This is a genomic window from Variovorax sp. SPNA7, assembly GCF_033807855.1.
In the GTDB taxonomy this organism is placed as follows: domain Bacteria; phylum Pseudomonadota; class Gammaproteobacteria; order Burkholderiales; family Burkholderiaceae_C; genus Variovorax; species Variovorax beijingensis.
This window is the reverse complement of sequence record NZ_CP138513.1, coordinates 221,495-279,165: the sequence shown is the minus strand read 5'-3', so window position 1 is coordinate 279,165 and position 57,671 is coordinate 221,495. Positions and strand designations below refer to the sequence as shown.

41 protein-coding genes (2 of these 41 running past the window's edge) are annotated in these 57,671 nt (G+C 68.2%); 11 read left to right on the top strand and 30 right to left on the bottom strand.

Annotation, left to right across the window (positions count from 1 at the left end; translation table 11 throughout):
• A protein-coding gene (locus RZE77_RS01255) for a 2-dehydropantoate 2-reductase (RefSeq protein WP_319440342.1) crosses the window boundary here: on the top strand, positions 1-562 show its 3' portion. It extends 416 nt beyond the left edge of the window; the window shows 562 of its 978 coding nt (coding positions 417-978); its start codon lies beyond the left edge, outside the window; it ends in the stop codon at positions 560-562.
• Between the two features lie 26 nt (positions 563-588).
• Here RZE77_RS01255 and RZE77_RS01250 read toward each other — a convergent pair whose 3' ends face one another.
• Both RZE77_RS01250 and alr read right to left on the bottom strand, forming a co-directional pair.
• Entirely contained in the window at positions 589-1,122 is a 534-nt protein-coding gene (locus RZE77_RS01250; RefSeq protein ID WP_319428646.1) for a DUF4329 domain-containing protein, read from the bottom strand.
• Positions 1,123-1,204: 82 nt separating this feature from the next.
• Positions 1,205-2,305: an alanine racemase gene (alr, locus tag RZE77_RS01245; protein ID WP_319440341.1), complete on the bottom strand. Its 1,101-nt coding sequence runs from the start codon at positions 2,303-2,305 to the stop codon at positions 1,205-1,207.
• Positions 2,306-2,477: 172 nt separating this feature from the next.
• Here alr and lplT point away from each other — a divergent pair, with 172 nt between their 5' ends.
• From lplT to RZE77_RS01230, 3 genes are all read left to right on the top strand, one after another.
• On the top strand, positions 2,478-3,782 hold the full coding sequence (lplT, locus tag RZE77_RS01240) for a lysophospholipid transporter LplT (protein ID WP_319440340.1): 1,305 nt from the start codon (positions 2,478-2,480) through the stop codon (positions 3,780-3,782).
• Positions 3,783-3,894: 112 nt separating this feature from the next.
• Positions 3,895-4,785 (top strand): DMT family transporter, encoded by an 891-nt coding sequence (locus RZE77_RS01235; RefSeq protein ID WP_319440339.1) that lies wholly within the window; start codon positions 3,895-3,897, stop codon positions 4,783-4,785.
• A gap of 13 nt (positions 4,786-4,798) precedes the next feature.
• On the top strand, positions 4,799-5,290 hold the full coding sequence (locus RZE77_RS01230; protein WP_319440338.1) for a glutathione peroxidase: 492 nt from the start codon (positions 4,799-4,801) through the stop codon (positions 5,288-5,290).
• A gap of 1 nt (position 5,291) precedes the next feature.
• On the opposite strand, the gene RZE77_RS01225 is transcribed toward RZE77_RS01230, so the two are convergent.
• Genes RZE77_RS01225 through RZE77_RS01215 form a run of 3 tightly spaced genes read right to left on the bottom strand, consistent with a single transcriptional unit; the run spans position 5,292 to position 12,469 of the window.
• A complete protein-coding gene (locus RZE77_RS01225; protein WP_319440337.1) occupies positions 5,292-5,702 on the bottom strand; it encodes a hypothetical protein in 411 nt (136 codons plus the stop codon).
• A 45-nt stretch (positions 5,703-5,747) separates the two neighbouring features.
• Positions 5,748-6,608, bottom strand: coding sequence for an OmpA family protein (locus RZE77_RS01220; RefSeq protein WP_319440336.1), 861 nt, complete (start codon positions 6,606-6,608; stop codon positions 5,748-5,750).
• A gap of 20 nt (positions 6,609-6,628) precedes the next feature.
• Positions 6,629-12,469: an ESPR-type extended signal peptide-containing protein gene (locus RZE77_RS01215; protein ID WP_319440335.1), complete on the bottom strand. Its 5,841-nt coding sequence runs from the start codon at positions 12,467-12,469 to the stop codon at positions 6,629-6,631.
• Positions 12,470-12,785: 316 nt separating this feature from the next.
• On the opposite strand from RZE77_RS01215, the gene RZE77_RS01210 reads away from it, so the two are divergent.
• Genes RZE77_RS01210 through RZE77_RS01200 form a run of 3 tightly spaced genes read left to right on the top strand, consistent with a single transcriptional unit; the run spans position 12,786 to position 17,334 of the window.
• Positions 12,786-13,523, top strand: a complete 738-nt coding sequence (locus RZE77_RS01210; protein WP_319440334.1) for a response regulator transcription factor — start codon at positions 12,786-12,788, stop codon at positions 13,521-13,523.
• A gap of 50 nt (positions 13,524-13,573) precedes the next feature.
• A complete protein-coding gene (locus RZE77_RS01205; RefSeq protein WP_319440333.1) occupies positions 13,574-14,932 on the top strand; it encodes a FecR family protein in 1,359 nt (452 codons plus the stop codon).
• A gap of 14 nt (positions 14,933-14,946) precedes the next feature.
• The gene (locus RZE77_RS01200; RefSeq protein WP_319440332.1) at positions 14,947-17,334 is read left to right on the top strand and encodes a CHASE2 domain-containing protein; all 2,388 of its coding nucleotides are present in this window, start codon (positions 14,947-14,949) and stop codon (positions 17,332-17,334) included.
• Positions 17,335-17,351: 17 nt separating this feature from the next.
• On the opposite strand, the gene RZE77_RS01195 is transcribed toward RZE77_RS01200, so the two are convergent.
• The 9 genes from RZE77_RS01195 to RZE77_RS01155 form a co-directional block, all read right to left on the bottom strand.
• Positions 17,352-17,786 (bottom strand): carboxypeptidase regulatory-like domain-containing protein, encoded by a 435-nt coding sequence (locus RZE77_RS01195; RefSeq protein WP_319440331.1) that lies wholly within the window; start codon positions 17,784-17,786, stop codon positions 17,352-17,354.
• 91 nt (positions 17,787-17,877) lie between these two features.
• Entirely contained in the window at positions 17,878-19,110 is a 1,233-nt protein-coding gene (glcF, locus tag RZE77_RS01190) for a glycolate oxidase subunit GlcF (protein WP_319440330.1), read from the bottom strand.
• 23 nt (positions 19,111-19,133) lie between these two features.
• Positions 19,134-20,243 carry a glycolate oxidase subunit GlcE gene (gene glcE / locus RZE77_RS01185; RefSeq protein ID WP_319440329.1) on the bottom strand — a complete coding sequence of 370 codons (1,110 nt, stop codon included), beginning with the start codon at positions 20,241-20,243 and terminating at the stop codon, positions 19,134-19,136.
• A gap of 28 nt (positions 20,244-20,271) precedes the next feature.
• Positions 20,272-21,777 carry an FAD-linked oxidase C-terminal domain-containing protein gene (locus RZE77_RS01180; protein ID WP_319440328.1) on the bottom strand — a complete coding sequence of 502 codons (1,506 nt, stop codon included), beginning with the start codon at positions 21,775-21,777 and terminating at the stop codon, positions 20,272-20,274.
• A 128-nt stretch (positions 21,778-21,905) separates the two neighbouring features.
• Positions 21,906-22,787: a LysR substrate-binding domain-containing protein gene (locus RZE77_RS01175; RefSeq protein WP_319440327.1), complete on the bottom strand. Its 882-nt coding sequence runs from the start codon at positions 22,785-22,787 to the stop codon at positions 21,906-21,908.
• Positions 22,788-23,135: 348 nt separating this feature from the next.
• Positions 23,136-24,071 (bottom strand): SMP-30/gluconolactonase/LRE family protein, encoded by a 936-nt coding sequence (locus RZE77_RS01170; protein WP_319440326.1) that lies wholly within the window; start codon positions 24,069-24,071, stop codon positions 23,136-23,138.
• Between the two features lie 262 nt (positions 24,072-24,333).
• Positions 24,334-25,854 (bottom strand): ammonium transporter, encoded by a 1,521-nt coding sequence (gene amt, locus RZE77_RS01165; RefSeq protein ID WP_319440325.1) that lies wholly within the window; start codon positions 25,852-25,854, stop codon positions 24,334-24,336.
• Positions 25,855-25,876: 22 nt separating this feature from the next.
• On the bottom strand, positions 25,877-26,215 hold the full coding sequence (gene glnK, locus RZE77_RS01160) for a P-II family nitrogen regulator (protein WP_007833403.1): 339 nt from the start codon (positions 26,213-26,215) through the stop codon (positions 25,877-25,879).
• A 70-nt stretch (positions 26,216-26,285) separates the two neighbouring features.
• Positions 26,286-27,110: a TorF family putative porin gene (locus RZE77_RS01155; RefSeq protein ID WP_319440324.1), complete on the bottom strand. Its 825-nt coding sequence runs from the start codon at positions 27,108-27,110 to the stop codon at positions 26,286-26,288.
• A 217-nt stretch (positions 27,111-27,327) separates the two neighbouring features.
• Between RZE77_RS01155 and RZE77_RS01150 the strand changes: the two genes are divergently transcribed.
• Positions 27,328-28,878 carry a YifB family Mg chelatase-like AAA ATPase gene (locus tag RZE77_RS01150; protein ID WP_319440323.1) on the top strand — a complete coding sequence of 517 codons (1,551 nt, stop codon included), beginning with the start codon at positions 27,328-27,330 and terminating at the stop codon, positions 28,876-28,878.
• A gap of 30 nt (positions 28,879-28,908) precedes the next feature.
• On the opposite strand, the gene RZE77_RS01145 is transcribed toward RZE77_RS01150, so the two are convergent.
• The 6 genes from RZE77_RS01145 to tssJ form a co-directional block, all read right to left on the bottom strand.
• Complete coding sequence (locus RZE77_RS01145) at positions 28,909-31,074, bottom strand: serine/threonine-protein kinase (protein ID WP_319440322.1); 2,166 nt, start codon at positions 31,072-31,074, stop codon at positions 28,909-28,911.
• 31 nt (positions 31,075-31,105) lie between these two features.
• Positions 31,106-31,831, bottom strand: coding sequence for a type VI secretion system-associated protein TagF (gene tagF, locus RZE77_RS01140; RefSeq protein ID WP_012745379.1), 726 nt, complete (start codon positions 31,829-31,831; stop codon positions 31,106-31,108).
• Position 31,832: 1 nt separating this feature from the next.
• Positions 31,833-35,468: a type VI secretion system membrane subunit TssM gene (gene tssM / locus RZE77_RS01135; protein ID WP_319440321.1), complete on the bottom strand. Its 3,636-nt coding sequence runs from the start codon at positions 35,466-35,468 to the stop codon at positions 31,833-31,835.
• Positions 35,468-36,853, bottom strand: a complete 1,386-nt coding sequence (locus RZE77_RS01130) for a DotU family type VI secretion system protein (protein ID WP_319440320.1) — start codon at positions 36,851-36,853, stop codon at positions 35,468-35,470. Before RZE77_RS01130 ends, tssM begins: the two co-directional genes overlap by 1 nt.
• A gap of 8 nt (positions 36,854-36,861) precedes the next feature.
• Positions 36,862-38,241 carry a type VI secretion system baseplate subunit TssK gene (gene tssK / locus RZE77_RS01125; protein ID WP_319440319.1) on the bottom strand — a complete coding sequence of 460 codons (1,380 nt, stop codon included), beginning with the start codon at positions 38,239-38,241 and terminating at the stop codon, positions 36,862-36,864.
• Positions 38,242-38,400: 159 nt separating this feature from the next.
• On the bottom strand, positions 38,401-38,916 hold the full coding sequence (tssJ, locus tag RZE77_RS01120; protein ID WP_319440318.1) for a type VI secretion system lipoprotein TssJ: 516 nt from the start codon (positions 38,914-38,916) through the stop codon (positions 38,401-38,403).
• Positions 38,917-39,047: 131 nt separating this feature from the next.
• Between tssJ and RZE77_RS01115 the strand changes: the two genes are divergently transcribed.
• From RZE77_RS01115 to RZE77_RS01105, 3 genes are all read left to right on the top strand, one after another.
• Positions 39,048-39,452, top strand: a complete 405-nt coding sequence (locus RZE77_RS01115) for a TssQ family T6SS-associated lipoprotein (protein ID WP_319428516.1) — start codon at positions 39,048-39,050, stop codon at positions 39,450-39,452.
• Positions 39,453-39,584: 132 nt separating this feature from the next.
• A complete protein-coding gene (tagH, locus tag RZE77_RS01110) occupies positions 39,585-41,501 on the top strand; it encodes a type VI secretion system-associated FHA domain protein TagH (protein ID WP_319440317.1) in 1,917 nt (638 codons plus the stop codon).
• Positions 41,494-42,309, top strand: coding sequence for a PP2C family protein-serine/threonine phosphatase (locus RZE77_RS01105; protein WP_319440316.1), 816 nt, complete (start codon positions 41,494-41,496; stop codon positions 42,307-42,309). The genes tagH and RZE77_RS01105 overlap by 8 nt, the downstream gene beginning before the upstream one ends.
• A 52-nt stretch (positions 42,310-42,361) precedes the next feature.
• On the opposite strand, the gene RZE77_RS01100 is transcribed toward RZE77_RS01105, so the two are convergent.
• The 10 genes in view from RZE77_RS01100 to tssG are tightly spaced (at most 55 nt apart) and all read right to left on the bottom strand, a layout consistent with a single transcriptional unit that may run on beyond the window.
• Positions 42,362-42,745 carry a DUF4150 domain-containing protein gene (locus RZE77_RS01100; RefSeq protein WP_319440315.1) on the bottom strand — a complete coding sequence of 128 codons (384 nt, stop codon included), beginning with the start codon at positions 42,743-42,745 and terminating at the stop codon, positions 42,362-42,364.
• Positions 42,746-42,784: 39 nt separating this feature from the next.
• The gene (locus RZE77_RS01095) at positions 42,785-43,495 is read right to left on the bottom strand and encodes a DUF3540 domain-containing protein (RefSeq protein ID WP_319440314.1); all 711 of its coding nucleotides are present in this window, start codon (positions 43,493-43,495) and stop codon (positions 42,785-42,787) included.
• Complete coding sequence (locus RZE77_RS01090) at positions 43,492-44,595, bottom strand: pentapeptide repeat-containing protein (protein WP_319440313.1); 1,104 nt, start codon at positions 44,593-44,595, stop codon at positions 43,492-43,494. Before RZE77_RS01090 ends, RZE77_RS01095 begins: the two co-directional genes overlap by 4 nt.
• Positions 44,596-44,615: 20 nt before the next feature.
• Entirely contained in the window at positions 44,616-47,282 is a 2,667-nt protein-coding gene (locus tag RZE77_RS01085; RefSeq protein ID WP_319440312.1) for a DUF2169 domain-containing protein, read from the bottom strand.
• The gene (locus RZE77_RS01080) at positions 47,279-47,719 is read right to left on the bottom strand and encodes a hypothetical protein (protein ID WP_319440311.1); all 441 of its coding nucleotides are present in this window, start codon (positions 47,717-47,719) and stop codon (positions 47,279-47,281) included. Before RZE77_RS01080 ends, RZE77_RS01085 begins: the two co-directional genes overlap by 4 nt.
• Before the next feature lie 34 nt (positions 47,720-47,753).
• Entirely contained in the window at positions 47,754-50,096 is a 2,343-nt protein-coding gene (locus tag RZE77_RS01075; protein ID WP_319440310.1) for a type VI secretion system Vgr family protein, read from the bottom strand.
• A 55-nt stretch (positions 50,097-50,151) separates the two neighbouring features.
• Positions 50,152-52,485, bottom strand: coding sequence for a type VI secretion system Vgr family protein (locus RZE77_RS01070; RefSeq protein WP_319440309.1), 2,334 nt, complete (start codon positions 52,483-52,485; stop codon positions 50,152-50,154).
• A gap of 14 nt (positions 52,486-52,499) precedes the next feature.
• The gene (locus tag RZE77_RS01065) at positions 52,500-54,836 is read right to left on the bottom strand and encodes a type VI secretion system Vgr family protein (RefSeq protein WP_319440308.1); all 2,337 of its coding nucleotides are present in this window, start codon (positions 54,834-54,836) and stop codon (positions 52,500-52,502) included.
• Positions 54,837-54,865: 29 nt separating this feature from the next.
• Entirely contained in the window at positions 54,866-57,604 is a 2,739-nt protein-coding gene (gene tssH, locus RZE77_RS01060) for a type VI secretion system ATPase TssH (RefSeq protein ID WP_319440307.1), read from the bottom strand.
• Positions 57,601-57,671, bottom strand: the end of a protein-coding gene (gene tssG, locus RZE77_RS01055; RefSeq protein WP_405546789.1) for a type VI secretion system baseplate subunit TssG. 1,096 nt of this gene lie beyond the right edge of the window; the window shows 71 of its 1,167 coding nt (coding positions 1,097-1,167); the start codon falls outside the window, past its right edge; its stop codon occupies positions 57,601-57,603. Before tssG ends, tssH begins: the two co-directional genes overlap by 4 nt.

The following is a 57,671-nucleotide window of genomic DNA, read 5'->3' as shown; positions in this document are numbered from 1 at the left end:
CGTGATCGGCTGCGTGGTGCACGCGAGCTGTTCGCTCGATGCCCCGGGCGTGGTGCGGCATCACTTCGGCAACGGGCTGATCGTGGGCGAGCCTTCGGGCGAAGCCACGCCGCGCGTGCAGAAGCTGGTCGCGCTGCTGCAAAGTGCGGGCCTGGACGCCACGCTGTCGCCGCAGATCCAGAAGGACGTGTGGTTCAAACTCTGGGGCAACATGACGGTGAACCCGATCAGCGCGCTCACGGGCACCACCACCGACCTGATCATGGGCGACGACTACGTGCGCGGCTTCATCTCGGCCGTGATGCTCGAAGCCAAGGAGATCGGACGCCGCATCGGCATCGAGATCACCCAGAGCCCCGAAGACCGCCATGCCGTGACGATGAAGCTTGGCGCGTTCAAGACCTCGATGCTGCAGGACGTGGAAGCCGGGCGATCGGTGGAGCTCGATGCGCTGGTCACCGTGGTGCGGGAGCTGGGCGAACTGACCGCGGTGGCCACGCCGTTCACCGATGCGCTGCTGGGGCTGGCGCGGCTGAAGATGCGCAAGCTCGGGCTGTACTGAGCGCCGCGGGGCGCCGGCGCACGGCTTCAGAGCAGCCGCGGCGCCGGAATGATGTGTCGCCGCGGCGTCTTCGGCGCAGGCTTCTTCACCGGAATCGGCTGCGGCAGGTCGCGGGCGTTGCGCAGCCGCGGTCCGGCCACCATGATCTTGCGCATGCGGTGGTCGTAGCGCAGGAACAGGCCCGAGACGCTGCCCACGTAGGCGTCGATCTTCATGTCGTTCGCGACGCCGCGGTCCTCGGGCGAGAAGCGGTCGGGCTCCATGTTGAAGCCTGCGCCCTTGTAGGCCGGATGCGTGTGGTAGTAAGCCACCGCCGTCGTGCCCTCGGGGCAGCCCCTGTTGCCGAGGCGGTGGCCGACGTCGACCGTGTTGGTGTCGCCCTCGCGCGGCGGCATCGCGAAGAACTGGTTGCCCTGCTGGCAGATCATGGCGCCGAACTCCTTGCGGCGTTCGATCGACTCGATCAGCACGGACTCGAGTGCCGCGCGCGCCGCCTCGGTGACGGTGTCGAAGAGTTCGTACTCGGGAGGGAATCCGGGAGCGGGAAGTGGTTCAGCCATGCCGCGAGTGTCGCGACCGCACGGACGCGCGGCCATTCCACGGACAGCGTATGACGATCGGCAGGCCCCTGCCCCGCCCGCTTCATTCCTCGTCGCCCGGAGCGAAGGGCACGCGCGGCGCCACCGCGCACATGAGCTCGTAGCCGACGGTGCCGGCGGCCTGCGCGACCTCGTCGATGGGGAGCACCGCGCCGGTCCCGGCCGAGCGGCCCCACAGCGTGACCTCGGTGCCGAACTTCGCGTCGGGCACCGGCGTGAGGTCGACCGTGATCATGTCCATGCTCACGCGGCCCACCATGCGGGTGCGAACGCCGTTCACCAGCACCGGCGTGCCGGTGTTGCAGTGGCGCGGATAGCCGTCGGCATAGCCGACCGCGGCCACGCCGATGGTGAGCGGCCCCTCGGCCGTGAAATTGGAGCCGTAGCCGATGGTGTCGCCGGCCTGGAGCGTCTGGATCCCGATCAGTTTGGTCGACAGTGTCATGGTGGGCTGCAGCTGCCAGTGCGCCGCGTCGTGCTCCGGAAAGTCGGGCGCGCTGCCGTACAGCACGATGCCGGGGCGCACCCAGTCGCCGCGGGTCTGGCGGGCATGGCGCAGGGTGGCGGCGCTGTTGGCAATGGAGCGTTCGCCCGGCAGGTCGTGGGTGGCGCGCTCGAACACCTCCAGCTGGTGCGCAATGCCGCGCGCGCCGTCGGCGTCGCTGAAATGCGTCATCAGCGAGATCTCGTCAACCTGCGGCAGCGCGTTCAGGCGCGTCCAGGCCGAGCCGAAGCGCTCGGGCGCGAAGCCCAGGCGGTTCATGCCGGAGTTCATCTTGAGGAACACGCGCTGCGGCTTGAGCGTCTTGTGGGCCGCGAGCATGTCGATCTGCTCGTCGCAGTGCACCGTGTGCCACAGGTCGAGCCGCGAGCACAGCTCCAGGTCGCGCGCGTCGAACACGCCTTCGAGCAGCAGCACCGGGCCGCGCCAGCCGAGGGCGCGCACGCGCTCGGCTTCGGCCAGGTCGAGCAGCGCAAATCCGTCGGCGCCGCGCAGGCCCTCATAGACCCGCTCGATGCCGTGGCCATAGGCATTGGCCTTGACCACGGCCCAGACGCGGGCATCGACCGCGGCGCGCCGTGCCCGGTCGAGGTTGTGGCGAAGCGCGGCGGTATGGACAGTGGCGAGAATGGGGCGCGGCATGGTGGGCGTCGAATGGTGGATGGATGGGGTTTTAGCATCTTCCCGGACCGGACCGTCCAGGGTGGGAACGCTGATTTCGCTGTCGTACCCCCATGCTATAACCGCCCATTCGCCCAAAAGACGCGACACTTTCTCACTACTGCCAGCACCTTCCTGGCCAGCCAGCCCATCGATGAAGCGCGGTTTCTACACGATCATGTCGGCCCAGTTCTTTTCGTCGCTGGCCGACAACGCGATCTTTGTCGTGGCGGTCGAGCTCATGCGAAGCACGGGAGCGGCCGAATGGCAGCGCGCGGCGCTGGTGCCGATCTTTGCCGTCTTCTACGTGGTGCTGGCGCCGCTGGTGGGCGCCTTTGCCGACGCCTTGCCCAAGGGGCGGGTGATGTTCATCAGCAACGCGATCAAGGTGGTCGGCTGCCTGATGATGCTGTTCGGCTCGCATCCGCTGCTGTCGTATTCGATCGTGGGGCTGGGCGCCGCGGCCTATTCGCCGGCCAAGTACGGCATCCTGACCGAGCTGCTGCCGGCTTCGCAGTTGGTAAAAGCCAACGGCTGGATCGAAGGACTCACCATCGCCTCGATCCTGCTGGGCATCGTGCTCGGCGGCTCGCTGGTGGGGCATGCGGTCTCCAGCCAGCTGCTGTCCTTCGACATGCCGCTGATCGACACGGGGGTCGATTCGCCGGCCGAGGCGGCCATCTCGGTGCTGATCTTCGTCTACGCGCTGGCAGCCTGGTTCAACACGCGCATTCCGCACACCGGCGTCGAGATGCGGCCGCTGCGCGCCAATCCGGAGCATGGCCTCGCGCGCAACATGTTCTCGCTGCTGCCCGACTTCTGGCACTGCAACGCACGCCTGTGGCGCGACAAGCTGGGCCAGATCTCGCTGGCCACCACCACGCTGTTCTGGGGCGCGGGCGCCAACCTCAAGTACATCGTGCTGGCCTGGGCCGCGCTCGCGCTCGACTACAACACCACGCAGGCCACGGCGCTCACCGGCGTGGTCACCATCGGCATGGCGGTGGGCGCCATCGTCGCGTCGATGCGCATGCGGCTGGACATGGCCACGCGCGTGATTCCGATGGGCATCGGCATGGGGCTGCTGGTCATCAGCATGAACCTGATCGGCAACGTCTGGATCGCGGTGCCCTTTCTGATCCTGCTGGGCGGGCTGGGCGGCTTCCTGGTGGTGCCGATGAACGCACTGCTGCAGCACCGCGGCCACAACCTCATGGGCGCGGGCCGCTCGATTGCCGTGCAGAACTTCAACGAACAGGCCTGCATCCTGCTGCTCGGCGGCTTCTACAGCGCCTGCACCGGCCTGGGCCTGTCGGCCTTCGCGGCCATCGGCGCCTTCGGCGGCGTGGTGGCGGGCTGCATGTGGCTGATCCAGCGCTGGCATCATCACAACCTGCGCAAGTACCCCGAAGAAGTCGAGCACCTGCTCGCCATCGCCCGCAGCGACAAGCATCATTGACCTCCCCCAGGCTGCGCGCACTTCGTGTCGCTTCGCCCACCCCCTCACCGGGGGCAACACCGGTGGCCCGGCGGAGCCGGTTCCACGGTGTTCCACGAAAAAACTCCGCCACATGCCCGCTCTTGCGCTGATCTTCAATGCCTTTGTATGGGGCGTGTCCTGGTTCCCCTTTCGGCACATCGAAAGCCACGGGCTGCATCCCGTCTGGACCACCTGCATCATCTACGTGGCGATCTCGCTGGCGATGGGCCTCTTTCGCCGGCATGCCTGGCGCGGCTTCGCGGCGTATCCGATGCTGGTGCTGCTGGGCCTGGCGGCGGGCTTCACCAACCTGGGCTTCAACTGGGCGGTGACGCAGGGCGACGTGGTGCGCGTGGTGCTGCTGTTCTACCTGATGCCGCTGTGGAGCGTGCTGCTGGGCTGGGCCGTGCTGGGCGAGCGGCCCACCGGCGGCGCGCTCGCGCGCGTGGCGCTGGCACTGACCGGCGTGGCCGTGGTGCTCAAGACGCCCGGCGTCGAATGGCCCGTGCCTTCGAGCCTGCCCGACTGGCTGGGCCTGGCGGCCGGCTTCAGCTTTGCCGTGACCAACATCGTGCTGCGGCACCTGCGCGACGCGCCCGGCGAATCGCGCGCGCTGGCCATGTTCTGCGGGTGCGCAGCGGTGGCCGGCATCGCCGCGGCGGCCGGCACCCTGTTCGGCGCCTTCGGCTCCCCGCTTGCCGCGGAGCCGGGCTGGATCGGCTGGGCGGCCTTGCTGGGCGTTGGCTTCGTGGTGGCCAACGTCTGCCTGCAGTACGGCGCGGCCCGGCTGGCGGCCAGCGCCACGGCGGTGATCATGCTGTCGGAGGTGCTGTTTGCCAGCGTCTCTTCCGTGGCGCTGGGCGCGGCCCAGATGGATCCGCGCATCCTGGCGGGCGGCGCGCTGATCGTGCTGGCGGCCGTGTGGTCGGCGTTTGCGCGAACGCCGGTGCAGGGCGATGATCGCCTTTCGTCCCCCACCTGACCGAGGCAGCGCCATGACCACCAGCATCTACGACTTCGAAGCCAACCGGATCGACGGCAAGAAGGTGACGCTCTCGGCCTTCCGCGGCAAGGTGCTGCTGATCGTCAACACGGCCAGCCAGTGCGGCTTCACGCCGCAGTTCGCCGGGCTCGAGGAACTGCACGAGAAGTACGCCGCCCAGGGGCTGGTGGTGCTGGGCTTTCCGTCGAACCAGTTCGGCTCGCAGGACCCGGGCACCAACGAGGAAATCGGCGCCTTCTGCACCACCAACTACGGCGTGAGTTTTCCGATGATGGAAAAGATCGACGTCAACGGCAGCAACGCCGCGCCGCTCTACCAGTGGCTCACCAAGGAAAAGCCGGGCCTGCTGGGCAGCACGGCCATCAAGTGGAACTTCACCAAGTTCCTGGTCGGCCGCGACGGGCGGGTCCTCAAGCGCTACGCGCCGCTGGAGACGCCCGCTTCGTTCGCGCGCGACATCGAGGCGGCGCTGGCCGCGGGCTGATTCAAGGCCCGACGCGCAGGAAGCCAGTGCCCGCGCCGCGCGCGTCATTCTCGTCCCGCATGTCCAGCGCATTCAGCCACTCGATCAGCGCGCGCTCGTCCACCGGCGAGGCCAGCAACCGGAACGACTCCTGCGCGAGCACCGATGCAGGCATGCGATGCACGATGTGCAGCTCGGTGTGATGGGCGAGGTACAGCACCGGTAGCGCACGGCCTGCTGCTTCCGCCACGTCGGGCAGTTGCGAGACCGTCTTTGCCGCATCCGCATGGAGCCCGACGATGAGGGCGTCGAACTGGTGCCCTGCGCGGATCGCGTCGACCAGCTCGTGCATCCGGCCGAAGGACGCGCTGTCCGTGCCCAGCACCGCCAGCGAATTGGAGGTGCAGATGCGCTGCAGCCCATCCGAATCCACGAGGGCAATCCGATACTCCCGGTGGATCCACGATGCATTCACCGGCTACTGCTCCCCGGCCACGTCGATCTCGACCCGGCGGTTCGGCTGGAGGCAGCGCAGCAGCGCCGGCGAACTGCGCGTGCCCTCGCAATCGCTGACCACTGGCTGGCGCTTGCCCATGCCCGCAGCGCGGATCAGTTTGCCGTCGATGCCCTGCTTCACCAGCAAATCGCGCACGGTGTTGGCGCGTGCCAGCGACAGCGCCTCGTTGTAGGCATCGCCGCCGAGCCGGTCGGTGTGCCCCGTCACCACGATGTAGTGCAGCGACCTGAAGTTGCCCCGCAGCTCGGCGGCCAGCCGCTCGATGCGCGCCTGTCCATCGGGGAGCAGGTCGGGCAGCGAAGAGCCGTCGAAGCGGAACAGGCCGTCGGCATTCAGCGTGACTTTCTGCGGCGGTGCCAGCTTGGTGCTGACCGGAATCGGCGTGGCGGCCGGCGGCTTCGCAAGCAAGGCACAGTCGGGATTCTTCCACCAGGCGCCGGTCGACACGCCATCGCCGCTGAAGCGCACCATGTACTGGCAGGTCACATAGTCGGCACTCTTGCCCGTGCGGAAGTGGAAGATGTAGTTCCACTCGCGCACGCCCCACAGCCCCTCGCTGAAGTGCGGCCAGCCCAGCAGTTCGCGCACCTGGTCCTTGCCCATGCCGGTGCGGATGGGTGCGAACGCGTCGGTGCCGGGAAAGGCGCCCTGCTTCCACCTCGCGCTGGCAAGGTCCGGAAAGTCCTCCGGCCTGGGCGCCTCCGGCCGTTCCGCTGCGACGCGCGCCTGCGCGTCCTTGTCGATGGCGGCGCCCGGCGACGCACAGCCCTGGAGCACCAGCATTGCCGCAGCCAGTGCAGCCCCACAGATCGTTCGATTCATGATTTCTCTTCTCCCCGCGCTCAATTGAAGACCCACTCGGCGCCGACCGTGGCGGCCGCCCCCGCGCGGCTCATGCCCACGCCGCCCGTCAGGCTCCATGCGTTGTTCTCCGAGGTGCGGCGGAAGCTCACGCCCACCGCGCTCTCGCCCTTGAAGACGCCATAGCCGATGCGCATCACCGTCTTGCCGGGCACGTAGGTGCCGGGCATCTGCACCGCCATGGCGGCGGCCACGCCGGCGTAGGCATTGCGCGCGACGCCCCGGATCTCGCTGCCGAGCGCGTTGGCGCGCGCGTCGGTGTAGGCCGTATTGGCCGCGCCCGCCTGGTTGAGCTGCTGCACGTTCACCGCGTCGGTGGGCGCCACGCCCGGCGCCACGTTGTGCACCGCCACCGGCCCGGCGGCGCTGCCGTTGCCCATCGTCACGCTGTTGTAGTTGACGCTGCCATCCGCGTTCGTGTCGTAGCGCACGCTGCCGGCCTGCACCGCCTGCAGCTGGCGCACGTTCACCGCATCGGTGGCCTGCGTGCCGCCCGCGACGTTGGTGATCTGGCGCTCGTTGCCCGCACTGCCCACCGACACCGCGCCCTGCGCGGACAGCACCGAGACGTTCGAGAACATCTCGCGCTGCCCACTCATGCCGGCGCGGTCGGCCGATGCGCCGCTGCCGAGCGCCACGCCGCTGCTGGTGGTGGCGATGGCATTCGCGCCCAGCGCGATGCTGCTCGCGCCGTTCGCCTGGGCGCCGCTGCCGCCCGCGAAGGCGCTGTTGCCCAGCGCAACGGCCTGCGGCCCGATGGCCACGCTCTCCGCGCCGGCCGCCTGCGAATCGGCGGCCTGCGAGTTGGCGTGGAAGTACTTGATGCCCGCGCCGCCCACCTGGATGTTGTTGATGGCCTGGTTGGTCGCGTAGAGCTGGCTGCCGTTGATCGCGTCGGTGCTGCTGGCGCTGATCTGCCCGGCCGCCACGTTCTGAATCTGGCGCTCGGCCCCCGGCGCGCCCACGCTGACCACACCCACCGGCGCGGCGCCGGCGAAGTCGTAGGTCTGCCCCTGGATGGTGGTGCTGGCCGTGGGTGTGGCCGCGCTGGTGGTCGAGCCGCTGCCCAGCGCCACGCTGTTGTCGGTGGAGGCGGTGGCGTTCGAGCCCACGGCCACGCTGTTGGCGGCGCTCGCGGTGGCCACATTGCCCACCGCGACGGCATTGGTGCCGGAGGCGCTGGCGCCGGTGCCGGCCGCCAGCGCATTGGCGCCCGTCGCGCCATCGTTGGCGTAGTTGCCTTGCGGCGCCGTGCCGCCGTTGACGCTGTAGTAGTGCGTCTGTGCGTTGTTGACGATGGTGGTGATGCTGCCGCCCAGCGCGTTGACGGTGCTGGCCACCTGATACAGCTGGCTGCCGTTGATCGCATCGGTGCTGTCGGCCGTGATCGCGCCGGGCGCCACATTGACGATCTGCCGCTCGGCGCCCGGTGCGCCTACGCTCACCACGCCGGTGGCGGTGCCTGCAAAGTTGCCATAGGTGATGGCCGGGCCGGCGCTGTAGGTGACCGAGCCGTCTGAATTGAGCGTGGCAATCACGCTCGGCACCGTGGCGCTGCTGACCTGCACGGCGGCCTTGTCGGCGCTGCTGTTGCCGAGCACCACGTTGTTGGCGTTGGTCACCGTGACGTTGTTGCCGAGCACGAAGCTTTGGTTGGCGCCGAACGCAATGGTGTTGTTGTTGCCGATGGCGTAGCTGTCGTCGGCGTCGATGTAGCTGGGGTCGCCGATGGCGCCGGAATGCGCGCCGTTGACCTGGTTGCCGGTGCCGATGCTGATCGACTGGAGGCCGTTCGCACGGGCGCCGGTGCCGATGGCGATGGCGCTGTCCTGCGAGGCCCGCGCTTGCGAGCCAATGGCCACGGTGTCATTGGCTGTGACGCCCGTACCGGCCATGAAACCGCTGGCGACGTTGTTGTTGCCTGTCACGCTGATGCCGGCCAGGAAGCCGCTCGCGGCATTGTTGTTGCCGGTCACGTTATTGCCTGCAACGTAGCCGCTCGCGACGTTTCCGCTGCCTTCGACGGAAGCCCCAGCGCTGTTGCCACTGGCCACATTGTTGCTGCCGATCGTGCCCTGCCCCGCCGAAGTGCCCAGGTAGGCGTTTCCACTGCCTTGCAGACTTGCGCCGGCCGAAGCGCCGACGGCCGTATTGCTGGACCCCGACGCCGGGTTGAGACCCGAAGCACTGGCCGATGCCAAGGCATTGCTGCCCAGCGCCGTGTTGGCGCTGCCGTCCATGAAGCGCATCGCGTTCTGGCCGACGGCGGTGTTGTGATAGCCGTTGGTATTGCGCCCAGCCTCCTGGCCGATGAAGGTCGCATACTGGTACTTCGAGTTGGCGCCCGCCTGGGATCCAACCATCACGCTGTCGGACAGGTAGCCCGGCTGCGCCAGCATGGTGGCGTTCCATCCTGCGTTGGTGCCGATGACCACTTCCTGCGCGTCATGCGACTTCGCGTTGTTGCCGATGGCAATCGACGAGTAGAACGTCGAAGGCGTGGTCGCACCCGTGGAAACGGTCCCCGACACCGAAGCGCCCGTGCCGATGGCGATGCCGCCGGTGGCGATCGCTCCCACGCTGGCGCCGTTGCCCATGGAAACCGCGTTGGCGGCCTGCGCCGTCGCATTCACGCCCGCCGCCAGGCTGTTCAGTCCGGTGGCGCCGCCATTGCTGTAGTTGCCCTGCTGCGTGCCCCCGTCGTTCACGCTGTAGTAATGCATCGCGCCCGCCGCCGCAGCGCTTGACACGGCCTTGAGCTGGCTCACGTTGACCGCGTCGCTGTCGGCCGCGCCCGCGGCCACGTTGGTGATCTGGCGGAAATTCCCGTTCCCGCCCACGCTCACCGCACCCAGCGTTCCGGTGGTCGCACCGATGGCTGCGGCCTGCACGGCGCTGGCGCCGGCCGGCACGTAGCCCGCCACGCCCTTGTCCACGCTCGCCACCGAGCCGCTGCCCAGCGCCACGCCATCGGCCACCGTCACGCCCGTGGCATTGCCCAGCGCGGTGGCGTTCGCAACCTGGATGTTGACGCCATTGCCAAGCACGAAGCTGTTGGTGGCCGCCGTACCCAGCGTGTTGTTGTTGCCCACGCTATAGCTGTTGGCCGCGTCGATGATGCTCGGGTCGCCGATCGCGCCGCTGTTGGCGCCGTTGACCACATTGCGCGTGCCGATGGAGATGGACGAGGCACCCACCGCCTGAGCACCCGCGCCGATGGCGATCGCGCGGTCGCCCTTCGCGCTGGTCACGGTGTTGCCCACCTGGTTGTCGACCGCGCCCAGCGCGATCGAATAAAGACCCGAAGCGCGGGCCTGGTTCCCCATCGCAATGGCGCTGCCCCCCGTGGCCGTGGATTGCCTGCCGATGGCAATCGTGTTGTTCACATTGCCGTTGTTCTGGCCTGCAAAGGCACCGAGGGCCACATTGCCGCTTCCACCGGCGCCGAAACCCGCATTGGTACCCAGCGCGGAGTTGTAGCTGCCCGTGCTGTTCTGCAATGCGCCCGAACCTACGGCGGCCATGTAGTCGGCGGTGGAATAGGCGCCGCTGGTCGTGCCCATCGATGCGTTCGAGTAGCCCTTGGTCTGCCAGCCGGCGCCGTTGCCGATGTAGGTGCTGCTGTCGCCGGAAGACTCCCGCCCGGCGTTGAGGCCCAGGAACGAGTTGCCATTGCCGGTGTTGCCGAGCCCCGCGAAATTGCCGACGCTGGTGGTTCCCACGCCCAGCGCCGCGGCGTTGGGCCCGATCGCTGTCGCGCGCTCTGCGCTTGCGGTCGATGCGACGCCCACAGCCGTTGCATTGGCTGCGCTCGCGGTGGCGTTCTGGCCGACAGCCGTGGTGCTCGCGCCCTGCGCCAGCGAATCGGCACCCATGGCCGTCGCCCGGTCGCCATCCGCCACGGCGTTGTTGCCGACGGCCATGCCCCAGGTCGTCGCGGCCGTGGTTCTGGCCCTGACGCCCGCAGCCATCGAGCCGCTTCCCACCGCGCCATCGTTGTTGTAGTTGCTCTGGACGATGCCCTGGTCGTTGGTGCTGTAGTAATGCGTGGTGGCGGCGGCCTGCGCGGATTTCAGCTGCGCCACGTTCACGGCATCGGTATCTGCGGCGCCAGCCGCCACGCTCGTGATCTGCCGGGTCGCGGTACCACCGTTGCCCACGCTCACGGAACCCAGCGTGCTCTTCCAGGTGCCGCTGGCGGCCGTCGAGGCCACGCCGGTCCGCGGGTCATAGCCCGCCACGCCCTTGTCCACGCTGGCCACCGAGCCGCTGCCCAGCGCCACGCCGTCGGCCACGGTCACGCCCGTGGCGTTGCCCAGCGCGGTGGCGTTCGCTACCTGGATGTTGACGCCATTGCCCAGCACGAAGCTGTCGGTGGCGCCTGCGCCCAGCGTGTTGTTGTTGCCCACGCTGTAGCTGTTGGCCGCGTCGATGACGCTCGGGTCGCCAATGGCGCCGGAATGGTCGCCCCGAACCGTATTGCCGGTTCCGATGCTGATCGATTGCAGGCCCGTGGCCTGGGCGCCCGTGCCGATGGCGATGGCGTCTGTCTTGCCCGTGACGCCTGCCAGCGCTCCCTTGCCGATGGCGATGCTGCGGTCGGAGCCCGTCACGGCGGTGTTGCCGACGGCCACGGCATCGTTCAGGCTGACCGAAGGCAAGCCCGAAGAGACATCGACTTCATTGCCGTTGCGGTCGGTGAGGGTCCCAGTCTCCATATCCACCATGTAGCCCGTTCCCGCCGACGTGCCGAGCGCGACGTTGTTGCTGCCGGTCGTGAAGATGCCCGCCGATGCCCCTGCTGCGAAGTTGCGATGGCCATTCACCAGCGAGCCTGCGAGCGTGCCGAACGAAACGTTGGCATTGCCCTTGCTCTGGCTGGCGGCATAGCTGCCGGTTGCGACGTTGTCATCGCCTTGTGCGACCTGACCGGCGTTGAAGCCGAGAAAGCTGTTTCGGTTGCCTGCCAACCCAAGGCCGCTGCCGTTGCCGGCCGAAAGATTGTCGTTGCCGGTCACGCTCGCACCAGCCTGCGTCCCGATGCCGGTGTTGCCTTCGCCGTTCACCCCAAAGCCGGCAGATCTTCCGAAGGCTGTGTTGTTTGAGCCCGTGGTAAGCACACCCGCCTGCACGCCAAATGCCGAGTTGGAGCTGCCCACCGTATTGCTGCCCGCACCCAGGCCGAGGCCCGTGTTGAAGTCGCCATGGGCGTCAGCACCTGCAACCGCGCCCACGTAAACGTTCTCTGAACCGGACGAGTTGGCACCGGCGTTGTTGCCGATTGCGACGTTCAGGTCGCCAGAAGATCCAATGCCCGCGGTGGTGCCGAGAAAGACACTCGATCTTGCCGTCGAGTTGAAGCCCGCAAGGGCGCCAATGGATACCGTGCCGGCACCGGCCGCGTTCGCCTCGCGGCCGATCGCCACACCCAGATTTCCCGCTGCATTGGCCTGGTTGCCCATGGCGATTCCGTCGATACCCGCCACCGTCGCCCCGTTGCCGAGCGCGATGGCGCCAGAGGCGCTGGTGCCCGTGACCGCGTTCTTTCCGATTGCAACGCTGTTTGCGCCCTGCGCCAATGCACCTTGGCCGCATGCGACTTCATCGCCGGTGCCGGAGGCAGTTCCCACGACGGTACCTGCGACGGGATCGCGGCAGACTGCATCCGCCGCCGATGCCTGCCCGGCGGTGCCGATCACGGCCGCCACCACCACCGCGGCCCTGAGACCCCGACTCTTCTTTCCACGCGCGGCGCCGACCTCACTCACGGCCACCCACGCTCCTAAGGCATCGTTCCAGAGGGAACGGTAAGTCTTGTTCATTTCCGAAATTCCTCGATCAATCAAGTTGCGACGCACAACCTCATCCATGACCGGGCACGAGAGACTGTGGCTTTTGCGGGATCGCAGCACCGGTTGGCGCTGCACAGGCCGCGGATGATGTCGAGGGGCCTTCGAGGGCGAAGGGACAGCGTGAGGTTTGGTCAGAATTGGCCGCTCATTTCGCACCAAACTGTGAATTTCTTTACTACTTATTAACTAGCACTAACACTATCCTCGAGGCGCGGATTTGCGCGAATTCGTCAGATTCAGGCGCTCGGATCGCTGTCAGAATCCCGCCGCCAGACGAACGGACCCCATGCGCATCGCCATCCTCGAAGACGACCCCGACCAGCTCGCGCACCTCGTGCGGACGCTCGAGCAATTGCTCACGGCGGGAGATACGACGGTGGCTTGCACGGCATTCACCGACGGCGCCGCCCTGCAGCAGGTACTGCGGCGGGACAGCTTCGACCTGCTGGTGCTCGACTGGAACGTACCGGGGCTGGAAGGGGTGGAGCTGCTGAAATGGCTGCGCACCTGGCAGCGCGACCTGGTGCCCGTGCTCATGCTCAGCTCCCGCGCTTCGGAGCAGGACGTGGTGCAGGCGCTGACCTTCGGCGCCGACGACTACATCGTCAAGCCGTTCCGCCCGCTGGAGCTGCGCGCGCGCGTGCAGCGCCTGATGGCCAGGCGCTCGCCGGTGGTGCAGTCGGACCAGGAGCGCTTCGGCCGATGGGAGTTCGACCGGCTCACGCAGAGCGTGCTGATCCACCCCGCTGCGCCGGACAGCGCACCGCCCGAGCGGCACGCGCTCACCGATCGCGAATTCAAGCTGGCGTTGACCTTGTTCCAGCACATGGGCGGGGTCGTGTCGCGCGCCCATCTGCTGGAGAGCGCCGGCTACAGCAGCGACGAGCTGCCGTCGCGTACGCTGGACAGCCACATCTACCGGCTGCGCAGCAAACTCGGGCTGGAGGCGGCGCGCGGGCTGAGCCTGCGCACGGTCTATGGACGCGGCTACCGGCTCGAGGCCACGCAGCAGGCGCAACCCTGATGGTGGTTCGGCGGGCAAGGGCTATGCTGGCCCACCAGAACGATCCCGACATGACGAAGAGCGGACCCGGAGCAAGAAGAGGTTTTCCATTGCTGCCGTGCAGGCAGCTGGCGGCATGCGCGTGGCTCGTTGCACTGGCGGCGTCTGCACAGGCGCAGCCGGCACCGCACATCGTGCAGCCTGGCGAAACCTTGTGGAGCATCTCGGGAGAGCGCCTGCAGGCGCCGCAGCGCTGGCCCGAGCTGCGGCAGCGCAACCGGGTGGGCGAACCCCGCCTGCTGCAGCCGGGCACCGTGCTGTACTTCTCGGACGGCCGCATCGTGCCCGAGGGCGCGGCCGTGGTGGTGGCGGTCGAAGGACCGGCCTCGCGCCGCCGCGGCGGCCATGGAGGCGAACAGGCGCTCGCCCCCGGCATGCCGATCCTGCCGGGCGACATCCTCGCCACCGGCGGCGAGGCCTTCGTCACCCTGGGCCTGCCGGGCGGCAGCCGCGTCGTGCTGCCCTCCCGCAGCGCGCTCGAGGTGCTGGCGATCGACGCCACCACCGTCAGGCTGCGGCTCATCGAAGGGCGCGTGGAATCGCAGGTGCAGAAGCGGCAGCCGAGCGAGCAGTTCGAAATCCGCGCGCGGTCGATGAGGCTGGGTGTGGCCGGCACTCATTTCCGCGTGCGCGACGAAGACGGCCTGCTGGCCAGCGAGGTCATCGAGGGCGAAGTGGTGGCCAGCAGGAGCGCCGCCGCGGGGCAGGACCCGCAGCGGCCCGCGGCCCCTGCCCTCGTGCTGCGCGCAGGCCAGGGCGCCGTGCTGCTGGAAGACGGCAGCGCCGCGGCGCACGCCCTGCTGCCGGCACCCCAGCTCGTGCCCGCCGCCGGGCCCCGAAGCGGCGGCCGGACGATGGAGCTCTTGCCGGTCGCGGGCGCGCAGGGCTATCGGCTGCAACTCGCGCGCGACGAGCGCTTTCTGCTGCCCGTGCACGAGCAGCGCGGCGCCGGCCCCGCATTCACCGTGCCGCCCGAACTCGAGGCCGGCTTCTACCAGCTGCGCCTCAGCGCGTTCGATGCCGCACGGCTCGAGGGATTGCCGGGCGACAGCACGGTCTACCTGCCGCAACCCAATACAGGGGGACAGGACGGCAACGCAGCAGCGGCCACACTGATGGCCGATGGCCGCGTCGAGATCCGCTGGCCCGGTGTTCCAGGGCGCCGCTACGCCTTCGAGCTTTCGCGCAGCGCCGACTTCTCGCTGCTGCTGCTCAGCGAGCCCGCCGTCTACGCCACGGGCATGACGGTGGGGCCCTTCGCGGTCGGCGGCCGCTACCACTGGCGCGTGCGCGAGCAGCAGCCGGGCAGCGCCGGATCCGCCAGCCCCGGGCAGAGCTTCAGCGGAAGCTTCGAGATCCCGGTGCGTTGAGCCGGGCCCAAGCGATGCGCACACGGCTGGTCATCGAGCGGCTGTTGATGGCGCTGCTGTTGCCCATGGCCATGCTGATGCTGACGCAGCGCCCCATCGTGCTGCAGCTCGACGCCGCGATCCATGACCGGATGCTGCGCCTCGCATCGCACGCCGCGGCGCCGGAGATCCTGATCATCGCGATCGACGAGCGCAGCCTGAGAGAACTTGGCCGGTGGCCCTGGCCGCGCGAAACCCACGCCCGGCTGCTGGAGCGGCTGGCGCCCCATGCGCCGCACGCGGTGCTGCTGGATCTTTTCCTGACCGAGCCCAGCATCAAACCACGGGAGGATGAACGGCTGGCGCAGGCCATGGGAAAACTACCGGTCTACCTGCCGTTGCTGCATGCCCCGCCCTTGACCTCGATGAGCGAGAGCTGGCCGGGCTTCCTGCCGCCGCTCGCAGCTTTCGCCGAGCGCGCCCGGGGCGTCGGCCATGCGGGCCTGACGCCGGACACCGACGGCGTGGCGCGCACGCTGTACCTGCGCGAGGGATATGCCGGGCATCTGCAGCCCTACGTGGGCGCGCTCATGGCGGACCGCGTGCCGTCGCAGGGGCCCGCGGCGGCACCGCCCGGTACCTGGCTGCGAGAGGACCCGCTGCGCCTGCTGTTCGCCGGCCCGCGCGGCAGCTACCGCACGGTGCCCTATGTGAGCGTGTTGCGCGGGGAGGTGCCCGGCGAGCTGCTGCGCGGCAAGCTGCTGCTCATCGGTGCCACCGCCTCGGGCCTCGGCGACCAGGCATTGGCACCCAATGCCGGCGTCCGCGGCGCGTTGCCCGGCATCGAGGTGCATGCCAATGCGATCGACAACCTGCTTCATGCGCGCAACATCCGTGTGCTGCCGTCGCTGGCCTATGCGGCGTGGACCGTGGTGCCGCTCTGGATTGCACTGTGGCTGCTGATCCGCATGGGGCGCCATGCCTTGCCGGTGGCCTTCGGACTGGCCACGGCCTGCCTGTTGCTCAGCCTCGCCGCCATGCTCGCGCGGCACTGGTGGCTGCCTCCCGCGGCGCCGATATTGGGTCTTGCCATCCTCTACCTGCTGTGGAGTTGGCGGCGGCTCGAATCGCAGTTCGCCTACTTCCGCGAGCGCGCCCAGGCGCTGGACATGCTTCCGGCCGGCGCCTTCGAAATGCCCCCGACCCTGGCGCCCGCGCCGGCCGACTCCGCGCAGCGGCCCAGGCAGGCCCTGGACCGGGCCATTGCCCGTGTCCAGCGCATGCAGAAGCTGATGGACGAAGCCATGCACACCATGCCCGTCGCGATGCTGATCTGCGACGAAGAGGGACGCATCGTCTCGAGCAATGCCGCGGCCTTTTGCCTGCTGGGCGCCGGTGCGCCGCCTTCGCGCGATGGCGAGGCCGCGGCACTCAGGGGTGTGTCGCTGCCCGAACTGATCGCACCGATGGCGGCCATCGCGCAAGCCGATGCCGTGGCCGGCGATACAACGACGGTGGCGGGGGACGCTCCCCACTGGACCGCGCGCCTGCGCGGCGAATACCAGACGCGCGAGGCACGCGTGTTCCGGCTGGAGGCCGCGCCCTTCGGCGCCGCGGCGCCCGACGAGCGGGGCTGGGTGGTCGCACTGCCCGAACTCACCGCCGAGCGCGAAGCCCAGCGCCAGCGCGACGAATGGCGGCGCTTCCTGTCGCACGACCTGCGCAGCCCGCAGGTCACCATCCTCAGCCTGTTGTCGATGCACGGCGCCGGCACGGACTCGGCATCGCCCTCGCCGGACCTGCTGCGCGCAATCCGCCGCGAAGCGGAACGCACGCTCACGCTGGCCGAGGATTTCATGGACTACACCGAGGCCGAGTCGAACGACTACCGCTTTGCGCCGACGCACCTGGGCACGGTGCTGCTCGATGCCCGCGACCAGGTGTGGCCCTATGCCCAGGCCAACGGCGTGCGCGTGGAGGCTCGGCTCGACGAAGCCGACGAAACGACGATCCCGGCCGACGGCTCGCTCTTGACGCGCGCCATCGTGAACCTGCTGAACAACGCCATCCGCCACAGCCGGCGAGACAGCTGCGTGACCCTGGGCATGGAGGCCATGCCCGATCCGCATCACCTCGCCGGTGGTGTCGTGCGGATCACCGTCCGCGACGAGGGCTCGGGCATGACGGCCTCGCAGCTGCAGGCGCTGCTCACCACGCCACGGGGCCGGCGACTTGCCATGGCCGACGAAGACAGGAGCATTGCCGCGCATGCCGCCGTGCCCGCCGCACGCGGCATGGGCCTTGGCTTTTCAGTGGTGCGCGCGGTCGTGCAGCATCATGGCGGGCGCATCGAGGCACAGAGCGCACCGGGTGCGGGCACCACCTTCCGGATCACCCTGCCGCTGCGGCGCGACGCGCGCTGAGCGCACCGGCCGCCCGCTCAGAAGCGGAAACTGGCCGTCTTGGAGCCCCCGCCCACCGTCACCGTCTGGCTCTTGGCAGTGCCGGCCATGGCAGCGTCGATGGTGTAGCGGCCCGCGGGCAGGTCGACCAGGCAGACCGGCCCGCTCGCGCGCAAGGCCAGCGAGGGCGCGCCGTCGGCGCCCTTGATGTCGACCTGCACGTCCGCCAGGTAGGCGCCGTCGGAGCGCGCGAAGAGCAGCGCCAGCGGATGGTCTTTCATGGCTGCGCGCATCGCGGTGGATTCGTCCGAGCCGATGCCGCCGCAGACATAGCGCACCGCGCCCTCGCCCTTCCATTGCGGCATGGCCGACTGGGCCTGTGCGCCCGCGGCGCCGGCCGCGCATGCCAGCGCCAGCAAGGCGCGCCGCAAGTGCTTCTGCGGAACGATGGAAGCTGCTTGAACAGAAGACATGAGGCTTGCTCCTTGGAAAATCGGTGGCGCCATGATGCGGCGCAAAGCGCGTCGGCGCGAGTCGGACCAGGGCGCTCTTCGGTGTGCGCGATCAGGCCGCTGCCAGCGCCGCGTCCAGCAGTTCCACCCAGTGCCGCACGGGCGTCTTCTGGCTGCCGCTTTGCAGGTGCGTGATGCAGCCGATGTTGGCCGAGGCGATGACGCTCGGCTGCAGCTGCTCCAGGTGCCCGAGCTTGCGGTCGCGCAGCGGGTAAGCCAGCTCGGGCTGCAGCACCGAGTAGGTGCCGGCCGAGCCGCAGCACAGGTGCGATTCGTTCAGCGCCACGCGCACGTCGAAGCCGAGTGCGCGCAGATGCGTTTCGACGCCGCCGCGCAGCTTCTGGCCGTGCTGCAGCGTGCAGGGCGGGTGGTACGCGACCACGCCCTGCGGCGCGCGCACGCGGGCCTTCAGGGCCGGCACCAGGTCAGGCAGCAGCTCGCTCAGGTCGCGCGTCAGCTCGCTGATGCGCGCAGCCTTGGCCGCATAGGCCGCGTCGTGCTGCAGGATGTGGCCGTACTCGCGCACCGTGACGCCGCAGCCCGAGGCGTTCATCACGATGGCTTCGACTTCGTTGCGCTCGACCATCGGCCACCAGGCGTCGATGTTGGCGCGCATCTGCGCCTTGCCGCCCTCCTGGTCGTTGAGATGGAACCTGACGGCGCCGCAGCAGCCGGCCTCGGGCGCAATCACGGCCTGGATGCCGGCCGCATCGAGCACGCGCGCGGTGGCGCTGTTGATGTTGGGCATCATCGAGGGCTGCACGCAGCCCGCGAGCATCAGCACCTTGCGCGCATGCGCGGCGGCGGGCCAGGCGCCGGCCTCCTGCCTGGCCGGCACCTTGGCCTTGAGCGCCTCGGGCAGCAGGCCGCGCACCGACTGGCCGAGCTTCATCGCCGGGCCGAACAGCGGCGACGGCAGCCCTTCCTTCAGCAGCCAGCGCGTGGCCGATTCCATCGCGGGGCGCGGCACCTTCTCGTCGACGATCTTGCGGCCGATGTCGACCAGGTGGCCGTACTGCACGCCGCTCGGGCAGGTGCTCTCGCAGTTGCGGCAGGTCAGGCACCGGTCCAGGTGCAGCTGCGTGCTGCGCGTGGGGGCCTTGCCTTCGAGCACCTGCTTGATCAGGTAGATGCGGCCGCGCGGGCCGTCGAGCTCGTCGCCGAGCAATTGGTAGGTGGGGCAGGTGGCGGTGCAGAAGCCGCAGTGCACGCACTTGCGCAGGATGGCTTCGGCTTCGCGGCCTTCGTAGGTATCGCGGAATTCGGGGGCGAGTTCGGTTTGCATCGCGGGTGTTCTTGGTTTTTTATCTATGCGTCGGCCAACAGCCGTGCGCGATCGAAGATGCGGTGCGGATCGAACTCGTGCATCAGCGCCTGGTGAATGCGGGCCACGGGCGCGTTCAGTGCGTCGAAGCGCGGCACCCCGCTGTCCGCGGCGTGGCCCGCGGGCATGCGGAACAGCGTGGCGTGCCCGCCGGCCGCACGCGCGGCTTCGCGGATGCGCGCGGCCTGCGCGGGCGGCGCCTGGTACCAGCGCTGCCCGCCATGCCATTCGACCAGCGGCGCTTCGCCATCGCCCCATGCAATCGCCGATGCGGTCTGCGGCACCGACAGGCGCCACAGCGCGTTCGCGCCCGTGTCGAACCACGGCAGCTGCTGGTCGCGCAGCGCCTGCCAGTGCGCCGCGGCCTGCGCGTTGTCCTTGCGCTCGCCGCCGAGATGCGCGCACGCGGCTTCCACCGCCGCGACCGCGCCGCGCAGGCGCAGCTGCAGGATGCCGGCGCCCCCATGTTCGAACCAGCAGCTCGCATTGAGCGGCAGCGGCCGGCCGCCCCACTCGTTGAGCAGGCGCAGCGCATCCGCCTGGCTGCAGTCGAAGGACAGCGTGGCCTCGGCGGGCGCGACCGGCAGCACCTTGAGGCTCACCTCGGCAATCACGCCCAGCGTGCCGAGCGATCCCGCGAGCACGCGCGACACGTCGTAGCCCGCCACGTTCTTCATGACCTGGCCGCCGAATGTGAGCACGTCGCCGCGGCCGTTGACCAGCGTGGCGCCCAGCACGTAGTCGCGCACCGCGCCCACGCTGGCGCGCGCCGGGCCGCTGAGCCCCGCGGCCACCATGCCGCCCACGGTGCCTGCGCCGGCCGCGCCGAAGTGCGGCGGCTCGAAAGGCAGGCATTGCCCCTTCTCGGCCAGCACGGCTTCGAGCTCGGCAAGCGGCGTGCCGCCGCGCACGGTGACCACCAGTTCGCTGGGTTCGTAGCTCGTGATGCCGGTGAGCGCCGTGGTGCTCAGGACCTCGCCATGCGGCGTCTCGCCGTGAAAGTCCTTGGTGCCGCCGCCGCGGATGCGAAGCGGCGTGGCATCGGCGGCCGCGGCGCGGATGCGTTCGGCGATCTGGCTGAGGGCGGGTTCCATGGTCTGTGTTGTTTTCTTGTCGTGGTTCTCAGAAGCGCGGCAGGTCGGGATGCGGCAGCCGGCCGCCGCGCACCACCTGCTTGCCGTATTCGGCGCAGCGCTGCAGCGTCGGGATCACCTTGCCGGGGTTCAGCAGGCCGGCCGGATCGAAGGCGCGCTTGACGCCGAACATCTGCTCGTTCTCGGCCGCGGTGAACTGCACGCACATGCTGTTGAGCTTTTCCACGCCCACGCCGTGCTCGCCCGACACGGTACCGCCCATGGCCACGCTGGTCTCGAGGATGTCGGCGCCGAAGAGCTCGCAGCGGTGCAGCTCGTCGGGGTCGTTGGCGTCGAACAGCACCAGCGGATGCAGGTTGCCGTCGCCTGCGTGGAACACGTTGCAGCAGCGCAGGTTGTACTTCTTCTCCATCTGCTGGATGGCCAGCAGGATGTCGGCCAGCCGCTTGCGCGGAATGGTCGAATCGAGGCACATGTAGTCGGGGCTGATGCGGCCCGATGCGGGGAACGCGTTCTTGCGGCCGCTCCAGAACTTCATGCGCTCTTCTTCGCTGCTGCTCACCGCAATGGCGGTGGCGCCGCAGGAGCGCAGCACGGCCGTCATGCGGCCAATTTCCTCTTCCACTTCCTCGGCGGTGCCGTCGGATTCGCACAGCAAGATCGCGGCCGCGTCGAGGTCGTAGCCCGCGTGCACGAAGTCCTCGACGGCGGCGGTCATGGGCTTGTCCATCATCTCGAGCCCCGCGGGAATGATGCCGGCCGCAATCACCGCGGCCACCGCGTCGCCCGCCTTGCGAACGTCGTCGAAGCTGGCCATGATGCAGCGTGCGACCTGCGGCTTGGGCACCAGCTTGACCGTGACCTCGGTGGTCACGGCCAGCATGCCTTCGCTGCCGATGACCAGCGCAAGCAGGTCCAGACCCGGCGCGTCGAGCGCCTCGCCGCCGAATTCAATGGGCTCGCCCTCGGCCGTGAAGCCGCGCACGCGCAGCACATTGTGCAAGGTGAGTCCGTATTTCAGGCAGTGCACGCCGCCCGAGTTCTCGGCCACGTTGCCGCCGATGGTGCAGGCGATCTGGCTCGACGGATCGGGCGCGTAGTAGAGGTTGAAGGGCGCGGCGGCTTCGCTGATGGCAAGGTTGCGCACGCCGCACTGCACCACGGCCGTTCGGCTCACCGGGTCGATCTTCAGGATGCGGTTGAACTTGGCGAGCGACAGCGTCACGCCCAGCGCATGCGGCATGGCGCCGCCCGAGAGCCCGGTGCCCGCGCCGCGCGCCACCACGGGCACGCCGAGCTGGTGGCAGGTCTTGAGCACGGCCGCCACCTGCGCCTCGGTCTCGGGCAGGGCCACCACCAGCGGGCGCTGGCGGTAGGCGGTGAGGCCGTCGCATTCGTAGGGCGTGGTGTCCTCGGCATGCCAGATCAGCGCGTGCGCCGGCAGGTGGGCCTGCAGGGCGCGCACGATCTGCGACTGGCGGTCGGTTTTCTGCAGCAGCGAATCGTTCTGGGCGGCGGTGAGCGGCGCGTTCATGGATGTCTCTCGTGGTGCCCTGCACTCTACGCAAAATGCGGCGCGGCCGGGTTGAAGCTTTTTTGCGTGGCGCTTGAGAGAACTTTGCCGATGGAACTTTGCCGGATGGGCGGCCGGCCGCCGGTTCTTCAGCGCAGGCTCTGCGCGAGCCAGTCTGCAAAAGCCGCGCATTCCCAGCGATCGAGCGTGCCGGGCTGCCAGCAGATGGTGTGGCGGTGTGGCGAAGGCACGGGCCGGTCGGACAGCGGCACCAGCCGGCCCGACTCGAACCAGGCGGCGCCCATCTTCTGGCGCACCAGCGCCACGCCGAAGCCGCTGGCCGCGGCGTCGTAGACCAGGCCCAGGTCGTTGAACTGCGAGCCGACATGCGGCTCGGGCTGGTCGAGGCCGCAGCTTGCGAACCAGGTGCCCCAGGGTTCGAGCGGGCTGCGGATCAGCCGGGCGCTGACAATCTCCGCCGCGGTGCAAAAGCCGTCGAACGGGCCGAATTCGTTGAGGTAGCTCGGGCTGCAGGCGGGCAGCACCTCTTCCTCGAGCAGCAGCCGGTGTTCGCAGTCGGCATAGGCGCCGCTGCCGTAGCGCACTTCGAGGTCGGCCTGTTCGGCGGTAACGTCGAGCAGCGGGATGGACACCTGCAGCACCAGTTCGATGTCGGGATAGATGTTGCGGAACAGTTCGAGCCGCGGCATCAGGAACACGCGGCTGAAGGTGGGCGTGACGGCAATGCGCAGGCGCGTGGCGCGCGTCGCCGCGTTGCCAAGCGGCGTGGCCTGCAGCGCAGCAAGGCCGGTGCGCACGTTGGCAAGGTAGGCCGCGCCGTCGGCCGTCAGGCTGAAGTCGCCGCGGCCGAAGAGCTTGAAGCCCACGTGCGCCTCGAGCTGGCGGATGCGGTGGCTCACCGCGCTGGCGGTGACGCACAGCTCGTCGGCCGCGCGGCCCGCATGCCGCAGCCGCGCCACGGCCTCGAAGGTCAGCAGGCACTGGATGGGCGGGATGTGCTGCAGGGCCATTGTCCTTACCCTCTTCCGGGGTGCTCTTGGTTTTGGCGCTGTTGTTCAGGGCGCGTGCACAGGCCACCGGGTACTCCCCTCCGCGAATGTCCCCCGCCTTCGGCTCCTCCTTTATTTCGCTGCGGGGAGCACCCGATGCCCTGTGCACCTGGGCACGCTCTGGGTGTACCGCTGATCAACGACTGCTCTGAATCACGCTCCCGCCGATGGGGTGCCTTGCGCAGCGAAATAAAGGAGGAGGCCGCAGGCCGGGGGACATTCGCGGAGCAAGGTACCCCGTCGGCGGGAGCGCGCCCTGAACAAAGCGCGTCACGCACAAGGCATCGAGTCAAAGAACCAGAATTCACCCTAGTCCTCGAAGAAGCTGACAGGCAACCCCGGCGTATCGACCCGCGTCGAGATCACCGTGCCCGAGGCCGGCAGCCGCTCGATCTCGGCGGCGGGGCGGCCCTTGCGGGCGGTGGTGACGAAGAGCGTCTTCAGGTCGTCGCCGCCGAAGCAGGGCATGGTGGGGCACTGGGCCGGAACGGGAACGGCGGCCACGATCTCGCCCGAAGGCGCGAGGCGCAGCAGCTGGGCACCTTCGAACATCGCGACCCAGTAGTGACCCTGCGCATCGACCGTGGCGCCGTCGGGACGGCCTTCGTAGCGCGGCATCGGCGAATCGGGGGGCCAGCCTTCGGGCTTGGCGTCGAACTGGTGGAACACGCGGGGCTGGGAGAGCGTGTTGGCCGCCGCATCCCAGTTCCAGGCGCGCACCTGGTGCGCGGGGGTATCGGCCCAGTACAGGGTGCGCGCATCGGGCGAGAACGCGAGCCCGTTGGCCGTGGTCACCTGGTTGGCCATCTGCGCGAGGGCCGGCGCCACGCCGGTGCCGGGGCGCGCATCGAGGCAGTAGAGCGCGGCATTGGCGCGGTCTTTCGCCTCGTTGATCGAACCGCTCCAGAAGCGGCCGAGCGCATCGCACTTGCCGTCGTTGAAGCGCATGGTGCGCACGTCGTGTTCCACGCGCGCGATGGCGACGAGTTCACCGCCCCACTCCCGCGCGCGGTAGATGCCGTCGCGCAGCGCGATCACGAGGCCGCCGCTGCGCGCCGGTGCCATGCAGCCGGGCTCGGTCGACAGGGCCCAGCGCTCCACCTTGGCGGAGGCCGTGCCGATCTCGCCGCGCGTGCGCAGCACCGCGCGGCCCGGAATGTCGAGCCAGTACAGGGCGCGTTCCCGCGGATGCCAGAACGGCGATTCGCCGAGCTCGCAGAGGCTGTTGTCGATGGAGGTCCACATGCCTGGAATTGTGCATGCGCGGACATCGCCGCTCCAGAGGAAAAACGCAGGCAAAAAAAAGCCCGCTGACGCCGAAGCGCTCGCGGGCTGAACATCCAAAGGAGACCTCGCTGAAAAATTCGTTCCGTGTAGTTCTTATAACCAGCCTGTACACCGCATGCCTTCTTCCAGAAACACCGAGGAACCGGCTTTGCCGGGCCTCTGGTGTTGCCCCCAGCAGGGGGGTTGGCGAAGCGACACGAAGTGCGCGAAGACTGGGGGGTTACCGGTTGTATGCGGTCTCGCCGTGCGAGGAGATGTCGAGGCCTTCGCGCTCTTCTTCTTCCGACACACGCAGGCCGATGGTGAGGTCGGCGATCTTGAAGGCAATGAACGCCACCACGCCCGACCACACGATGGTCAGCAACACGCCCTTGAGCTGGATCCAGACCTGCGCGCCGATGCCGTTGGACACGATGCCGGCCGTGACCCAGTCGCCCACGAGGCCGGGGCCGCCGAGTGCCTGGGTGTTGAACACGCCGGTCAGCAGCGCGCCGACGATACCGCCGACACCGTGCACGCCGAACACGTCGAGCGAGTCGTCCGCGCCGAGCAGCTTCTTGAGGCCGTTGACGCCCCAGAGGCAGGCGAAGCCGGCGACGAAGCCGATCACGAGGGCGCCCATCAGGCCGACGTTGCCGGCAGCGGGGGTGATGGCCACGAGACCTGCCACGGCACCCGAAGCGGCGCCCAGCATCGAGGCCTTGCCGCGCATCAGCGCTTCACCGATGCACCATGCGAGCACGGCCGCGGCGGTGGCCGAGAAGGTGTTCATGAAGGCGAGCACGGCGCTGGTGCCGGCTTCGAGGGCCGAACCCGCGTTGAAGCCGAACCAGCCGACCCACAGCAGCGAAGCGCCGACCATGGTGAGCGTGAGCGAGTGCGGCGTGAAGGCTTCCTTGCCGTAACCGACACGCTTGCCGATCACGTAGGCGCCGACCAGGCCCGCCACAGCGGCGTTGATGTGCACCACGGTGCCGCCCGCGAAGTCGAGCGCGCCCCACTGCCAAATCAGGCCGGCCTTGGCGTTGGTGGCATCCACCACGTTGGCGGCGGTGTAGGCGTCGGGGCCCATCCAGAACCACACCATGTGGGCCAGCGGCGCATAGCTGAAGGTGAACCAGATCACCATGAACAGCAGCACGGCCGAGAACTTGGCGCGCTCCGCGAAGGCACCCACGATCAGGCAGCAGGTGATGCCGGCGAAGGTGGCCTGGAAGGCGGCGAACAGCAGTTCGGGGATATAGACGCCCTTGCTGAAGGTGGCAGCGGGCGCGAACACGCCGGTGGCCGGATCGAAGATCCCCTTCATGAAGAGCCGGTCGAATCCGCCGAAGAAGGCGTTCCCCTCGGTGAACGCGATGCTGTAGCCATAGATGAGCCACAGCACCACGATCATCGAGAAGGTGACCATCACCTGCATCAGCACCGACAGCATGTTCTTGCTGCGCACCAGGCCGCCGTAGAACAGCGCCAGGCCGGGGATGGTCATCATGATGACGAGCAGCGTGGACAGCATCATCCAGCTGGTGTCGCCCTTGTTGAAGGAAGGAGCGGCGGGCGCTGCTTCGGCAGCAGCTGCAGGAGCGGCGGCAGCCGGGGCGGCCGCGGGTGCCGGAGCGGCGGCTGCGGGCGCGGACGCCGCAGGCGCCTCGGGCGTGGCAGCAGGCGCCTGGGCGAAGCTCGCCGTGCCTGCAGCGAGCAGGCTCAGGCCGAGCGCGAGAGAAACAAGCAGTTTTTTCATGGTTGTTGTTTTCCGGGCTGGATCAGAGGGCTTCGCGACCGGTTTCGCCGGTGCGGATGCGAACGACCTGCTCGAGGTTGTAGACAAAAATCTTTCCGTCGCCGATCTTGCCGGTGCGCGCCGCACCCTCCACGGCTTCGATCACGCGGTCGACGAGGTCGTCGGACACCGCTGCCTCGATCTTGACCTTGGGCAGGAAGTCGACCACGTACTCCGCGCCGCGGTACAGCTCGGTGTGGCCCTTCTGGCGGCCGAAGCCCTTGACCTCCGTGACCGTGATGCCCTGCACGCCGATGGCCGAGAGGGCTTCGCGCACCTCGTCGAGCTTGAACGGTTTGATGATGGCTGTGACCAGCTTCATGATGACTTTCTCCTTCTTGGATGGAATGGGTGGTGCGGCAGCTTGGGCCGCACCTTGTTCTTGTGTCTGCTTACAGCGTCTTGCTGAGCGTAACGATGAAGCGCGCCTTGTTGGGCGAGTAGTACTGCTCGCCGATGGGGCCGAAGCCAAAGTCCACGCCCGGGTTGCTCAGCGCGAGGTAGGAGCTCTTCTTGTTGGCGCCCTGCACCGAGCCGGCCAGTGCCAGGCCGTTGCCGAAGTCGTACGACACGCCCACGTTGTAGTCCACGTAGCTCTTGTAGCCCAGGCTGCGGATGTCGCTGGACATGTGGGTGTAGCCCACGGCCGCCTTCAGCGTGAGCTTGGGCACGATCTCCTTGCTGTAGGCCAGGTTCAGGTAGCCGGTGTTGCGCCCCTTCAGGCCCGAGCCCGACTTGTAGCCGGCGTAACCGAAGTAGTCCTTGGAGACCGTGTGCGAGTACTTCAGCGTGAACGAGCCGATGGCCTCGCTGGCCCAGGTGCCGGCGCCGTACAGCTCGGTGGTGTTGCCGATGGAGTTGCCCGGGTAGATGTAGGTGAGCGCGCCCACGTCCAGGTCGAAGGGGCCGGCCTTGAACTTGTAGCCGCCGTACAGGTCGCTCTCGATGCTGTTGCCCTGCAGCCAGTTGACGCTGGAGTTCCAGTTGCCCACGTAGAAGCCGCTCTCGCCGAAGGCGTAGTCGAAGCCGCCCTGGATGGCGGGCTTGAAGCCCTTGGTCTTGGCGTAGTCGTTGTTCCCGATCATGTCCTGGTCCTGGCCGCGGAACTTGTAGTTGCTCGTCAGTGCCACATTCCCGGTGAGCTGTGCGCTCGCAAGCATCGGCAGGGCGGCAAGGGCGACCACGGCCATTGCCTGGGCGAATTTACGGTGCATCATCGAGACTCCTCGGAGTTGGTTGGATTGTTGGGGGACACCGTCTCATAGCAGGGAGCGTGCCAAAGTGCACGTTTTGCCCTGCGGCATGGCGGCCGCTCCCGCACCCGCAACCCAGGCGAAATAGTTACAAGCGTGTTCAGTTGCGGTACCCCATGGGGCACCGCGGTGCATGAGCCCGACCAAAAACGGGCGCACCACAATGGGGAGAGGGAGAGAAATGAGCCTGTCTTTGGTGCAAAGCCGTGCTTTGCTTGGGCTGGAAGCGGCCAGTGTCACGGTCGAGGTGCATCTGGCGAACGGCCTTCCGAGCTTCACGCTCGTCGGGCTGGCGGAAACAGAAGTCAAGGAGGCGCGCGAAAGAGTGCGCTCGGCCATCCAGAACGCCGGCCTGGAGTTTCCGAACAACAAGAAGATCGTCGTCAACCTGGCGCCGGCCGACCTGCCCAAGGACTCCGGCCGCTTCGACCTGCCGATCGCGCTCGGCATCCTCGCGGCCAGCGGGCAGATCCAGCCCGCGCTCCTGGCGGGGCATGAATTTGCCGGCGAACTCTCCCTTTCAGGCGAACTGCGGCCCGTGCGCGGCGCGCTGGCGATGGCGCTGGCCCTGCACACGCGCGGCATCGCGACACGGCTGGTGCTGCCCGCCGCAAGCGCGCAGGAAGCGGCGCTGGTGCCCGGCAGCGAGGTGTACGGCGCCAGGCACCTGCTGGACGTGGTGCAGCGCTTCATGCCCGAGGGCGCGGCGCTGCCGCAGGGCGAGGAACAGCAGCAGCAGCCCGCCGCGGACGGCTGGGCCCGGGTGCATGCCGCAGCCGCGGCGCCCGCGCCGCTCTATGCCGACCTGGCCGACGTCAAGGGCCATGCGGGCGCCAAACGCGCCCTCGAGATCGCCGCCGCGGGCGGGCACAGCCTGCTGATGGTGGGCGAGCCCGGCTCGGGCAAGTCGATGCTGGCACAGCGCTTTGCCGGCCTGCTGCCGCCCATGAGCGTCGACGAGGCGCTGGAGAGCGCGGCCGTGGCCAGCCTGGCCGGCAGTTTTTCGGCCGCGCGCTGGATGAACCGGCCGACCTCGGCGCCCCACCACACATCGAGCGCCGTGGCCCTGGTGGGCGGCGGCTCGCCCCCGCGGCCCGGCGAGATCTCGCAGGCGCATCACGGCGTGCTCTTTTTGGACGAGTTCCCGGAGTTCGCGCGCTCCGCCCTCGAGGCGCTGCGCGAGCCGCTGGAGACGGGCACCATCACCATCGCGCGCGCCGCCCGGCGCGCCGAGTTTCCGGCGCGCTTCCAGCTGGTCGCGGCCATGAACCCCTGCCCTTGCGGCTACCTGGGCTCGACGCTGAAGGCCTGCCGCTGCACGCCGGACCAGATCTCGCGCTACCAGGCCAAGCTCAGCGGCCCGCTGCTGGACCGCATCGACCTGCACATCGAGGTGCCCGCGGTATCGGCGCAGCAGCTCATCGATGCGCCGCCCGGCGAATCGACGGCCAGCATCCGCACCCGCGTGGTGGCCGCGCGCGAGTTCGCCGTGCAGCGCCAGGGCAGCCCCAACCAGGCGCTGCAGGCCGGCGCCATCGACAAGCATGCCGCGCTCGACGACGCGGCGCGCAAGTTCGTCTACAACGCCGCCGCCAAGCTCGGCTGGTCGGCGCGCAGCACGCACCGCGCGCTCAAGGTGGCGCGCACCGTGGCCGACCTGGCGGGCGCCGAATCGGTGGGGGTGGTGCATGTGGCGGAGGCGGTGCAGTACCGCAGGGCGCTGCGGAACTGACCACCCCGGCGCCAGGGTTCGGAGTAGCGCCTACTTGAACTCGTGGCTCACCACAGGCGCCGACTTGCTGTCCTGCACCGTCACGCGCTGGCGGTAGACATCGAGGTCGCCGTTGCGCACTTCGATGTTGTAGATGCCCGGACGCAGCGACAGCGATTTGAGCGGCGGGCTCACGCCGCGCTCGGCGCCGTCGACGAAGACCTGGCCCCAGGGACGGATGTTGAGCACCACGCGTCCCATGCCGGGCGGAGCGGCCGGCGGCGCGGGCGGCGGTGCAGTGCCGCCGGCAATCACGGTGGGTACCGGATTCGTTGGCGCCGCACCCGGTGCCGCGGGCATGGCCTGCGCGAGCCGGTTCAGCTCGGCGATGGCGTTGCGGGCATCGCGCGCATGCGGGCCGCGCCGATAGCGGCGCAGGTAGGCCTCGTAGCCTTCGCGCGTGTTCTCGGCCTGGGCCAGGTTCCAGTCCTCGGCTTCGGCGGTGGCTAGGGCGGCCTCCGGCGGCGGCACGGGCGTCGGCGTCGCGCCCGGCGGCGTGGCTGCGGGGTCGGGTGTGGCCGGTGCAGGCGCCGGCGCCGCGCCGACCGGCACGTTGGTCAGCGGCGTCAACGGGCCGGCCGGTGCGCTGGCGGCCGCCGCGGGAGGCGGCGTGCCGGGCGCTGCCGCCACGTTCTCGCCCGCGGGCGCCGATGATGATGAGCCGCCGGGGGCGCTTTCACCCGGCGGCATGGCGGCGGGCGGCGGCGCGGTGGCGGACATCGGCCCTGAAGGCGGGGGCACCGGCACCATGGCGGTCGATGTTTCCTGCCGGCCCGAAGTCAGGTGAATGCCGATCCAGGTGCCCACGCCCACCAGCGCCACCAGCAGCACGCCAACCAGGCCCCAGCGCGGCATCGACGATTTCCTGGCTGCGGACGGCGACGGCTGCTTGCCGGCGGCCACCGATGGCGTGCGTGCCGGCGCTGCTGCAGCCTCGCGCGGCGCGGCGGGCTTGGGCGCAGGTGCCGGGGCCGGCGCGGCCTTGGGCCCCGGTTGAGGTTTGGGCTTGGCGGGTTCCGGCTCGACGATTTCAGTTCGCGCAGCACTGGCCGATGCGGCGGCTTGCGATGCAGTTGCTGCCGCGGCCGCCGGCGTCGATGCCTGGGGCGCCGGAGCAGCTGGCGCTTGCTGCGGCACCGGCGCCACGACCGGCGCGGCCTTTGAAGCAGGCGGCGCAACAACGGCCGTCGGCGCCGCCAGCCCGCTCACGTAGGTGTCGCCCAGCTTGGCAAGCCCCAGTTCGGCCGCGAATGCGGCCACGGTCTGCGTGCGGTCCTTGCTATGCACGGCCAGCGTGTGGTCGACGGCCGCGCAGAAGGCCGGGCTCAGGTCGCTGCGGCCCAGCGACGACAGCGGCACGTAGGCGTCCTGCACGCTGCGCACCACGGCCGATGGCGGCGGGTGGCCGGTGACGGCGCGGTACAGCACGGCGCCCAGCGCGTAGAGGTCTGTCCACGCGCCTTGCAGCAGCGTGTTGTCGTCGGCGTACTGCTCGATCGGCGAATAGCCCGACTTCACCATCACCGCCACTTCGTCCACCAGGTCGGCGATCGACTTGCGCGCCGCGCCAAAGTCCAGCAGCACCGGCAGGTCGTCCTGCTGGATGAAGATGTTGTCGGGCGCGATGTCGCGGTGGAAGCACTGGCTGCGATGCAAGGTTTCGAGCGCGCCGAGCAGCGGGCCGAGCATGCTCAGCAGCCAGGCCTCGGAGATCTTCTTCGGCTCTTCCTCGGCCAGGCGGCGCAGCGTGCGGCCGCGGTAGAGCTGGATCGCCATGTAGGCGGTGCTGTTGGCCTCCCAGAAGCGGTGCACCCGTACCAGCGCCGGATGGCTGAACTGCGCGAGCGTGCGCGCCTCGTTGATGAAGCTGCGCAGGCCCGCCTGGAAGGTGGCCGTGAGACGGTCGGAACGCACGTGCACGCTGTCGTCGCCCACGCGGCGCGCGAGCATCGAGGGCATGTATTCCTTGATGGCCACCTCGCGCTGCAGCGAGTGGTCGTAGGCCCGGTAGACGATGCCGAAGCCGCCTTCGCCAATGACCTCGAGCAGCTCGAATTCGTCCAGCCGGTGGCCCGCGTCCAGCGGATGGGGGCGCTCCTGCGGATCGGCCTGCATGCTGGTGCTGCTGCTGTTGTTATTGCTGGCGTTGGTCGTCATGCATCTCCTCCCGCGGCGGGGGTCTGGTCGTTCATGCCCATGGCACATGCCCCTGTGAAAACAACTTCGAAAACAACGGCGTGTTGAGGCCACCGCCGTGGGCGGCGGTGCGCAACGGCGAGCCGTCCGCCTGGTTGGTCCACCAGTAGCTGGTGCTTCCAAAGGCATCGAAGCACAGCGGCAGCTCGGGCCAGCCGAGGCGCTGCTGCGCGCCTGTGGCGCCGGCGCCGCCAGCCGCGGGCCCGAGGATCGAAAGGATGTCGTCCGAGCCGCCGCTCGCGGTCTGGAAGCCGCCGTGGGCCGCGGCCAGCACCTGGCGGTCGAACTGGTCGGGCGCCACGCTGTGGCGGATCGCCTGCAGCAGCGCGGTGCCGCATTGCCAGTACCAGGCGGCGGAGCCCTCGAGCATGGAGGGCCGGTAGCTCGATGCGGCCACCTGCAGCGTCACGCACACGGGGTAGTAGCGCCCCACGCGGTCGCAGCTGGGCGCCAGGCAGCCGAACTGCACCGCGTCCACGCCCTGCGTGGCCGGAATCGCAAAGTTCCAGACCGGCGCCACCACGTAGTGCCGCGTCATGGCGTCGGGCCAGCGCTTGAAGGTGCCCAGGCCGTTCTGCATCCAGCGGTCCCACCAGGCCTGGAGCTCGCGCGGCACGCGGCGATAGAGAAAGTCGCCGGCCGCTGGCAGCTTGCCGTACCAGCCGATCTGCTCGTCGTCGGGCACCCACACCCGCGGCGAAGGAATGCCGCTGTTCATCTCAGGACTTCCCCGGGCATGAAAAGCCGTTCATCTGGTTCAGGCGCAGCGGGTTGTAGACGCTGTTCGCCGTCACCGCCAGCACCACCTTCCTGCCCTGCAGGTCGAAGGTCGCGTTGAACGATTCGGGTGCGCTGCCCGACGAGATCGAAGCCTTGTCGAACAGCCGGTGCAGCGCCCATGGCCCTTCGGTGACGATGCCGCCGGCCGGCGTGCCGCTGGCGGTCGTCACCTGCAGCCGCACCTGGTTGCTGTTGCGCGGGCCGGGCCACTTGACGGTGCTGGGCGCCTGCGGCCCGTGCGCGTAGCGCACCGTCTGGCCGTCGATGTCGAGCGTGAACTGGCTGATGGCGGCGTCCATGTCCTCGGGCCGGATGTCGATGGTGAACGAGGGCGTGCGCCCGCCCGCCATGCCCGAGAAGAACACGTCGCGGATCGCCTGCGCCTTCTGGAACGAATCGAGGTACGCCGAGCGCCCCGGCGAGCTGCCGTCCACGCCCTTCTTGAAGGCCCACGGGTTGACGGAGGTGTCGACCTGCGAGGCCAGGTTCTTCTGGAAGAAGTCGTCCATCATGCCGCCCGGCGCGAACAGCTGCGCGAAGTCGCCCGCGGCCACGTCGCGGTTCGAGCCGCGCGAGAACGGATAGCGCCCCGCAATGGCCTGGCTGCAGAACTGGCCGATGGTGGCGGCCGCGTTCTGCCCGATGTTCTGCCGCGTCACCGCCGCCGCCTTGGACGACGCGGTGGCCGAGAGATCGTTCAGCATGCCCTGGAACGGCACCGGCAGGCGGCCCGCCTCGGCCTGCACCTTGGTGACCGCATCGCTCGAGGGCGGGATGTTGCCGCTGCGCAATGCCGTGTCGGTGGCGGTGAGGAAGGTGTAGAGCTCGTTGATGAGCGCGGCGGTCGCGTCGATCGGCGCCTGGCCGCCGGCCTTGGGCGCGGTGACCATGCGGCGAAGCGGCGCGAAGTGGTTGTCCACCAGCGATTCGGGGCGGTCCGGCACGGTGTTGCGGCGCTGGCTGCCGTCGGGCTGCCCGATGAGCTGCTCGATGCGCTCGCGCGTGCTGGCCACGCGGTTCTGCGCCTGGTCGAGCAGGCTGCGCGTGGCCTCGTCGTGGTTGCGCAGCAGGTCGGTCTCGCGTGCCGCGCCGCGGATGAGGCGCGACATCGGCGACTCGCTGGTCGAGAGCACGCGCGTCATCTGGATGCTCTGCAGCAGCGAGCGGCTGTCGGCCAGCCGGACGTCGGCCAGGTAGTCGTCCCAGATGCGGATGTAGTCGGTGAGATAGAGCCGGCGCACCTCGCGCAGCAGCAGCTCGCGCGAGGTGATGTCGGCCATGCCCGGCGCGCGGATCTGCAGCACCCAGCGGTCTTCCTGTTCGAGCGCGAGCGTGGTCTCGGCCATGCGCTTGTCGAAGATGTCCCAGTAGCCGCGGTAGGTGAACAGCGTCGGGATGCCGTCGGTGAGCGGCTTGCCGCTCGCGCGCTTGATCACCAGCGCCGACTCGGCCCCCGCCGCCTCCGCAATGCTGAAGGCGTTGGGCGGGCTGGTCTGCAGCAGGATGCGCCGCAGCCGCGCATAGGAGCGCTGCGCCAGCGGCACGCCGGCCAGGCGGTTGCGCGTTTCGGTGACGAGCCGGTCGTCCTTGGCGAAGGGCGAGGTCACGACGCGCTCGGCGAACAGCGCCTGCAGGTGCGACTCGAGGTTGGTGCGCTGCTCGCGCGTGAGGCCGGCGCCGATCTTGCGGTCCACGTCGGTGAGCAGCCAGGCCTGGAGAAAGTCGGCGTCGTAGCGTTCGGCGTCGTACAGCATGAGGTAGGCCTTGAGCGCCTCGTAGCTGTATTCGGCATCGGTCCTGGAGGCCTCGCGCAGCGCCTGCTCCACGCGCTGCGCGGCCTGCGGGAGCAGCACGCTTTCGAGCGCCCGCTGGTAGACGCCGTCGGTCGCGGCCTGCAGCTTCTCGCCCTGGTAGAGGCCGAAGCGGTAGCCCACGGGCGGATCGCCGATGTCGAACTGGCTCGACTTGGGCAGGTCGCGCAGGCGGTCGAGCACCGGCAGCGAGCTGGCGATGTCGCTGTTGGAATCGACCACCGTCGGCAGCTCGCCGCGCGCCGCGGCCTTGTTGAAGGCCTTGGCGTTGTTGTCGACCTCGGCCACGTAGTCGCGGTTGTTGCGCCAGCTGTTCACGCAGGCGCCCAGCACCACCACCAGCAGCACGCCGATGAGGCCGTAGCCCGCGAGGTCGATGGCGCGCTTGCGCCGGTACCAGCGCAGGTTGGTGCCGGCCACGCCCGCGTCGCGGAAGATCACCTGCTGCAGCAGCTCCTTCAGGAAGTAGCTCTTGCCCGGGCCCGGCGGCGGCGCGGGCGGCGCGTTGACCTGCAGGTAGCGCTTGATCGCGCCCATCACGCGGTCGAAGGCCGTGCCCTCCTGCGTGCCGCTGGTGAAGTACACGCCGCGCAGCATGGGTGCCACTTCGAACTTCGAAGGGTTGAACACGTCGGCCAGGAAGGTGCCGAGGATGTCCTCGAAGCTCGCGAACTGCTGCGGCAGCAGGTAGGCCTGCGCGCGGCGCAGCTGGTCGGGCTCGGCCGCCAGCAGCTCCGGCAGGCGCTCGTCCAGGCGCTGGTGCAGCAGCTTGTATTCCTGGTGGAAGCGCTCGCGCAGGTCGGCCTTGGCCGGGTCCGCGGGGTTGGCGTCGATCGGGAAGGTGAAGCCCCAGACCTGCGAGCGCTCGGCCCGGCCCAGCGAGCCGAAATACTCGTTGAAGCCGGCCAGCAGGTCGGTCTTGGTGACCAGCACGTACACCGGAAAATTGATGCCCAGGCCGTTGCGCAGTTCGAGCAGCCGCTTGCGCAGCGCCATGGCGTGGCGCGCGCGCTGCGCATCGTCGGCCAGCGGCAGGTCGGCAATGCTGATGGTGAGGATGGCGCCGTTGATCGGCTGGCGCGGCCTGAACTTCTTGAGCAGGTCGAGGAAGCCCTTCCACTCGCCCTCGTCGGTTTCGCGGTTGCTTTCGTGCGTGGTGTAGCGCCCGGCGGTGTCGATCAGCACCGCCTCGTTGGTGAACCACCAGTCGCAGTTGCGCGTGCCGCCGATGCCGCGCACCGCGGCCTTGCCGAGCTGGTCGGCCAGCGGAAAGTCGAGGTCGGAGTTGACCAGCGCGGTGGTCTTGCCCGAGCCCGGCGCGCCGATGAAGATGTACCACGGCAGCTGGTACAGGTACTGGCGGTCGAACACCGCGAAGCGCCCCGCGGGCTTGCCATCGGCGCCCGCGCCGAAGCGCATGTTCTTCAGGATGGATGTGGCGTCGGTGAAGCCGCTTTGCAGCTCCTTGATCTCGGGCGCATCCTCGGGCTTGGCGGCCTTCTCCTTGGGCGAGGGCGTGCGCAGCTGGTTGAGCAGCTGCGCATTGAGGCGCCGCTCGCGCCACTTGCGGTAGAGCACGCGCGCGATCCAGATCGCGAACATCAGCGCGATCACCACGATGCGCACGAACTCGCTTTCGAACGGCCGGTAGCGGCCCACCGCGATGACGGGGCCGATGATCCAGATCAGGAACGCAACGGCCAGCAAGCCGAGAAAGACCCACAGGTCGCGGCTCACGAGAAAACGGAAAATCGCGCGCAGCATCAGCGGGTTCCTCCCTGCGGCGCGGCGGCTGCAGCAGCACCTGCGGCCACGGGCGCCACCAGCAGCGTCACTTCGACCCGCCGATTGCGCGCACGGTTGGCCGGCGAATCGTTGGGCACCAGCGGATCGGCATCGCCGCGGCCTTCGGCGCGCAGGCGCTCGGGCCGCGTGACGCGCGCGGCGACCATCTTCTTGACCGCATCGGCACGCGCCTGCGAGAGCTGCCAGTTGGACGGAAATCGCACGCTGCGGATCGGCTGGTCGTCGCTGAAGCCGCTGATGAGCACGTTGCCCTCCACCGAGTTGAGCGCATCGGCCACGCGCGCGAGCACGGGCGCATAGCGGTCGAGCACGCGGTCGGAGCCCGACGCGAACAGGCCGTCGCCGCGCAGCACCACCACGCTGCGGTCGGCCTCGTCGCGCACCGTCAGCAGGCCGTCGCGGATCTCGGGTTCGAGAAAGCGCTGCAGCCGCGGCTGCGGTGCCGGCGCAACGGCCACGGCCCGCTGCGTCTGCGGCAGGCGCACCGCATTGACCGCAGCAAATGCCCCGTCGGAACGGCCGGCCAGGCTGAAGGTGAGCACGCCGAACACCAGCACCAGCAGCACCGCCGCCACCGCGCCCACGGCCCACAGCGGCACCCAGTTGCGCGTGCGGCGCACCGGCGCGCTCGCGTCCTGCCAGTGCGGCGACAGCGGCACGGCAATCTCGCCGCGCGCCTGGCGAATGATCTGCAGCAGCCGCTGCTTGAGCGTTTCGAGCTGCGTGCGGCCGTTGTCGATGACGCGGAAGCGCCCTTCGAAGCCCATCGCCAGGCAGAAGTAGATGAGCTCGATCAGCTGCAGGTGCTGCTGCGGGTTCTGCACCAGCCGCGACAGCAGCTGGAAGAATTTCTCGCCGCCCCAGGTCTCGTTGTGGAACATCACGAGCAGGCTCTGCGACGACCAGATGCTGCCACCCCATGGCGTGAGCGCGGCCGCTTCGTCGACCGCGGTGCACAGGCAGTAGCGCGCGCCGATGATCACCTCGGGCGCAATGCCGCTTTGCTGCGCACGCGTCTCGAAGCGCCTGACCTCGTCGACCAGGTGCTCGCGCAATTGCGCCGGCGCATCGTGGTGGCCGGTGGCGCGGATCTGCGGGATCAGGTCGAGCAGCGGGTTGGCCGCCGCGACGAGCGGGTTGTTGCCGGCCAGTGCCGTGTCGCCCGCATGCGGACGGCGCGCGTCATGCCATGCGGTGAATGACTGGGGCTGTTGCTGCCCCGCGCCGCGCGATGCGGGTGGCATGCCTTGCGCATCGCCATTGCCGCCGTTGTTGGCGCCGCCGCCCGGGTTGGGTGGCACGAAGCCTCCCGGACCGACCGCCATGTCGTTGACACCGTTCATAGGGTCCCTCACGGACGAATTGCCCAGAACTCCATGGCCAGCCCTGGGAAGTCGCCGGCCAGGTGCATTGCAACGCCGCCCGATTTTTCGAGCTGGCGCCACATGTCGCCACTCTTGTCGAGTTCGAAATAGTGGTAGCCCGCGTTGTATGGAATCTGGCGCGGCGCCACCGGCAGCGGCCGCACCGTGACGCCCGGCAGCTGCAGCTGCACGAGGTCGCGGATGCGCTCCACCGAACCGATCTTGACCTGCGTCGGAAAGCGCTGCTGGATCGCATCGGCAGGCAGGTTGGCATGCACCGCGAGCACGAAGCCCGCATTGCGCACCAGCACCGGATCGGGCATGCGGCCCACGCGCACGCCGTGGCTGCGCTCTTCGAGCTCGATGGCGATGGCGCTCTGCTCGAGCACCGCGGAGAGCGAGCGCCGCAGCTCTTCCATCAGCGGCCGGATGGTCTCGTTGAGATTGTCGTGGTCGTACTTCGGCCACACCACGGGGCGCCGCGTGGGCGAGGTGTGCGTGGCGAGATGGCAGGCCAGCTTGAACCAGTCGGTGAACAGTTCCTCGGGGTGCACCTGCACCGCATGCTGCGCATGCCAGGTCGTTGCGAGATAGCGGTTGACGAGCTCGAGCAAAAGAAAGTCGGAGACCTCGCTCACGCCGCCGCGGCCGGGCTGCGAGAGCCGCGAGGCCAGCGCCTCGGAGCGCTGCGTGAGCAGGCCGTGCAGCTCGGCGACCATGCTGCGCAGCATGGGGTGCGCCGATGCATCGAGCACCGGCGGAATGTAGTTGGCGTCGATCACCAGCTTGTGGTCGGTGCGCCGCTCGATCACGCGCACCGCGCCGATGGCCTGCCACTCCGCGGTGAGCGACGATGCGCGCGCAAGGCGCAGGCGCGGCTTCGCAAGCTGCAGCACCGCCGGGCCGAGCGCCACCGAATTGCCGTCGGCCACCTCGCGCTCGATCACGCCGAAGCGCGCGGCCGAGCCCTCGTCGTCGGCGAAGATGACCTCTTCGCTGCCGGTGCGGCGCAGCGGCAGCGCAAGCACGATGAGTTCATCGGTCAGGTCGCTCGGCACCTCGTAGGGCAGCGGCGCATCTTCGGCGCCGAACGAGAACGGCGTGCCGTCGGGCAGCACACCCGCGCCGCCGAGCAGCGACACGCGGCCGAGCGCGTGGGCATCGCGATCGATGTCCAGGCTGAGCCATCCCCAATAGGCACCTTGCAGGCCCGCGGTGCGGCGCGTGACGTACTGCTCGACATAGCGCTCCAGTTGCTGGAAGTGCTGCGGCCGCAGGTACATGCCTTCGGACCACACCACGCGATTCGCCAACGCCTGCGGAAGGGCGCCCTGTTTTCCTGCGCCCGGATTGCGAACTGTCACCAAAGAACCTCCTGGGGAGTGCCCACACTGAAGCGGGAGGTGCTCGTTAACGGCCTCCCGATTGAATCGGTTTTTTTCTCTGATGCTACACGGCGCTTCTTACGTTTTGCACCGCATTTCGCGTGCGAATTTCTCGCACTTTCTAACTACAAGGCCGTGAAATTAACGACTTGGTAGTAACTCGATGCCGCTCTTGCGGATCGCGATGCGCACAGTTTGCTCGCTCGGAGAAAACTGCCACACCTTGTAGAGATTGGTTTGCTTCGGCTCCTTGAGCGGCAGCACGATGCGCCAGCGCGCGGCCTCGAGCTTGCGGTAGCCGGCGATGATGCCGATGGCACGCGAGTCGAGCCCTGCCTCGCGCTTGAAGACACGCTCTTCGCCGCTGCGCATGATGGCCTGGTCGGCGTTCACGAGTTCCGTCAAAAGCGTTTCGCGATCGCGGTCCTGTAGTGCAAAGTAGTCTGCCGTCTCGAAGTTACCGGAAGATTTCAGTTCGAAGACCTTGACGAGAATCGGCGCCGGCTGGCCGCGTCCGTCGGGGTTGACGCCATCGTCGATCTTGATCGTCACGGCGTAGGGCGTGGGCAATGACTTCGCAGTCGATGCGCATCCACTGAGGCCACCAAGCAACGGTGCGGTTGCAAGTGCGCCTTGAAGCAGGGTTCGTCGATGCATTGAGATCTTCCCTAGTGGTTCGCGGCCTATATTATCGAAGTCGTGCGCACGAATCGCGTCGCATCGCGTGCCTGTCGCATGACAGCGGCACACTATCTCAAGCATTGCCTTTTGCAAGGTAGGAGAGAAGATTGAATTCACGTCTGCCTGCTTTGGCGTTCACCCTGGTTCTGTTTGCTGGCTGCACGACCACGCCACCGCCCGAGCCGCCGCAACCCGAACGCCTGAGCCAGCAAGTCGCGCGCAGCACGCTCGAGCGCGCGCAACAGGCCTACGACGAAGGCGACTACGCCAAGGCCATCACCACGCTCAAGAGCGGCGGCGTCTCGGTGTTCGAGGCCGCGGAGCCGGCCACGCGGCTCGATGCCATGAAGCTCGAGGCGTTCAGCTATTGCGTGGCCAACCAGGTGCCCGAATGCCGCACGCAATTCCGCAAGCTCATCGATGCGTTCCCCAACTTCGACCTCACGGTTGCCGAACGCAAGCACCCGGTGTGGGGCCCCGCCTTCGAGGCCGCCAAGCGAATGAAGCGTTGAACGCCGCAAGGGATGAGCCGCGGCTCGACATGAAGATGGAGATCATGAGCCCCCACGCTCATCACTGTGTGTATTCGCTGCCCCCCGAGGGGGCGCAGACCGCCCTTGGGGCGGCCCAGCGGGAGGTCTGATATGCGTTGGACGGTGATCGAACATGCCGGCAAGCCGGTGACCGCAGGCCCCTCGGCCTTGCTCGCGGCACCCGGCGGAACCATCGGGCGCAGCCCCGACAACCACCTGGTGCTGCCTGACGAGCAGCGCCAGATCTCGCGCCTGCAGGCCACGGTGCGCTTCGACGACAGTGGCGCGGCGGTGCTGCGCAACATGAGCGCGGTACTGCCCATCGGCGTCAACGAGCGCACGCTGCAGCACGAGCAGGAATCGCCGATCGCCGATGGCGACCGCGTGACCATCGGAAGCTATGTGCTGGTGGCGGGGAGCGGGCAGCGCACCGCGGCCATCGAGCCCGCTGCGCCGCTGATGGCGGCGGCTCCCCCGCCGGCCGCGCCTGTGCGCAGCGCACCGCCGGCCAGCACCATGGCGCCGGCGCCGATGGACTCGCTGCTGCCGGCGGCGCCCGTCTCCGATGTGTTCTCGGACCTCTTCGGCGCCGGCGCACTGCCGATCGGCGATACGCAGCCCGTGACCGTGGCGATGCCGCCGCGGGCCGTGCCGGCACCGCCGCCCGCAGAAGCACGCGCCGCCGCGCCGGTGCCATCGCCATCGCCATCGCCAGCCTCGTCACCGGCAAGCACGCAGACCAGCACCTCGCAGATTCCCTCCGCCGCCGATTGGGATGCCATCCTCGCGAATGCGCCGCGCCGCGAGGCGAGCGCCTCCGAGCCCATGCCCGACCCGATGGCGCACGAGCCCTTCGAGCTGCCCTCGCAGGCGCGCAGGAACCCGGTCGATCCGCTGGCCGAACTGAATCCGCAAGCGGAAGACGGCATGTCCGACGTGGCGCTCAAGCGCGGCATGGACCCGCTGTCCTTCTTTGCCGCGGATAACGACGCGCCCTCGCCGCTGTCCGATCCACGTCCCACCGCGCTGACCCACGAAGATCCGCTCAGCGACGTGCATCCGGCCGTCGATCTGCTGGCCAGGCCCACGGCGGCCCCGCAGGGCTACAGCCATTCGAACCATGCGCGTGAATTGACGGCGCAATTCAGGCCGCCGGACCCGCGGCCCTTCGATGCGCCGGCAATGAAGCCGGCCGAGCCGCAGGCATCCGCACAGGCCGAGCCACCATCGTCGGCGCCACCGCCATCACCACCGCCGCCAGCACCGGTGCCCGTCGCGGCCGCGCGCGTGGAAGATGTTGCGCCGCCTCTGAAGGCCGCGCCGCCGGAGCCGCCCGCACCGCAACAACCGAAGCCTGCTGCCGCGCCCTCGCCCGTGGCCGCGCCGCCTGCTCCTGTCGCAGCGCCGCCATCGGCACCGTCCTCTTCAGACGAGCTCTTCAAGGCCTTCCTCGAAGGCGCCGGCGTGCCCGACGTGGCCGGCCAGCAGCCGCTGGACGCCGAAGCCATGCGGCGCCTCGGCCGGCTCATGCGCGCGTTCACCGACGGCACCATCGAGCTGCTCTCGTCGCGCGCCATGCTCAAGCGCGAAGTGCGGGCCGAGATCACGATGATCGTCGACGAAGAGAACAATCCCTTCAAGATCCTTCCCAACGGCCGCGCCGTGCTGATGCAGATGTTCGGCGCGCGCATGCCCGGCTTCCTGTCGCCCGAGGCGGCCGTGCACGACGCGCTCGGCGACCTGCAGTCGCACCAGCTCGGCATGGTGGCCGGCATGCGCGCCGCGCTGCTCACGGTGCTCAAGCGCTTCGATCCTTCGGCATTGAACACCGCCACGCCGCACGACGGCGGGCTCGGCGAGAAGCTGCTGCCCGGCGGCCGCGAGGCGCGCCTGTGGCGCCAGCTGCAGAAGCTGCATGCAGAGACCACCGCGGCCGTCGAGGACGACTTCCAGGCCGTCTTCGGCCGGGCCTTCCAGCAGGCCTACGACAAGGAGATGGAACGGTTGAAGGAGGCGCGCCGTGCTTGAGACCACTCCCCGCGCGTTCGCGGTTCCCATCTCGACCTCGCAGTTCTCCTGTGTGGGCGAGCGCAGCGGCAACCAGGACGCGATCGGCTACCACCTGGACGAATACAACGCCTGCTTCGTCGTGAGCGACGGCGTGGGCGGCAACGCGGGCGGCGAGCTGGCCGCGCGCATCGCGGTCGATACCGCGCTCAACACCTTCGTCGACAACCCCTCGGTGGCGCAGCACGACATCCTGCAGGCCGTGAAGGCGGCCAACGACGCCATCCTCGCCAAGCAGCGGGAGCTGGCCGACCAGAGCCGGATGAGCGCGACCATCGTCTCGCTGTTCGTGGACCGCACCAGCGGCCAGGCCTGCTGGGCCCACGTGGGCGACAGCCGCCTCTACTGGTTCCGCCGCGGCGCGCTGATGCAGCGCACCGAAGACCACAGCCTGTCGGAGCGCTCGGGCGAAGCGGCCATGGACAACGGTGTCAACGGCGGCGAGCGGCTGGTGAAAACCAACCTGCTGTACCGCGCGCTCGGCGCGCGCGCCACGGCAGAGACCACGGTATCGACGCCGCAGCGCCTTGCCGACGGCGACGCGTTCCTGCTGTGCACGGACGGTCTGTGGCAACTCATTTCGCAGCAGGTGATGGAACGCTCGCTGCAACTGGCCGACAGTGCGGAAGAGTGGCTCGCGCTGCTGCGCCGCGCGGCCGAGGCTAAAGCCGACGAATCGCGCGACAACTACTCGGCGCTGGCGGTGTGGGTGGGGTTTCCGCAGCAGGTGACGCTGGCGGGGACGGCGACGCCCGCCGCCAGGCCCTGAGCGACCGGAATCCGCCGCGCCCGTCCGTTTCGAGCCGGACGGACTCAGCCTTTCATGCGCAGAGATCGACGCACTTGGTTTGCGGCGGCGTCGTCAGGACGCCAGGGGTGTTGCCGCGGTTCTGCTTGGTGGAGCTCGTCACGCGCGCGGCCGGGGAGCCCTTGATCAGGAAGGTGTTCGAGCCAGTGACTCTCTTCGACTGCCCCATGACGCTGGGCACACGCACACCGAGTCCGATCCCCGCCGTGTCGCCGAAGGTGAGCGGGATCCTGGTCTTCTTGTTGTGCGCCATCATGCCGGACCAGAAGATGTTCGGCACGTTGGGAATCGCCATCAGGCCCAGCCCGATGTCGATGTGGGGAATGGGAACGGCCGGCGTCTTGCAGACGTCCGGCCCCCCGATGTCAAGGCTGGGACCTTGGGCGCCAAAGTACATATCACTGCTCCTTCATTGAAGTTTCGATGTCAGACAGGTTCAGCCCATGTGGATCTGCTTGGCGTCCGCCTTGATCAGATCCTTGGCCGTGACCACGGTGTTTCTTCCATGCACGCGCGCCATCTCGCTGGCCTGGTAGTCGATCTGGCCCGCGTGCAGCTGGTCCACGCCTTCGGTCATGCGAAAGGCCGACTTGCTCAGGTGCACGAGGCGGTCAACGATGGCCTCGTAGACGCGGCCGACGATGCGCATGTTCAGCACTGTCGCGCGTGCTTCCACCCCCTGGTAGCTCATGTGGCCGACCTGGCATTCGGCCGCCTGCGCGCTCAGGTGCAATTGCGCGGTGTCCATGCGCAGAGCGCGCGGACCGCTCAGGTGCAGGTCGGTGGCGCCCTGCAGTTTGACCGCACCGCGCTGCGAAGCCAGCGTGAGATCGCCGGCCACCTCGATGTGGGCGACGCCCGCATCGGCCTGTTCGGCCACCGCGGTCAGGTACAGCCGCTGCTCGTCGGGACCGCTGACGAGCACGGTGTCGCCGATCTCCGGCCGCAGCAGGCAACTGGCGGCGCGCAGGCACCGCAGCGTGCGTCCGTCGCAGTCCACGCTGTGGATGCTTCCGGGCAGGATGGCCGTCACGGTACCCAGTGCGTTGACCACGCCGCCGCCCGCGGGCTTGGGCGCAGCGGCCGCGGAGCGCATTTCGCGGCCTGCGGGTGTCGGGTCGGAAGCTGTGCGTCGGATCGTCGTCATCTCTGGGAATCCTTCTCTGCGGCCTGTCCAGTCGTGCCCGGCTCGCTGCGAGGCCTGGGTGGATCGCGATGGCTGGGCCTGCGCGCGGAATAGGCCTCGGCCTCATACAACGCGGCATCCTGGAGCAGCAAGCCACCGCGCTCGGAGAATTGCGTGCCTTCGAGCATCGCGCGGTGTACCTTGGTGCGCATCAGCGTAGCACCGCGGAAATCAGCATCGCGCAGATCGGCATAGGAAAAGTCGGCATAGGTGAGCCGCGCCTCCGGGAATCTCGCGCCACCGCATTGCGCGCGGTGGAAAACACATTGTTCCAGATGCGCGCCGGACAGGTCCGCACCGGCCAAGCGGGCATCGGCCCAGACGCTCTGGAAGAAGTGGCCGCCGTTGAAGGCCACGCCGCCCAGGTTGGCGCCCACGAACACGCTGTGTGCCGCCGCCGCACGCCGGAACGAACCGCCCTCGATCTGCGCGCCCTTGAAGTTGCACTGGCGCAGCGTCGCTTCGTCGAAGTCGCAGCCCGCCAGGTTGGCATCGGGAAACTGGCAAAGATTGAACACCTGGCCACGGAACACCTGCCCCGACAGATCGCACTCCGAGAAGATCGAGCGCTCGAAGCTGCAGCGCTCGAACACTGCGGTGCGCAGGTCCGCCTGGTAGAAGGTGGCGCCGTCGAGCATGGATCCGGAAAAATCCGTGCGGTCGAGCCGCGCTCCATAGAAAACCAGCATCTCGGACTTGACCCCGCGTAGCGAGGTCCTGGCCAGGTCGCAGTTGGAAATGCCGATGACATCGCCCTCGACGCCGTCGAAGCAGGCGTCGGCGAGCCGCGTGTCGTAGAAGCTCGTGCCGTGCATGGTGGCACCAGCCATCAAGGTACCGGATGCATTCACGGCGTGGAAGTTGCAGCGATCCAGCACGGCGCGCTCGAGCGTGGCGCGGCTCAGTCCACAGGTTGCAAAGGCACTGCCCTTGAGATTCACGCCCGACATGTCCGCGCCCGTGAAGTCGCTCTCGATGAACATGCCGCCCGAGAGGTCGAGGCCGCGGAAATCCATGCCAACCAGATTCTGGTCGACGATTTCCTGCCCGCGCTTGACCATGGTCTGCACCTCCTTCGGCGTCATCGCGCGACCTCTTGCGCCTTGCGCCGGGGCACCGTGATCACGTTGACGGTGTAGGCCTCGTCGAAGCGCGTGGTGTCGTCGATCAGGCACTGGGACAGGTCGGCTTGGAACAAGTTGGCACGGTGGAAATCGGTAGCCACAAGAGTGGCCTTGCTGAAGTCGGTCTCGATCAGGCTGGCATCGACCAGCGAAGCGGCCGTGAGGTCCGTGCGCACAAAATCGGAGCCGTCGGCGTTCGCGCCGCCGAGCCGGGCGCCACGCATGGACGCATCGGTGAAGTCGGTGTTGTCGAGCTTCGCATCGCGGAAGTCGGCTTCGTCGAGGCGGATCGACTGCAGGTTGCATTCGACCAGCGTCGCGCCCTGGAAGTCGGCCTTGCGCAAATCGGTCGATCCCACGAAACAGGTCGCGATCAGGCGCGCATCGGAGAAGTTCATCGCTTCGGTGCAGTCGGTATCGGTCCAGTCGCAGGTGTCGAGCGTTGCGCCGCAAAAGCGCAGCCCGCCCGCCTGGCATTCGATCCAATCCACCTTGTGGAAGCTGGCGCCCTCGAAATCCAGGCCTTTCAGACGGGAGCCCTCGGTGAAGCTCAAGTTCCGCAGTTGCGCACGCTCGAAGCCGCAGTTCTCCCACACCACGCCCGCAGCCTCATGGAGATCGAAGAATGCGTCGGCGAATCTGCAGCCACGCGCGGCCATGCCTTCGAGTTGGGTGGACTCGAAGCGCGCACCGGTGAAGTCCGAGTTCTCGCACAGCGCCAGGGACAGGTTCGCTTCCTTGAGGTTCGCTTCTCGCATCGACGTGCCCACCAGGCGCGCGCGCGCGAGCAACGCATCCGACAGATCGCCGCCGTCGAGCCTGCTGCCGCTGAGGTCGGCGCACTCCAGCATCGCGCGGTGCCAGCATGCGCCGCGCAGGTCCATGCCCGTGAGATCCGCACCCGTGAGATCCATGTCGGAGAGGTCTCGCGCGCCGGCCATGCGACGCTCGACTTCCATGCGCGTCTGGGCCGACTGCTCTCCGGACATCTTGTCCGCCGCATCCTGGTGTTGTGCCGTACGGCGATAGTTCTCGAGCAATTGGCTCGCGGCATCGTCATGAACCTTGCGCAACTGAGCGATCTGATCGGGCGTCGGAGAGAACCCGCGGCCATCGGACTGGGCGAGGATGCTTTCGATGCGCGCCCACCTGTCCACAGTCGGCGGACCCTTCTGTGTCGACGATTCGGCCTGTTGCACCAGGTTCGAAGTGTCGAAACCCGCCTTGCGCGAATGCACGGCGTTCGCCTTCGCGGCCTCGTCGAGCTCCCGGCGCGCCGCCTCGATCTTCTGGCGGTGCTCCTCGATGAGCGCCTTGCGCTGCGCCATGTAGGCCGGCAGTTCGCGCAGGGTAGGCACCTTCTCCATGAGATCGACGGCCGGCGGCTCCTCCTGAGCGGCTGAGCCGAGACCCGACGACCTGAACGAGACCTTCATGCGCTCGCGCTCGTGGTCGACGCGCGCCTGCACGTTGCGCCGCATCGGGGATTCCTCGAACTCCGCATCGAGGTCGGGCCAGGCTCCAATGATTGGCTCCGGCAGCAACAGGTCATCGCGCATGCCGTAGAGCGCGCGGTCTTCCGACTCGCAGCGCAGCACCAGCAGGTCGCGCCAGGCATCGAGCCCTTGTGGCGGCATGGCCGCCTCTTCCATGGCGATCATGGCGTGCGTGACGTCTGCCGCGTCGTCCTGTTCGACCTCCACGAAGCCGTGGTAGATCAGACCCACGCGCTCCAGGTGCGGAAAGAACCAGGCGGTGGTCAGGCGCATCGGCACGTCGTGCAGCGTGCCTTCGTCGAGCTTCACGCTGTTGATCGGTCCGCGCACGACGATGGCACGGGCGCGCCAGTCGGGCAGCCGGCCATGCTGCACCGTGCGGTCGGGATGCAGGTTCCAGAGTTCGAACTCCGCGCCCGCGAGTTCGCCGTCGTCGCGCCCGAACCATTGGTCCGGCGGCGCGGCATTGAAGAAGGCCCAGTCCATGTCCTTCGCGTAGCCGGGATAGAGGTGGTTCTGCCAATGCTCGTCGTACTGGCGGCCCAGCCGGTCCGCGCGCGACGGCCGCGTGGCCTCGACGGGCCCGAACCCAGCAGGCTGCACGGTCTGGTCGGGGCGCTGCACGCGGGCGCGCGGATCCTCGATGTTCGCAAGGCGCTGCGCCTGGACACCGCCAACCTGCTCGTGCGCATGCCCGATGCCACCCGGGTTCTCGGCAAACCCCGGGCCGCCGAAGGCATGGCCGCAGTCGATGCGCATCGACTCGTAGGGCTGCGGGGCGCTCGGCCTGCCATCGATCCAGAAACGGTCGCCGAAGACCAGCAGGTCCTTCTGCCGCCCGCCGACGCGGACACGGACCGCGCATTGCGTCTTGTCCTGCTGCTGGCGGGTGTAGGCCGCGCCCGTGACGAGGAATTCCGGGTGCAGCTTGGGCATGCCCAGGTCGAACGCGCCGTCGATGCCGACCTCCTCGCCGAAGATCTTCCAGCACTCCTGCTCCGGGATGAGCCGGGCATCGCTGCCGAGGCGATCGGTCATCGCGATGGCGGTCACGGCCAGCCAGTGGCGTCCATCGTTGGCGAAGGGCCGGGTCAGCATGCCCAGACGCAACGGTTTGATGATTTTCATGCGTCGATCGTGGAGGGAATCTCGAGCTGCGTACGGTCACGGTCCACCGCGACGCGCAGCGTCTGGTTCTTGGCGTAGACGATGGGCAGCGGACGGCCGCCCGAGAAGTTGGCCAGCAGTTCCTGGTCGATGAAGGTCCGCAGGGTCACGCGATGGTTCTCGCCGTCCGAATCCGTGAACGCGATCAGCAGTTCCGCGGCCGCCATGTTCGGCGAGTCTCCGCGCCAGGTCACCAGGCGGAAGCCAGGCCGAGCCAGGGCAAGGATCTGGGCCACCGCGCGCGAGCCGTCGTGGCGCAGCGCCTCCCACTCTTCCTCCTCTGCGACATGCGCCGCCTTGGTCGCGCTGCCGGCGCGAAAGACGCGCGAGCTGCCGAACGTGGACACCACCAGGACCGCGACGCCGACGATGGCGACCGCTATTTCCAGCCATCTCATGATCTGCATCCGCTGCGATTCCCTTGTGATGGCTTCATTTCTCGACGTCGAGTGCGCTCTTGACGAACTGCGCCGCTCCAGCAACGATCAATATCGGATCGAGCCAGAAATGGTAGTGGCCGAGTTCCTGCCTGCTGACTGCCTGCACCCAGTTGACAGCTGAGAGGTTCACGAACGCCCCCCTCTGCAGCAGCGTGTTGCGCACCGCCAGCTGGATCTTGGTCGTGTAGGAGTCGGCCGAGGCCGCCACGAACAGCGCCTGGTGGCCGATGCCTTCCTTGACAGCGTGGAGCCACCACTTGGCATCCAGCGAGTTGACGGTCTTGACCGGCGTGTTCTCGATATCGACGCCGGTCACGTTGATCTTGAGGGTACCTGGCACATTGATCGTATGGTCACTGCCGGACAGATGAAGAACGGTTGGCGCGAAGATCACTTTCGGCCCGGTCACAGTGGTGAGCTTGGTTCCCTGCACCAACGTCATGTCGATCGCGTTCACCACTTCCACCCGGGCTGCACCGGTGATGCGGATGTCCGCCCCGCTGACCAGACGCAGCACGCTGCCGTTGATTGTCACCAGCACTTCGCCATTGATGGTTTCGGTGATGCCGCCGGTGACCGTGCGCGTCTCCCCGCCCGTGATCGTCTCGGTGGCACCACCCGTGATCGTGCGTTCCTCCCCGCCCGTCACCGTCTCCGTCGCCCCGCCCGTCACCGTGCGCTCCTCGCCGCCGTCGATCGTCTCGATCGCGCCGCCCGTGATGTGCCGCTCCTCGCCCGACTCGTAGGTCGCCGACTCGTGCCCCTTGATCAGCGTCGTGCGCGTCTTGTCGGTCGTGTGCGTCTCGTCGCCCTCCACCTCCACGTCGAGGTTGCGCTCGGCATGCAGCAGGATCTGCTCGGCGCCCGTCTTGTCCTCGAACACGATGGCGTTCGCGTTCGCGGGCGAGCCGCCTTTCGATGACCGCGTGACGATCCCGCTCTTGGTGGCCTCGCCCGGCAGGTCGAACGGCGGCATCTGGTCGGCGTTGTAGACACGGCCGACGATGATGGGACGGTCGACACGGCCCGCGATGAAGTCGACCACCACTTCCTGCCCGATGCGCGGCACGTGCACGGTGCCGTAGCCGTCGCCCGCCCAGGCCTGCGAGACGCGCACCCAGGCCGAGCTGTTCTCGTTGCGCTGGCCTTCGCGGTCCCAGTGGAACTGCAGCTTCACCCGCCCGTATTCGTCGGTCCAGATTTCTTCGCCCTCGGGTCCCACCACCGTCGCGGTCTGCGGTCCGCTGGTGCGCGGCATCGGCGTTAGTCGCGGTGCACGGTAGGGGTTGTCCGCGGGCTGCGCGACGAAATCGAAGCCGTACACGCCCGGTGCGCTGCCGGTGGCGTAGCCGCCCTCTTGCAGGGCGTAGGCGACAGACACGATCAGGTGCTCGCGGTTGTCGTCGCCGCGCGGCGCGTTGCGCATGGTCATTCTGGCGCCCGGCGCCATGCCACGCACCGTGGCATGGCCGGTGCTGCGCGAGGCCAGCGACTGCGCTTCTTCCAGCCGTATGCGCGCATAGTGCTCGGCCTGTCCGGCGTCGACGTACTCTCCGATCCACTCGTACATGTCGTAGCCGGCATTGTCATGCGCGCGCGGTTGGCTGCGCGTGCTGCCGAGGTCGCCCTTCGGCGTGGTGAAGTTGAAGTCGTTCACCGCGTAGCTGCCCGTGCGAATCTCCTCGGTCACCTGCCAATCGTCGATGACCTCCATGTCCTCGGTGATGTCGCGGTCGGCCGCGAAGTAGTCGATGGTCTCGTAGCCCGGCATCGGCTCGTGGGCACCCGCATCGTCGGCCAGCACCATCGTATGGCGGCCCTTCTCGTGCTTGAAGTAGTAGTAGATGCCCTCCAGCTCCATCAGCCGGCTCACGAAGTCGAGGTCGCTCTCGTTGTATTGCGCACAGTACTCCCACTGCCGGTAGCTGCCGCTCAACTTTTTCTCGAACGCGAAGCCGTAGGCGCCGAACACTTCTTCGAGGATGTCCACAACCGACTTGTTCTGGAAGATCTTGCTGCCGCTCGAGAACGATAGATACCAAAGCCAGGGGCGCAATACGGCGCTGTAGATCGTGTATCGCGAAGTCCCGCCTTCTCGGCCGACCTTCGAAAACCGCACCACTTGGCCATCCAGGAAGCGCGGTTCTCCGGCTGCGGTCTTGATCTCCAGCGACAACGGCTTTCCGAGAAGCGACTTCGGATCGATCGCCACGTCCGTGCTGAGCAACTCGAGCTCGAACTCGTAAGGCTGTGAAAGGCTCTCGATGCCATGCATCGAGCGCAGCAGCAGTTGATCTTCGCCCAGTGGAGTATGGGTCTTCACGATGCGGTCCATGGGCTCGGAAACTCCTGATGGATGGATGTGTAGGGCCGGCCGCGATGCAGCACGATCATTTCTTCTTCGTCATGTAGACGCACGACAGGTGCAGCTTGCAAACGCCGATGTTCAGTCCCTTCTTCTTCGAACTGCGCATCGAAGTCTCGAACTTGATCGGGGCATCGAGCAGGAAGTTCGTCGCCCTGTTGGTGAACCAGCCGTTGATTTGCGTGTTGATCGCGCAGGCCTGCAACTTGAGGCCATAGAAATCAGTCGCGAGAACGATCCCCCGCACGGTCCGGTTGGACCAACGCAGGAAATTGCATTTGAGCCACGTCTCATCGGCGACGTTGAGGATCGTGTGGGGAGATCTGGTGATGCTGACCGTCGCGTCGATCGTGTAGGTGCTCGTGGTGTCGATGTGCTGCGTCGTGTGATAGGTGATCAGCGGCGCAACCACGATCTTCGGACCGGTGACCGTGGTGCAGTCGGTCCCGTTCACCAGCTTGAGATCCATGGCATTGACCGTCTCGATGCGTCCACTGCTGGTGACGCGCAGATCCGAACCGCTCAGGAGCCGGATGCTGCTTCCATTCACCGTCAGCATCACTCCGCCGTTGACCGTCTCGGTCAGGCCGCCGGTGACCGTGCGCGTCTCCCCGCCCGTGATCGTCTCGGTGGCACCGCCCGTGATCGTGCGTTCCTCCCCGCCCGTCACCGTCTCCGTCGCCCCGCCCGTCACCGTGCGCTCCTCGCCGCCGTCGATCGTCTCGATCGCGCCGCCCGTGATGTGCCGCTCCTCGCCCGACTCGTAGGTCGCCGACTCGTGCCCCTTGATCAGCGTCGTGCGCGTCTTGTCGGTCGTGTGCGTCTCGTCGCCCTCCACCTCCACGTCGAGGTTGCGCTCCGCGTGCAGCAGGACCTGCTCGGCGCCCGTCTTGTCCTCGAACACGAAGGCGTTCGCGTTCGCGGGCGAGCCGCCTTTCGATGACCGCGTGACGATCCCGCTCTTGGTGGCCTCGCCCGGCAATGCGAACGGCGGCATCTGGTCGGCGTTGTACACGCGCCCCACGATCACCGGCCGGTCCACCCGCCCACCGATGAAGTCCACCACCACCTCCTGCCCGATGCGCGGCGTGAACACCCCGCCGAAGCGCTCCCCGGCCCAGATGTGCGACACCCGCACGAAGCGCGAGCTGTTCTCGTTGCGCTGGCCGTAGCGGTCCCAGTGGAACTGCACCTTCACCCGGCCGTACTGGTCGGTCCAGATCTCCTCGCCCTCGGGGCCCACCACCGTCGCGGTCTGCGGTCCGCTGGTGCGCGGCACGGGCGTCTGGCGCGGTGCCCTGAATGCGAGCGAGCTGGGCTGCACGACGAAGTCGAAGTTGTATTCGCCCGGCGCGGCGCCCGTGGCATAGCCGCCTTCGCGCAGCGCGTACGACACGGCCACCACCAGGTACTCCTGGTTGTCGTCCGACCTCGGCGAATTGCGCATGGTGAACTTGTAGCCCGGCGCCATGCCGCGCACGGTGGCCTGGCCCGCGCTGCGCTGCGCGAGGGCCTGCGTCTCTTCGAGCCGAACGCGCGCGTAGTGCTCGCCATCACCGGCAGTGGGGTAGTCGCCCAGCCACTCGTAGATCTCGTAGTCGGCGTTGTCGTGCGGCCTGGGTTGGCTGCGCATGTTCACCAGGTCGCCCTTGGGCGTGGTGAAGTTGAAGTCGTCCACGGTGTAGCTGCCGGGGCGCACCTCCTCGCCGGGCTGCCAGTCGCGGATGACTTCCATGTCCTCGCTGATGTCGCGGTCGGCCGCGAAGTAGTCGATGGTGTCGTAGCCGGGCATCGGCTCGTGCGCACCCGCGTCGTCGGCCAGCACCAGCGTGTGCTGGTCTTTCTCGTGCTTGAAGTAGTAGTAGATGCCTTCGAGCTCCATGAGCCGGCTCACGAACGCGAAGTCGCTTTCGTTGTACTGCACGCAGTACTCCCACTGGCGGTAGCTGCCGCTCAACTTCTTCTCGAACGCGAAGCCGTAGTCGCCGAACACCTCTTCCAGGATGTCCACCACGCTCTTGTTCTGGAAGATCTTGTTGTCGCTCGAGCGCGTGAGGTACCACAGCCACGGGCGCACGCTCGCCCGGTACACGGTGTGGCGCGAGGTGCCGCCTTCGCGGCCCACCATCGAGAAGCGAACGACCTGCCCGTTCAGGAAGCGCGGCTCGCCCGCCACCGCCGTCTGGATCTCCAGCGACAAAGGCTTGCCCAGCACCGACTTCAGGTCGAGCGCCGCATCCGCACTCAGCAGGTCGACATCGAAGTCGAACGGCTGCGACAGACCCTCGCTGCCGCGCATCGAACGGAACTTCAGCTGCTCTTCCCCCAATGGGGTATGCGCCTTCACGATCCTGGTCATCACGGTCATCCTTTTCAGTTCATCTTGACAAAGATCGTTCCCTTTACTGCCCTCATTCCATTGGTCTTGCGGTCCTTCAGGAACTGTCGGAACTTCAACCAGCCAACCTGGTACTTGTTCATCGTCTGGATCTCGGTCTTCGCGGCGAGGTTGACGAAGATGCCGTTGGCAGACACGAACCACCTGCTCACCATCAGCTTTATGCCGTAGATGTCGAACGCCATGCTGTGCGTTCCGCCCTGCCACACTTCGATGTCGTAGCGCGTCCAACGCCAGTGGCTGTGCTCCTGGATGTGGAGCGTCTGCGTGGGCTTGTTGTGGATCACCACCTTGGCATTGACTATGTAGTTGACGGTGTTGATCGTGTAAGTGTCGGCGTAGTGGATGATGAATGGCGCGAACACGATCTTGGGGCCAGTCACGGTGGTGATGTTCGGTCCGAGCACAACCTTGGCGTCAATCGCGTTGATGATCTCGATACGCCCTGCGCCAATGATCCGGATGTCGGTGCCACTGAGGATCCGCACCACCGTGCCGTTCACCGTCAGCATCACTCCGCCGTTGACCGTCTCGGTCAGGCCGCCGGTGACCGTGCGCGTCTCCCCGCCCGTGATCGTCTCGGTGGCACCGCCCGTGATCGTGCGTTCCTCCCCGCCCGTCACCGTCTCCGTCGCCCCGCCCGTCACCGTGCGCTCCTCGCCGCCGTCGATCGTCTCGATCGCGCCGCCCGTGATGTGCCGCTCCTCGCCCGACTCGTAGGTCGCCGACTCGTGCCCCTTGATCAGCGTCGTGCGCGTCTTGTCGGTCGTGTGCGTCTCGTCGCCCTCCACCTCCACGTCGAGGTTGCGCTCCGCGTGCAGCAGGATCTGCTCGGCGCCCGTCTTGTCCTCGAACACGAAGGCGTTCGCGTTCGCGGGCGAGCCGCCTTTCGATGACCGCGTGACGATCCCGCTCTTGGTGGCCTCGCCCGGCAATGCGAACGGCGGCATCTGGTCGGCGTTGTACACGCGCCCCACGATCACCGGCCGGTCCACCCGGCCGCCGATGAAGTCCACCACCACCTCCTGCCCGATGCGCGGCGTGAACACCCCGCCGAAGCGCTCCCCGGCCCAGATGTGCGACACCCGCACGAAGCGCGAGCTGTTCTCGTTGCGCTGGCCGTAGCGGTCCCAGTGGAACTGCACCTTCACCCGGCCGTACTGGTCGGTCCAGATCTCCTCGCCCTCGGGGCCCACCACCGTCGCGGTCTGCGGTCCGCTGGTGCGCGGCACGGGCGTCTGGCGCGGTGCCCTGAATGCGAGCGAGCTGGGCTGCACGACGAAGTCGAAGTTGTATTCGCCCGGCGCGGCGCCCGTGGCATAGCCGCCTTCGCGCAGCGCGTACGACACGGCCACCACCAGGTACTCCTGGTTGTCGTCCGACCTCGGCGAATTGCGCATGGTGAACTTGTAGCCCGGCGCCATGCCGCGCACGGTGGCCTGGCCCGCGCTGCGCTGCGCGAGGGCCTGCGTCTCTTCGAGCCGAACGCGCGCGTAGTGCTCGCCATCACCGGCAGTGGGGTAGTCGCCCAGCCACTCGTAGATCTCGTAGTCGGCGTTGTCGTGCGGCCTGGGTTGGCTGCGCATGTTCACCAGGTCGCCCTTGGGCGTGGTGAAGTTGAAGTCGTCCACGGCGTAGCTGCCGGGGCGCACCTCCTCGCCGGGCTGCCAGTCGCGGATGACTTCCATGTCCTCGCTGATGTCGCGGTCGGCCGCGAAGTAGTCGATGGTGTCGTAGCCGGGCATTGCCTCGTGCGCACCCGCGTCGTCGGCCAGCACCAGCGTGTGCTGGTCTTTCTCGTGCTTGAAGTAGTAGTAGATGCCCTCCAGCTCCATCAGGCGGCTCACGAACGCGAAGTCGCTTTCGTTGTACTGCACGCAGTACTCCCACTGGCGGTAGCTGCCGCTCAACTTCTTCTCGAACGCGAAGCCGTAGTCGCCGAACACCTCTTCCAGGATGTCCACCACGCTCTTGTTCTGGAAGATCTTGTTGTCGCTCGAGCGCGTGAGGTACCACAGCCACGGGCGCACGCTCGCCCGGTACACGGTGTGGCGCGAGGTGCCGCCTTCGCGGCCCACCATCGAGAAGCGAACGACCTGCCCGTTCAGGAAGCGCGGCTCGCCCGCCACCGCCGTCTGGATCTCCAGCGACAAAGGCTTGCCCAGCACCGACTTCAGGTCGAGCGCCGCATCCGCACTCAGCAGATCCACCTCGAACTCGAACAGCTGCGACAGACCTTCGGTGCCCGCCATCGAGCGGAACAGCAGCTGCTCTTCACCCAGTGGCGTATGCGCCTTGACGACTCTCGCCATGTAGTTTGTCTCCTTGCATTCTTGTCTTCCTACGCTTCCGAGAATTCGTACTGGAAGTCGTCGCCCGCTGCGGACAGCCGCACGCCGGCGAGCTTGCGCGCACTGACCGTGGCGCCGATGACTTCTTCGCTCAGCCGCGGAAGGATGGTGTGCGTGAGGATCGCATCGATCATCCGCCCACCCGACTCGATGGCGGTGCAACGGCGCGCCACCAGTTCGACGGCGCTGTCGTCGTAGTCCAGCGCAATGCCATGGTTCGCATCGAGGCGGGTGGCAATGCGGTCGAGCTGGAGGCGAATGATGCGATGCAATGCATCGGCTTGCAACGGGTAATAAGGCACTACAACCAGCCGGCCCAGCAGCGCCGGCGCGAACACCTTGAGCAGCGGTTCGCGCAGCGCGGCCGCCAACGGCTCGGGATCGGGGCGCAGGGTCGGGTCTTCGCACAGCTGCATGACCAGGTCGGTGCCGACATTCGAGGTCATGATGATGACGGTGTTGCGGAAGTCGATGTGGCGGCCCTCGCCGTCTTCCATCCAGCCCTTGTCGAACACCTGGAAGAAGATCTCGTGCACGTCGGGGTGGGCCTTCTCGATCTCGTCGAGCAGCACCACGCTGTAGGGCCGGCGGCGCACCGCCTCGGTGAGCACGCCGCCTTCGCCGTAGCCCACGTAGCCGGGCGGCGCGCCCTTGAGCGTGGAGACGGTGTGCGACTCCTGGAACTCGCTCATGTTGATGGTGACGAGGTTCTGCTCGCCGCCGTAGAGCGCTTCCGACAGCGCGAGCGCGGTCTCGGTCTTGCCCACGCCCGAGGGGCCGCACAGCAGGAACACGCCCACCGGCTTGTTCGGGTTGTCCAGCCGCGCGCGCGCCGTGCGGATGCGCCGCGAGATGGTCTCCAGCGCATCGGGCTGGGCCACCACGCGGGCCGAGAGGATCTCGCCGAGACGCAGCACCGACTGCGCGTCGTCGCGCACCATGCGGCCGATCGGAATGCCGGTCCAGTCGGCCACCACGGTGGCAATGGCCTGCGCATCGACTGCCGCCAGGATGAGCGGCGATTCGCCCTGCAACTGCACGAGCTTGTCCTGCGCCTGGTCGAGTTCGGCGCGGATTTCTTCGGGCGTTCGCTCGGGCTCGGACGGAGCGGCCTCGGCCCGCGCCGGTGTCTCGGGATCGCCGCCCTCCTCGGCCTCGCCGTCCGTCTGCGCCTCGGCCCGCACCGGCACCGCATCGGGCGACAGCAGCTTGCGCAGCGCCACGATGCGTTCGACGAGCACGCTTTCTTCCAGTCGCCGCTGCTCGAGCAGGTCGAGCTCGGCCTGCGCCGCGGCCACCTGGGCCGCGATGTCCTCCACGCGCTGGTGCTCGCCGACGCCGATCGCCGCCTCGCGTCCCGCAATGCCCGACTCGATGCCCAGCACCTCGATGCGGCGCTGCAGGTCTTCGATCGCGGCGGGCAGCGCATGCTGGCTCAGGGCCACGCGCGCACAGGCCGTGTCGAGCAGGCTCACGGCCTTGTCGGGCAGCTGGCGCGCGGGAATGTAGCGGTGCGACAGGCTCACGGCCGCTTCGAGCGCGGCATCGAGAATGAGCACACCGTGGTGCTTCTCGAGCTCGGCCGAGATGCCGCGCAGCATGACCACGGCCTTGGACTCGGTGGGCTCGTGCACCTGGATGGTCTGGAAGCGCCGCGTGAGCGCCGGGTCCTTCTCGATGTACTTCTTGTACTCGGACCAGGTGGTGGCGCCGATGGTGCGCAGCCGCCCGCGCGCAAGCGCCGGCTTCAGCAGGTTGGCCGCATCGCCGGTGCCGGCCGTGCCGCCCGCGCCAACCAGCGTGTGCACCTCGTCGACGAACAGCACGATGGGCTTGGGGCTTTTCTCGACCTCGTCGATCACCTGCCGCAGCCGCTGCTCGAACTCGCCCTTCACGCCGGCGCCGGCCTGCAGCAGCGTGGGGTCGAGCACCCAGAGCGACACGTCCTTGAGCGAGGGCGGCACGTCGCCGGCCGCGAGCCGCGAGGCCAGCCCTTCGACCACCGCCGTCTTGCCCACGCCCGCTTCGCCCGTGAGCAGAGGATTGTTCTGGCGCCGGCGCATCAGGATGTCGATGATCTGGCGGATCTCGTCGTCGCGGCCGTAGACCGGGTCGAGCTCGCCCGCGCGCGCCTTGGCCGTGAGGTCGCTCGCGTACTTGGCGAGTGCCGAGCCGCCCGCGGCAGCGCCGTCGCCCTGGTGGGACACCGCCGCAGCGGCTTGCCCTGGCGCGGCCGCAGCGTCGAAGTCGTCCTCGGGCGAGCCCTCTGTCCATGCGGGAAGCTGGGCGATGAGCACGTCGGGCACGATCTTGTCGAACTCGCGCGAGATGCCCGAGAGCACCTGTCGCAGCCCCGGCGTCTTGACGATGCCCGCGAGCAGGTAGGCACCGCGGATCGACGTGGCCTCGAAGCGCAGGCTCGCATAGACCCAGGCACGCTCGACGGCGTTGTCGACGTGCTCCGAGATGTCGCTGATCGAGGTGGCGCCGTGCGGCAGTCGGTCGAGCGCACGCACCAGGTCCTGCTCGACCGCGTCGAGGTTGAGGCCCGCGCGCTTGACGATGCGCAGCAGGTCGCTGTCCTGCAGTTGCAGGATCTGGTGCAGCCAGTGCACCAGTTCCACGTAGGCATTGCCGCGCAGCTTGGCGAAGGCGGTGGCGGTCTCCAATGCCTTGTAGAGCATCGGATTGAGTTTGGAGAAAAGGGAGACGCGGCGGATATCGGTCATAAGGCCATGGAAGAGGCTTCGGCCGCTGCGGAAGCAGCCGATGCGGAACGGGAATACAGGGCTTCGG

What these genes read in the sequence shown, in the direction of transcription:
- RZE77_RS01250 (WP_319428646.1), bottom strand. Translation starts at nt 1,122, where the DNA reads ATGGCTGAACCACTTCCCGCTCCCGGATTCCCTCCCGAGTACGAACTC.
- alr (WP_319440341.1), bottom strand. Translation starts at nt 2,305, where the DNA reads ATGCCGCGCCCCATTCTCGCCACTGTCCATACCGCCGCGCTTCGCCAC.
- lplT (WP_319440340.1), top strand. Translation starts at nt 2,478, where the DNA reads ATGAAGCGCGGTTTCTACACGATCATGTCGGCCCAGTTCTTTTCGTCG.
- RZE77_RS01235 (WP_319440339.1), top strand. Translation starts at nt 3,895, where the DNA reads ATGCCCGCTCTTGCGCTGATCTTCAATGCCTTTGTATGGGGCGTGTCC.
- RZE77_RS01230 (WP_319440338.1), top strand. Translation starts at nt 4,799, where the DNA reads ATGACCACCAGCATCTACGACTTCGAAGCCAACCGGATCGACGGCAAG.
- RZE77_RS01220 (WP_319440336.1), bottom strand. Translation starts at nt 6,608, where the DNA reads ATGAATCGAACGATCTGTGGGGCTGCACTGGCTGCGGCAATGCTGGTG.
- RZE77_RS01215 (WP_319440335.1), bottom strand. Translation starts at nt 12,469, where the DNA reads ATGAACAAGACTTACCGTTCCCTCTGGAACGATGCCTTAGGAGCGTGG.
- RZE77_RS01210 (WP_319440334.1), top strand. Translation starts at nt 12,786, where the DNA reads ATGCGCATCGCCATCCTCGAAGACGACCCCGACCAGCTCGCGCACCTC.
- RZE77_RS01205 (WP_319440333.1), top strand. Translation starts at nt 13,574, where the DNA reads ATGACGAAGAGCGGACCCGGAGCAAGAAGAGGTTTTCCATTGCTGCCG.
- RZE77_RS01200 (WP_319440332.1), top strand. Translation starts at nt 14,947, where the DNA reads ATGCGCACACGGCTGGTCATCGAGCGGCTGTTGATGGCGCTGCTGTTG.
- RZE77_RS01195 (WP_319440331.1), bottom strand. Translation starts at nt 17,786, where the DNA reads ATGTCTTCTGTTCAAGCAGCTTCCATCGTTCCGCAGAAGCACTTGCGG.
- glcF (WP_319440330.1), bottom strand. Translation starts at nt 19,110, where the DNA reads ATGCAAACCGAACTCGCCCCCGAATTCCGCGATACCTACGAAGGCCGC.
- glcE (WP_319440329.1), bottom strand. Translation starts at nt 20,243, where the DNA reads ATGGAACCCGCCCTCAGCCAGATCGCCGAACGCATCCGCGCCGCGGCC.
- RZE77_RS01180 (WP_319440328.1), bottom strand. Translation starts at nt 21,777, where the DNA reads ATGAACGCGCCGCTCACCGCCGCCCAGAACGATTCGCTGCTGCAGAAA.
- RZE77_RS01175 (WP_319440327.1), bottom strand. Translation starts at nt 22,787, where the DNA reads ATGGCCCTGCAGCACATCCCGCCCATCCAGTGCCTGCTGACCTTCGAG.
- RZE77_RS01170 (WP_319440326.1), bottom strand. Translation starts at nt 24,071, where the DNA reads ATGTGGACCTCCATCGACAACAGCCTCTGCGAGCTCGGCGAATCGCCG.
- amt (WP_319440325.1), bottom strand. Translation starts at nt 25,854, where the DNA reads ATGAAAAAACTGCTTGTTTCTCTCGCGCTCGGCCTGAGCCTGCTCGCT.
- glnK (WP_007833403.1), bottom strand. Translation starts at nt 26,215, where the DNA reads ATGAAGCTGGTCACAGCCATCATCAAACCGTTCAAGCTCGACGAGGTG.
- RZE77_RS01155 (WP_319440324.1), bottom strand. Translation starts at nt 27,110, where the DNA reads ATGATGCACCGTAAATTCGCCCAGGCAATGGCCGTGGTCGCCCTTGCC.
- RZE77_RS01150 (WP_319440323.1), top strand. Translation starts at nt 27,328, where the DNA reads ATGAGCCTGTCTTTGGTGCAAAGCCGTGCTTTGCTTGGGCTGGAAGCG.
- RZE77_RS01145 (WP_319440322.1), bottom strand. Translation starts at nt 31,074, where the DNA reads ATGACGACCAACGCCAGCAATAACAACAGCAGCAGCACCAGCATGCAG.
- tagF (WP_012745379.1), bottom strand. Translation starts at nt 31,831, where the DNA reads ATGAACAGCGGCATTCCTTCGCCGCGGGTGTGGGTGCCCGACGACGAG.
- tssM (WP_319440321.1), bottom strand. Translation starts at nt 35,468, where the DNA reads ATGCTGCGCGCGATTTTCCGTTTTCTCGTGAGCCGCGACCTGTGGGTC.
- RZE77_RS01130 (WP_319440320.1), bottom strand. Translation starts at nt 36,853, where the DNA reads ATGAACGGTGTCAACGACATGGCGGTCGGTCCGGGAGGCTTCGTGCCA.
- tssJ (WP_319440318.1), bottom strand. Translation starts at nt 38,916, where the DNA reads ATGCATCGACGAACCCTGCTTCAAGGCGCACTTGCAACCGCACCGTTG.
- tagH (WP_319440317.1), top strand. Translation starts at nt 39,585, where the DNA reads ATGCGTTGGACGGTGATCGAACATGCCGGCAAGCCGGTGACCGCAGGC.
- RZE77_RS01100 (WP_319440315.1), bottom strand. Translation starts at nt 42,745, where the DNA reads ATGTACTTTGGCGCCCAAGGTCCCAGCCTTGACATCGGGGGGCCGGAC.
- RZE77_RS01095 (WP_319440314.1), bottom strand. Translation starts at nt 43,495, where the DNA reads ATGACGACGATCCGACGCACAGCTTCCGACCCGACACCCGCAGGCCGC.
- RZE77_RS01090 (WP_319440313.1), bottom strand. Translation starts at nt 44,595, where the DNA reads ATGGTCAAGCGCGGGCAGGAAATCGTCGACCAGAATCTGGTTGGCATG.
- RZE77_RS01085 (WP_319440312.1), bottom strand. Translation starts at nt 47,282, where the DNA reads ATGAAAATCATCAAACCGTTGCGTCTGGGCATGCTGACCCGGCCCTTC.
- RZE77_RS01080 (WP_319440311.1), bottom strand. Translation starts at nt 47,719, where the DNA reads ATGAGATGGCTGGAAATAGCGGTCGCCATCGTCGGCGTCGCGGTCCTG.
- RZE77_RS01075 (WP_319440310.1), bottom strand. Translation starts at nt 50,096, where the DNA reads ATGGACCGCATCGTGAAGACCCATACTCCACTGGGCGAAGATCAACTG.
- RZE77_RS01070 (WP_319440309.1), bottom strand. Translation starts at nt 52,485, where the DNA reads ATGACCAGGATCGTGAAGGCGCATACCCCATTGGGGGAAGAGCAGCTG.
- RZE77_RS01065 (WP_319440308.1), bottom strand. Translation starts at nt 54,836, where the DNA reads ATGGCGAGAGTCGTCAAGGCGCATACGCCACTGGGTGAAGAGCAGCTG.
- tssH (WP_319440307.1), bottom strand. Translation starts at nt 57,604, where the DNA reads ATGACCGATATCCGCCGCGTCTCCCTTTTCTCCAAACTCAATCCGATG.